This window comes from Microbulbifer maximicatervae (SeqCode) (assembly GCF_052467695.1).
On sequence record NZ_CP174320.1, the window covers coordinates 526,542 to 584,212 of the forward strand.

A 57,671-nucleotide genomic window follows, 5' to 3' on the forward strand; every position below is an offset into this window, starting at 1 on the left:
CTGGCTGGCTCTGATCACCCCATTTATGATCGCGGTTTTTTATCTGGTAGTCACCGTTTGGGTAATGGGATACCTGGTAGAAATCTTCTCCGGCAACCTGGATAAGCTCGCCACCCCGGATTTCTTTATCCACTTTATCAATACACCCACGGTATTTATTTACCTGGTAGTGCTGATGTTGATCATCAATGCCATTCTCGCTATGGGCGTTAAAGACGGTATCGAACGGGCCGCAAAAACCCTGATGCCCATGCTGTTTGTAATGTTATTAGGGCTGGTATTCTTTGTACTGACCCTGGATAACGCAGCCCTAGGCTTGCAGTACTACCTGGTACCCGACTTCAGCAAAATTGACGGCAACGTAATCAGCAAAGCCATGGCCCAGGCCTTCTTCTCCCTGTCTCTGGGAATGGGCATCATGATTACCTACGGCTCCTATATGAAGAAGAAGGACTCCATCCCCGGTTCTTCCCGTGCCGTAGCGATTACTGACACCTTGGTAGCCTTTACAGCCGGTCTGCTGATTTTGCCGAGTATTTTCCACTTCAATCCACAAATCGATCCGGCAGAACTGAGCGACTCCTCCGCCGGTATGATCTTCCTGTTCCTGCCGAAGATATTCCTCGCTTTACAGGACGGAATCGGCTACATAGGCGCTAGCGCAGTAGCGGCCACCTTCTTCTTCCTGGTACTGGTTGCCGCAATCACCTCGCTGGTTTCCATTATCGAGGTGCCCATTGCCACCCTCCGCGACGAGCGCAACATGGAACGTAAGAAGGCCATCTACATCGTTGCGGCAGTTCAATTTGTGCTGGCCATCGCTTGCGCCGTATCATTCGGTATGGCCACTTGGTTTACAGAGTTTGTACAACTGGCCGGCGCAAACAAGTCGTTCTTCGATTTGGTGGAGATCATCTTCTACGACACCATCCTGCCTTTAAACGGCCTGCTGGTATGTCTGTTCGTGATCTACAAATGGAAGAAATCCAATTTTGATAAAGAGCTGCAAGAAGGTGACAGCGACTTTGCAGGCTCGTTTTCGCAAAAATACGTTAACTTCTCCCTGGGCACTTTTATCCCATTGATACTGCTGCTTATCTTTATCAATACCGTGGCCCTGAAGTTTTTTGGACACAGTTTTATATAGTCACTCGTAGTTTTCATGGCCAAGAAAAAGAAAGCACAAACATCCAATACCATCGCCCTCAACAAGAAGGCCCGCCACGACTATTTCATTGAAGAAAAGTTTGAAGCGGGCGTTGAGATGAAAGGCTGGGAAGTCAAAAGCTGTCGGGAGGGCAAAGCCCAACTGACCGACAGCTATGTCATTTTTAAAAACGGTGAAGCCTGGCTGCTGGGTGCCAACATCCAGCCGCTACCCAGTGCCTCCACCCACTTTGTCACCGAGCCCGACCGCACCCGTCGCCTGCTGCTCACCAAGCGCGAGCTTTCCAAGCTGATCGCCGCTGTTGAGCAGAAGGGTCACACCGTGGTTGCCACAGCCATGTACTGGAAAGGGCATCTGGTGAAGTGCGAAGTCTGCCTTGCCAAAGGTAAGGCGAGCCATGACAAACGCGAGACTGAGAAGAAGCGCGATTGGAACCGCGAAAAGCAGCGCCTAATGCGCTCGGCGCACAAATAGTGCACAGTGAACTATTAGAAGAATAATTACGGGATTTACCATGAGTGCACCGCGAGGACAGTTCAGCTCGAATATTGGCTTTTTGATGGCCGCGGCGGGTTCCGCCGTTGGTCTCGGCAATATTTGGGGCTTTCCAACCAAGGCTGCCAGCAACGGCGGCGCCGCCTTTGTAGTCGCCTACTTATTTCTAGCCTTTGCGCTCGCCTATCCGGCCCTGATGGCCGAACTCACCATCGGCCGCCACGCGCGCCGCAATATGGTGCAGGCGTTACGCTCCATTTCCAATGGGCCCATCAGCCGCTTTTTCGGGGGCCTGACCGGCTTTGGCGGTATCCTGGTGGCCTCCCTGATCCTGAGCTTCTACGCCATTGTGGCGGGCTGGATGGTGGCCCACCTGGCCCAACCTTTCGCCAGCCTGTTCGGCGCCCAGGAAGCGGCCCAGTGGTTGGCCGGTAACAGCACCGATCGCAATATGATCATGACCGCCATTTTCAGTGGCCTCACCATGCTGATTATCGCCAGTGGTGTTGAGAAGGGGATCGAGCGCTGGTCCACCCTGTTGATGCCATCGCTGATCATCCTGTTATTGCTGTTGATCTGCTACGTACTCACCCAGCCCGGCGCCCTGACCGGCCTGGAAGTGTACCTGATGCCCAACTTCGACCACTTCACCCCGGATCTGCTGATCTCCGCCATGGGCCAGGCCTTTTTCTCCCTATCCCTGGGTGTAGGCACCATGCTGATTTACGGCTCCTACCTGAGCCAGCAGGAAAGTCTGCCGCGCCTCGGCGCCCTGGTAACCCTGATTGATGTGGGCATCGCCTTCACAGCCGGCTTGCTGATCCTGCCCGCCATGTACGTAGCTCAGGAGGCCGGTACCCAGATCTTCTCTGCCGACGGTTCCCTGATCGCCGGCCCGAGCCTGATCCTGCAAGTGCTGCCAGCACTCTTCGACACCATGGGTGAAGCCGGGATATTCGTCGCCATCGCCTTTTTCGCGCTGATGGTTATCGCCTCCCTCACCTCCTCCATTTCCATGCTGGAAGTGCCGGTGGCATTCTCTATCGAGAACCTGAATATCCCCCGCCGCATCGCCACCCCGATCGTTGGCCTGATCATCTTCGGCGTGAGCTGTGGCATCATCTACAACTTCGACGCCCTCTTCGGACTGGCAGTCAGTATCAGTACTGAATACGGCCAGCCCCTGCTCGGTATTGCCCTGTGTATCTTTGCCGGCTGGATCTGGCGCCGCGACCAGCTGCTGAGCGAACTCAAGAAAGGCCATGAAGATATCGAAAACACCCTGTTCTGGAAGATCTGGCCCTGGTACGTGCGCATCGTCTGCCCACTGCTAATCCTGACCGCTTTTGTACAGTCCATTCGCTAAACTGATCTCCCCCCGGCGGTACCTCACCGCCGGGAACTCCCTTCCCACCTAAGCCCTCCCTCAAAGCGCCTGACTAAAGCGACTCTGATCGCTCAAATGCCAATTACATAAAATTTATTGCTAACGTGAATTTTGAGGTATACTTAGGTGACACACATGAGTGTTTCTTATCGGGGATGACTTGGATTCGACGCCGGTTACGAAACCTTGGGTGCATGCCGAGATGGCAGCGAATCTCGTAAATCCAAAGCTGTATTTTATTAGTTGCCAACGACGACAACTACGGTGCCCAACTCGCTGCGTAAGCAGCTTGTGAAGCGCTAACTAAGGGTTCGTCCCTTAGCAGTCTTCAGCAAGGTTCCAGTATCGCGCTGTAGACTGTTATACAGAACTGGATCGCCGCAAGCCATACCCGTGGGTAAGCGGTTAAACAAATTTCGGGATCGCCCTATACGTCCTGACCGCCGGGCTGTAATGGGTTAAATCAATAGACGGAGCTAAGCATGTAGAGCCTCTGGCAGAGTGCTGACGGACGCGGGTTCGACTCCCGCCATCTCCACCAAATTGCTGTCTCAGACAGCCCACGAAAGCCCCGCAAACCTAGTGTTTCCGGGGTTTTTGTTTATCTGGGCCATCCCAATTAATCTAATCCAAATCCAGCCATTTTTAGTGGGGTTAATTGCGGGGGTGAGCAGGTTTGCGCCACTGCCCCACCAAGAAAAAGCACTTGGCAGCAATTGCAGACCCTACTGAAATCGGGCGCCTACTAACTGCCATAGACGACCCCAATAGTAAGAGCAGTCCTAAAACTCCTACTCTGCCCGATAGAGAATTGGGAAAACTTGAGTGGACGGAAATCAATTGGGATGCCAAGCACATAAAACTGCCCAACGAAAAAATGAAAATGGGCCAGCCACACATTAACCCTCTTGCTGAACAGGCTCTAGCCCTGGTCACTGGGCTATGACAATGAAACCATGACCGCCCCGGCTCCCGTGCAATGGCCCGTACTCTATTAGACCGCGACACTCGGCAGATTTAATTTAGAATTCGCGTTTTCATCAAGCAAAAACCTGAATGTGGCACATTCATCTCAAATCAGAGAGGTGGAACACATTCTTCAATGGATTTACGAGGATAAAGGGATATGTCCATCAACGAACATGCAACCAAGATACAGGTGAGTCGACTGGTTAACACCGCTCTGACAGCGATTAAGGATAAAGATCCGAGATTTGATCAGACTCTGGTTCGCACTCTGGATCAACTCAACTTAATCAGCCGGAACCTGAATACCGCCAAACATAACGTACAGCACTTTGGTGGAGTGATGGCGGCCGGCGCTCATGGACAAAACGCCTACCGAGTCAATCAATCCATGAACTCGAAGCTGAGAACCCTTTCATCACTTGAAGCCTTCCTCGCAGAAGAGTGGAAAAAGCTTGGTAAAGCAGTTGACGCATATAGGACACAGCTACCATGGGAAGGCAAGACCGAATTGGAACTCCTAGATATGCTTGCGGGAGAAATCGAGTCGTTCGATAAATTACTTAAGAAAAACGTCATTCAGGTTCCAAAGCACCAGACCAACCCACACCAAACGATGACCCTTCAAAGAGAAATCACGCAATTAAAGGCAATACCCGCTCATACAGCGCCAAGTATGCTTGTCTTAATTTCCATCGGCCTTCGGTTATTTGCAATGTACGTCGGTTCTAAAAGAGTGACTAACAATAGATAGTCTCGATTTCCCTTTTGGCAGTTCACTAGGCGCTGGACGTTTTTCATCTGACAGGCTCAATGCCTGTCAGAATCTTCTAAATAAGCGGGGCAGATCAATATTGTGTTAGGAATACCCATATTTCTACCCATTAACCTGCTTAAAAAATACCTTAAAGAACCTACTTAGCCACTCAATTCAAAAAGAACAAAGCCTTATCCATCGATCATGTGATGCACTCCTTGCAATACTCACGAGATAAAGGTTTTTTTCACATCAGTAAGAGCCCCGGAATGCCTGCTGAGCCATGGCGCACAGAGAGAGCCTAGGGCACGATTGAGCTAGATAAATCACGCTCCACATTGGGGGTTACTTTGCTCTAGCAGTGGGGTTATCTGTGTTTTTTTGATTAAGCCAAATAGAAACCGAGTAAACACGGTAGCTACAGCCAACTATTTAACTCCCGCCATCTCCACCAAATCGAAAAAGGCCAACTGCAAAGTTGGCTTTTTTTATTTCTCGTTCGGCCCATTTTCAGATACCCCCGCCCTTTAGACCAAGCCACACCAAACCTTCTTTACCCAATTTACAGTTGCAACTTAATAGTGAGTCCTAAGCTGGAACCTTTTGTGGAGGCTACATGGGCAACTCCCCAAGAATAGATCTGGTGACTTAAAGAATGGCTTTAGCTTACCAGTTGACCTTTACAGATGGGTTTTAGCAGAATTAAAGGCAAAACAAGCTAAGTAATATGCATCTCAAACCCATAATTACACTTTTCGATTAGTTCACTCCCCTAGCCCCTAGAACCTCATCAATGGCTGTCAGCACCTGCGGAAATCTTTTATATCCGTCTGACGCTAAGAAATGTCCTGAATTAGGAATCGATACAATTGTTGTCTGAAGCTTATTAGCCAACTCTTCTGTTAAATAAAACGGGACTATGGAATCTTGTGGAGAACCAAGAACGATTATCTTATCTACCATCAATCTTAATTTACTGAAATCTAAATTCGTTTGAGTAAAATCTCCAAGTTGCGGTAGGTTTGGAATATCAGAAACAAAACCTGACACGAGTATAAGCCCAGCAATCTGCTTCTCTTTTTTAAGAGAGTTAAGGTAGTTCAGTGTCGCAATACAGCCAAGGCTATGGGCGACAACGATACTATTACTATCGATCTCACCTAATTTGACTGAAAGGGCCTCCTGCCACTCCTCGGGGTTCGGAAACGATGGATTTGGTAGAGACAAAAATTTAGTAGAGATACCACGATCTTGAAGCTCATTTTTAAGCCAGGGAAACCAATGATCATCTGGTGAACTCATGTAACCATGAACAACAGCAATATTTAAGTCCTCGGTGATTGGGCCCGATTGCGCATTAGTGGATGCTGAGATGAATATTGTGGCAATTACGATCCGAGCAAATAAGAACACTGAAATGCTTTTAAAATATTTAGATCTCATTTAATTTTCCTCTGTCAAGGTTTAAGTTACACTATAAACCTTGGCAGCACTGTCAGAGTCAACTATCTAAAGAGAAAAAATGCGTATTGGCGAACTTTCAAAACTCACTGGCGTAAGTCAGAGAATGCTTAGATTTTACGAAGCTGAAGAACTTATCATTCCAACCCGATCTCAAGCCGGGTATCGTGAATACTCAAAGGAAGATATAAGGCTGATACAAAATATAAAAACATTAAACGAAAATGGAATTAAATTAAAAACAATATAAGAATTATTACCTTGCATAGAAGATGAACATTGTAGTGGTCTAATCCTTCCGGACACTTCGCTAAGATGGTAAAACTACCAAGCGAGGTGAAGTATGACAACAAAAGGTACACGTCGGCATTTCAAGCCGGAATTTAAGAAAGACGCCGTAGCGCTAGTCTCTGAGCAAGGGTATTCAATTTCTAAAGCAGCAGAGGCTGTAGGAACAACAGCCAATAACCTGCGACGCTGGATAAAGGAACTGAAGCAGGAAGAAGACGGTGTGAGGTTGGATGTAGGTGAGCGCGCAGAATTAGAGCGATTACGATGTGAAAATAAGCAGTTGCGGATGGAGAAAGAAATCCTAAAAAAGGCCAGCGCCTTCTTTGCGAAAGAAATGAAATAAAGTACAGCTTTATTGAAAAACAGCAAGGCAGCTTTCCTGTTAGGGTGCTCTGCCGGGTAATGCAGGTAAGTAAGTCTGGTTATTACGATTGGTGTTGCCGTGGTAATAGCTCAATAGATGCTCAAACATGGCAACTATGCCATCGTTTGAAGGCCCTATTTGCAGAATCTAGACAGAGCCTGGGAAGTCGTCGGTTAATGAAGCTGTTACGTAAAGAAGGCTTTGAAGTCGGGCGCTATCGAGTCCGCAAGCTCATGAAAAAGCTAGGCTTGGCAGTAAAGCGCAAGAAGCGATTTACACTGACGACAGACAGTAAACATCACCTGCCGGTCGCAGAGAACCTTCTAAATAGGGAGTTCTCACCGAGTGCTAAAAATCAAGTTTGGACGACTGATATTACATATATTTGGACTTCGCAGGGCTGGTTGTACTTGGCGGTAGTGATTGATCTCTATTCGCGCCGGATTATTGGTTGGCATCTAGATCGGAAGATGGAAACGGCCCTGGTAACTCGTGCGTTGATGATGGCTGTCAATTTGCGTTCGCCCCAAAAAGGTCTCCTGCATCACTCTGATCGTGGCAGTCAGTATGCCAGCCATACCTACCAAATGTTATTGAGTCAGCAGGGGATGGTGTGTTCAATGAGCCGTAAGGGAAATTGTTGGGACAACGCACCGACTGAACGTTTCTTCAGCAGCCTGAAGCGGGAGTGGTTAACGGGAAACCTTTATCCGACAAGGGAGGATGCGGTAGCAGATGTAAGAGCCTATATTGCTTATTACAACTCACGAAGAATACATACAACACTGGGAGACCTAGCCCCTATCGAATTTGAGAAATGTGCTTAAAGAAGTGTCCGCTTGGAGTTGACCACAACACATTCAGTTCCTAGATTTTATGGGTGCCCCGCAGTTAAAGCCTCGCTACAGTGTGAGTTAGAAAAGCTTGATGAAAAGATAACCCAGCTAACGCAGAGTCGAAATGCATTAGCTCTATATGTTGGCGATCTTCTACCAGACAGGGATTAGATTTTTTCTTTTATCATTTAGATCACGGATGTGCCCGGCTTCCCATCAGGATTATAGTCGCACATTGCATCTTTCTCCCATTCAAACCCCCTATCGGCTCCACTTCTCCGAGATTTGATAACAGATCTTTTGCGCGCCCTTTTTATGTGCCCAGTAATCACTACGAATGCTATCGCTAAAGCCCTTCCCGGCTTAATAGTCTCGTAACTTTTCGTTGACAGGCTCTTTTTAGAATACCCCAATAACGGCGCAAAAAATGTTATCAAAAAAAGACATCAACATTTTCCCTGATAATGCCTTCGACCTTATTGGCTGGTGCCCTTTTGAAGAGTAACTTAGGGCGGGTGGCAATTTTCTAGTAGGCCTGATGTTCGATTGCCGCATCAAAGAGGGCTCGTGGTGTTACTCGGCCACTCGCCTTTTCAAAAAAATCAAACTAATGAAGATTACGGAGCATCATCATGGAAGAGACTCTCACACTCTCTCCCGACAGCCTGCAGCGCCAACTCAAAAAGCAAACCGCGTCCCTCACCCTCTCTCCTGACGACCTGCAGCGCCTGCTAGGCAAGCAAGCCACACAATTAGATAGTTCAACCTCTCTCTCTTTCGAATTCACGCCAACATCTCAAACAGACCCACTGCGACGCGACCCCACCCTGGGCAACCTATTGCAACATGAAGCTCGCATGCTCGAGTGGCTCGGTGAATCTGAAGGCAATGCACGCCAATTCGCGCTCGACCCAATTTCGACCTTTCAGCGGGTATGCGACCCGAGCCCCGAGCTGGTTGAGGAGCTGCGCGGCCTGTTTGACAGAGAAGAACCAAGCGACTTAATTGAAGAAGAAATTGAAGAGCAGCAAGGCCTTCAAGAAGTTGAATCCTCGCCAGATCCAGACCTTTCGCAAGGCTGGGACTTGATCAGTGCCTCGACCCAAGGAGCGGTCAACAATTGGATTAGCGAGCTCTTCGAAGGCGACTCCGGCCAATGGTCCTTCAGCGGAAGTGTCGGCAAGGGCCCCGCCAAGGTTCGCTACGAATTCGCATTTGATTGTCCCGCCTTCATTGATCCCGAAGACCAAAAGGCGACGCTCGACCTGCCCATCACAGGGTTCATCAAGTTCCCAGGTATCACAAGCAACATCGAAGATGCGCAGGGCCAAAGCCCCGGTCACGCCCGGCTCGTTCTTGACCTCGACAAAATGCAAGCCAGCGCCAGCATCAACCACTATGGGCAAGTCACCGTGACCATCCAGAAGCCCAACTGGGACATGATGGAACTTGACCTCAGCGATATTCAACTCTCAAAGTCGGTCAAGGGCCTCGACATTACCGACGCGATGAAAGGAGCAGTCGACCAACTCATCTCAAGTTTTGATTGGCCCATCAAGTACACGGTTGCTCCACACACCCCCCTGCCCGCCGGAAACCTGGACATCGGGGTGATGTATACAGCCTTTGATGGCGACTCCGACTCAAACCTGTTCGGACTTGGGATATGCCGTGGGAATCGCCAGCCAATAGACGCGCTTCTACCACAGACTATCCCTAGCAACTGTACATCGGCACTCATCGTATCCAATGACATTATTTTGACTTCGGTTGCCGCAGCGATTGCTGAAGCAACGCCACTGACCTCTTCGCAGCTGACGGTGACCGATACCTACCCCGAAAAAATGTACCTCAACACAGACGTCGAGGATGTGATTGAGGGTGCGCATATCAAAATCAAAGAAAATAACCTCCAAGCGGCGTTCAACAACGACGGCGATCTTGTTATCAGTGCCGACATCAGAGTGAAGCGTGGGGCCATGACCCTGTGGGTCTACCAGACCCTAAAGCTTTCTGCGACGATAAGCTTCAACGCTTATGACGATGTGCTCAACATCCAGGTGAAAACAAAAGCGAAGCTCCCCTTCTGGTGGGCGTTCGTACCGCTTGGCTGGGTCCTTCAATTGATCATCTCGATTCTGAGTTCGAAGAAAGGGAGTGTCGACATCGCGATTCCCGGCTTCCAGGTCAAGAAGACGAATTCGCCCGCTTATCTCCAGGTTGGTGGTGATTGGGCCTATATGCCAATCAAGCTTCATTCCACCCCAACCGCGCCTCCGAATATTCAGATGATGCAGATCAATCAGCAGCTGGATGAAAACGGCGGAAGGTTCCGGTTTGACTTCAGCAAATACGGCTCAGAAGTGACGAGCTTTATCGTTGCCGCCACCTACTGGTTCTTCAAGTACGAAGGAAGCACGGACCACCAGACTCAAACGCTGGGCCTGTCACTCACCCAGGTTCACAACAAGAATGCCGTCCTAACCGTCACTCCTGACGCCACTTTGTACGGCCAGAAGAAAGGTTTAAGCCCCTCAGCCTCCCAATTGACATTGTCCTGCATCGCAGTGGTCGACGGCCCCAAAGACGGTGTGATCTTACCGAGAACCATCACCGGTATCCCCGATGAATCAACCAGCCCATACATCCCCCTCGATGAGCCAGAAGCTTATGCTGCCCTTGGAGGCTGGGCGTGCGAGTACCACAAGGACAACGACCCGAGCGAACCCCCAAAGGCTCACCATGTTCGCACCATTGAGCTCGATGCAACCACCGCGGTTCCGAACAACTACGAAGTGGGTATCCAATCGACTGCACAGATGCACGATGACTCGGGCAACAATGCCATTGCATCGATTGATGGCAATCTCATTGAGCTGAGCAAGAGCCCCCCTCTGATCGCAAAGTACGTGACAAACCTCCAAAAAACGAGTGATGACGCGTATGTTGAGATGGGCCAGCCTATAAGCGACGCGGCAGTGTTCCTGTCTGGCTATCGCGTCCACTACGACAGCAGTGACCACGACATCCGGCAAGTCGGCGGAGGTTCGGAAACCTATTCCACGTCAGGCTCGCAGGTCATACTGCACAATCCACACGCACTGATCGGCGACGGCGACTCGGGAAACAGCAAGCACACTCAAGAAAACAGCGAATCGCACGTGTCGTTTCTAATTATCGCAGTACCGGAGTAAATCGCGCGGTTGCTCGGGTGGCCATTGCACGCCCGGGCAACCCATGCGATACCTGGCGACCGCTAGGCTGGTATTTGGTGGCACTCGACTGCTAGGGAGCCTCTGAATAACTCCGTAATGCCTCTGCAAGTCTTCAAGGCCAGCCCTTCGGAGCTTGCAGAGTTATTCAGAGGCTCCCTAGGCATTCTCAAGAGGAAGGTTTACTCGTATCAGTAGCAGCTATCTATTCAGGTTGGAGTATCAGCCTAAATTTACACAATAATTTACCACTTTCTACCGGATAACTGATTAGGCTCCCCCGCATAATAAAGTTTTTGATCATCGCTATCCTCAGTGACATTGCGGAAGCAATCCACATATGTCTATAGCTTCTTTATTAATCATTCTAAATTTAAGGATGGTAAATGATTGATAATGCTTTTACATTTACAAGCGAATAGCTAAAGGACTTCTGGTTGACTATAAGATCGAATTAAAATCAGCAACTTTTAATTTGATAATTTTTTACCATTTCGAACAAAATTATTGAAAATAGCTTGACTGAATTATTCTGTGCTTTATTACCTACAGTTAAATAAAGAGACACTGTATAGGAAAATCCATGAATCATATCAATTTTACATAGCTTATTTGACTGAACATCCTCGGCAACCATGTGCACCGGCAACCTGCCATAACCAAGCCCCCCCTTTACAAGGCGATAGGCCTCGTTCAAGTTGGAAACGGAGCATTTCACATTTGGTGAAAGCCAACCGAAAGAAACATCCATCGACCCGGAGTCTGCTACTAGAACTTGAGTCTCTCTCTTCAGTTCATAATAAGAAACATTTTTTTGGTTAGATAAGCTATGTTCTGGGCTACACACTAAGATAAATTCAACATCTAGCAATTTATCGCTTAAGAAACCGGGGGGTGGAGTCATACCGATACATAAATCCACCGCATTATTAAGAAGTAACGCATTAGTTCCAGACATCGCTTGCTCCTTTATAGACAAGCGGACATTTTTTTGCTGGCTGTGAAACAATTTCAAAGTAGTATCGAGAATACTCTTTGGAAATGAAGTATCTACTGCAATACTCAACGTAGCTGCCGCCCCCTGTTTTAGCTGGCCAGCTAGATTCTCAATGTCATAATGTTGCCTCAATAACACCTCAACTTGCTCACTCAAAAGTAAACCGGCATGATTTAATTTGGTTTTCCTTCCATCTTTTTCAACCAGAGTTAAACCTAAGATATCTTGAAGTTCTTGTAGCGTATAACTAATTGTGGATTGACTCTTGCCAAGTTGATCAGCAGCTTTTGATACTGAGCCTTCCTTCCTTAAAGCATCCAAAGCTTCTAACTGTTCGAGCGTGGTTTTCACGGAAGTACACCATATATCGATAGATTCGATCCATATTATCTTTGCCGTAACTACTAAGCAAACATGATGTAGGATTTCTCGCGTTTTAATAATTACCGGAAATGTCTACAATGCTTAAATCCATTACTACACTGCTGGCTGGTGTAGCTTTTACTGTGAACGCGATTGCCCAAGAGCCCGTGTGGGATGGCAATACAGTCATCCTTGAATCTCAAAAGGTTTCAGATGGCATATATGCTGTAATACCTTCAGACGCCTCTGAAAAAGCTGGCAATGGCTATCCTATTGCAACAAGTGGCGGATTTGTTATCGGCGAAAACTCTGTTCTGGTGATAGAGTCAATGATAAATGAGCGCCTTGCCGAACAAATGATATCGTTGGTCAAGGCTGAAACAGATAAACCCATCAAGTATTTAGTTAATACAAGTTATCACGGTGATCACTCATATGGAAACTATGTTTTTCCAAGCAGTGTATCTATTATCCAGCATGAAAGTGCAAAGGATTATGTAGATAACTACTTCGAGCAAGATACTGCGTTCATGATTAGTAACTTCGGTGAAGGCAGGGGAATTGAGGATGTAATACCCAAAACCGGCGATATCTTAGTCCCCAAAAACGGAAGTATTTCTATTGATTTAGGAGGCAAAACTGTAGACATAGATGATTTTGGTTTTGCTCAAACTGGCGGCGATCTATTCGTCTCCGTTAAAGGAGAGAACATACTTTGGACAGGTAATCCCGTAGTCTCTACCAAACCTGCCTTACCTTGGCTGCTTGATGGCCATCTATTAGAAACATTAGCAACCATGAAATATGTATATGGAGCAATAAATGAATCTACATTAGTTATCCCTGGTCATGGCCCAATTACAAACCGTTCAGCAATAAAATGGCATATTGATTACTTGACTGCACTTAAAAATAAAGTGGAAAAGGCAATTGCAAGAGGACTATCCCTTGAGGAGACGGTTGAGAAAGTTCAACTGCCAAAATACCAAGGGTATGCCCTTCACGAGTGGGTTCACTCTGGATTGAATGTCCCCGCAGCATATAAAGAGCTTTCCTCTTCTAAAGTTAAATAACCCTCTGATCTCATTCCTCCATAAGCGCTTACTATACCTCCTGAGTAGGTAGGTAAGCGCTTTCAAATCTAAGAAATCTAGTATGTCATATTCAAAATATGTATGGCGAAAACGCCTAATCTTAATGGGTGCCGCCACGGTTTTGGCTGCATGTAAAAACGCAACCATCGCAAATGAGGGGGTGATAGAAAATTTCGACAGCGCCGTTTATGCGGATATGATCATTATAAATGCAAAGGTAACGACCCAAGATAAGAACAAGCCAGTTGCCCAGGCCATAGCGGTTAGAGACGGAAAGATTCTGGATGTAGACACCGATGAAATAATACATCAGTACAGAGGTAAAACGACTGAAGTTATTGATGCGAAGAATAGACGAGTTATACCGGGCTTGATCGACTCTCATTCACACTTCTTGCGTAGCGGATTAGCTTATACGAGGGAGTTACGTTGGGACGGTGTGCCCGATCTAAAGACAGCATTAAACATGTTATCGGAGCAAGCAAGTAGAACACCAAAAGGTGAATGGGTAAGAATTATAGGTGGCTGGTCTCCATGGCAATTCAAGGAAAAACGGTTGCCAACTATTGCTGAAATTAATAAGGCAGCTCCCGACACCCCAGTATATATCCAATATTTCTATAGTGTTGGAATGCTTAATCAAGTGGGTATGGATAAACTTGGAATCAACAGCAATACGGAAGATCCAAAGGGCGGAAAATTCGTACGTGACTCACATGGAACACCCACAGGGTTAATGCTAGCACAGCCACATCCTGGAATTTTTTACGGCAAGATCGCAGCTCTGCCAGACACTTCAGAAGAAGTAAAAGTAAATTCAACAATTCACTTATTTCACGAACTGGCAAAATTTGGTTTAACGTCTGTTATTGACGCTGGAGGTGGCGGGTTCGGTTATCCCGATGGATATAGTGTCGCAGAAAAACTGGCCACAGAAGGAAAACTACCACTGAGAACATCCTTCTATTTATTTGCACAGAATCCAGGGAAAGAGCTGGAAGACTACCACAATTGGACAAGGGGAAATAAAGCGGGGACAAACACTGACAGTACTAAAGAGCACGGCTTTGAAATTGATGGAGGAGGTGAGTATCTACTATGGAAAGCTGGAGACTTTGAAAATTTTAGATCCGACAGACCAGTGTTGGATGCCGATATGGAAAAAGATCTAACACCAATTATTGAGTTACTGGTAGAGCGTAGATGGCCATTTAGGATTCATGCAACCTATGATGAGTCAATTACCAGGATTCTAGACGTTATTGAAGACGTAAATAGCTATAAACCGCTACGCGGACTTCGATGGTCGATTGAACATGCCGAAACGATAGGCACGAATAATATCGAGCGTATAAAGTCACTTGGTGGCGGCGTTGCCATTCAAAGTCGTATGGTATTCCTTGGTGATGACTTTTCTGAGCGGTATGGAGCTGAAAAGGCAAAAGCTACACCTCCATTGAGATTGCTTGTCGATAAAGGTATCCCTATTGGTATGGGTACTGATGCCACACGGGGCTCAACCTTTAACCCTTGGGTAGGCCTACATTATTTAGTCACTGGTGAAACCGTCAGTGGCCGCAAGCTCTATGACTCATCAAATCTTTTAACGCGAGAAGAGGCGCTCAGACTTTATACAATTGGCAGTGCCTGGTTCTCAGGAGAAGAGCATATCAAAGGAAGGTTGTCTAAAGGACAATTAGCAGATTTTGCAATTTTGTCGAAAGATTACATGGAAGTCCCCCTGAAAGAAATCAAGTCAATCAGATCTGTACTAACTGTTGTAGATGGAGAGGTTGTATATGGAGATGGGGATTATCAGTCTTTATCACCAAAACTAGAGCCCCTTCTGCCTAGTTGGTCACCTGTAAAATTCTATGGCAGCTACTGGCCATAAATAGCTTCCACAGAAAGGCCACTTTAAGTAGTGGCCTTTATAAAGAGAGTTAAGCTTTGACTTCCCTTGCCCCATTCAAAAATAAACTGTTTTTGATAATTTGGACTGCAACATTAATCTCAAATACAGGAACATGGATTCATGAGATTGGTGCAAATTGGCTAATGATTTCACTAACCTCATCACCATTTTGGATCGCTATGGTTCAATCTGCAGCATCCTTACCTACACTATTTCTTGCGATTCCAGCTGGTGCCTTCGCAGATATTGTCGACAAGAAAAGATATTTAATAATATTACAAATATGGATGTTCCTGCTTACCTCCATACTATGCCTTCTTACTACAACCGGATCGAAATCAATTTTATCGTTACTCATATTAACTTTTTTAATTGGTATCGGAACCGCATTAATGGTGCCAGTCTGGTCTTCTATAACACCACTAATAGTAACCAAAGCAGACTTACCCCAATCCATAGCCCTAAATAGCATGGGAATTAATTTGGCAAGAGTGATTGGTCCAATACTCGGCGGAGTACTTTTGATCTATTTTAACCTGGAGGTACTTTTCGCTTTAAACGCTATTTCTTTCTTATGTGTCATAATGGCTCTTAGCTATTGGACACCGAATAGAAACGGCGCAACAAATCAACATAGTGAGAATTTCGTATCAGCAATAAAAAATAGCCTGAAATACATAAAGCGAGAATCAAAACTTCAATACGCACTGGTTCGAGCGTTGTCGTTTTTTATTTTTGCTAGTACTCTATGGGCGTTACTCCCCACTTTTTCATCTCAATTATATACAGACGATCCAAAAGCATACAGTTTATTAATGTCATTTTTAGGGCTCGGTGCGGTAAGTGCTGTGTTTTTCACCAATAAGCTCCGCACAATCTTTAAAGTAGATAATTTACTGTGTATCGCATCTATTGGCTATGCCACATCCATGTTATTACTGTCATTTCTAACCAGCTATATCCATGTATCAGTAGCAATGTTCACTGCGGGATTTTGCTGGTTACTCTTTTTATCTCCGCTTATTCTGGCTACTCAGGAAATGCTACCAAATTGGATAAGGGCAAGAGGAATGTCATTTTTTATGGCAACATATATGGGCGCTATGGCTATAGGAGGTATGCTCTGGGGAAAAATAGCTTCCTACGCAGGAATATCAAATACGCTGCTAATTGCTTCATGTTTTTTGCTTGTCGCAACAGTATTTGTAAGAAATCAGCTTGTAGGCCCTGCAGACCAGGAGGCCTTGAATATCCCCTAGCAGAGTAGACCTAAAACTCTTATTTTAATAACTTATGATACCAATAAGGAGCTCCCACTATAGCCTTGAAAAATCAACTGTCATTAAGCTTGAAAAAAGCAAACCCATAATAGCTATTCTCAAAGGCACAAAAAGCACCCATGGAAGGGATACAGGCTTTTAATCCCGATCGAGACAAAATACTCATAAATACCATAAAACTCTAATCCACAACCGCCAAAAAACCTAAAGACAAGCAACTCACTATAGTATTTATCACAAGAATAGTTGAGTCCAATACACATTAGTTTTCTAACTGTTATCTAATTTACCCTTCCTGGAAAGACAACTTAAAACTAATATAAGCCCACTTATTGGAACAATAAAACAGATACGACGTTGTAAACCGGCACCTCATTTTAACATCACCTCAAAATATAATGTTCCACTCTACTATTTTTGTATCAACATATCTAACAATGACTGTAATCCACTTAACCCAGCCAGCTTCCTCTGACCATTCTGATAAATCGAACGAATACATCTATATATTCATATTTTACCACTGTCGATATGGCTTTAAACTTCCCCACATGGGTCTTTATCTGAACTATGTTCGTCAATAGTCTTCCTTTGAAATTTAAAAGTGGAGCATGGATAGACACAATCAATCTGATGAAGCCTTTGATCCTACCCATCAACAACGAAACCGATTAATTCAAGGAATTTACTATGTCAAACGGTATTAGAGAATTAAAGTTCTCAACATCTGGTGAACAGGGTTCTGATGGAGCCGGAGTAAAGTTAACTCGCTTGATTGGGACACAAAACCTGGAAATGCTAGACCCCTTTCTTCTATTGGATTCATTCGAAAGTGACAACCCCAATGAATATATTGGAGGATTTCCAAACCATCCGCATAGAGGTTTTGAAACTGTAACTTACATGATAAATGGAAAAATTAGACATAAAGACAATATGGGAAATGAGGGCGTTATAGAGCCAAATGGCGTACAATGGATGACTGCAGGTAAAGGTGTCATACATTCGGAAATGCCTGAGCAAAAAGATGGATTGTTAAGGGGCCTTCAACTGTGGGTTAATTTGCCTAAAGATAAGAAAATGATAGATCCTGACTACCAGGAGTTTGAAGAAAGTCAAATTTCGTCTGAAGCAACTACAAAAGGCCAAAACATCAAAGTCATTGCAGGGACAACTAATTTAGGCACAGAAGGTGTTGTGGAAAATAGATACGTTTACCCCACCTATATTGATGTAACCTTGGCGCAAGACCATAAATTTGTACAGAATCTAGAAGAAACACATAATGCATTTATTTATGTAATTGAAGGTTCTCTAAATACGGGATCAAAGAAGTCAAAGTTGGTTGAGCGTCAACTAGGCATTTTAACAAAAGGAAGCCAAGTTTTAATCGAAGCCGGTGGTAAAGGTAGCCGCTTCATACTGGTTGCGGGGAAACCTCTAAATGAGCCGGTAGTTAGGGGCGGCCCTTTCGTAATGAATACAAAGGAAGAGCTTTTTCAAGCATTTTATGATTTTAATAATAACAAATTTTAGAATTATCAATTAGTTTTGCTGGCAAAGGGGGGAATATCCTAGATATATAACAATAAAAAGGGTACTTTTTAGAGGTCTGAAAAACCTGAAGTTGATTCTCTAAAGCTGACCGAGATATCACTAGAGGTGTTCTGTTAGATTTGGGTACAACATTTAAAGCTATCGATAGAGTTCGGAACCCAGCATTCGAGGAATTCATGCAATATTTTTATAGGCCGTAAAATAGCACAAGTACATGCCACTATATTAGGAGCTGACGAAATCAGAACATAAGGCCTACCTCAAGAAAAACCGCACCCACCATGAAGTACAGAGGTACCAATATATCAGCACTACGCACAAACCTTCCTTGCAGGATTACTGTGTTTTTAAATTAAGGTAAACTTATGAACGACCGGATAACAAAAGCGCTTAAGGATGCTGAAAAACGACTGGATGAGCTATTGCCTGATATAGAAAAGCGTCACAACGAATCAACCCAGAACAGTCTTGATGAACCAGACAACCTGAAAGAAGGTGTCGTAGACAACTTGGGAATCCCTAGAGTCGTAAAGAAACAATCCCAAATAGGTATCAATAGCCGAAGACAATTATGGAAACCCTAAACCTAAAACTCCCCCATTCCGATATAACCCTAATCCTGGACTCAATACGCCACTACCTAAATCATCACATTGAAACCCTTAATAAAAAGCCTGTCTGATTTACTCAACGACGCAGAGAACCTAAAGGGCATTGAAGAAAACTTGGCAGAACTATTCAGCGAAAAATTTGGTCCTTACTAGCATCAAGCCCAAAGACATTTGGATAGTTACAGATGCCCGCCACACTTATCCACCTGATACACACCTATTTCTGCTGCTAAACAACCATCCCCAAACTAACTCCCCCACTACATCCCCCTTAAGTCCATCCTGTGATAGATTTAGTCGCAATAATCATTCAAAAATCATAATAGGGCCCCATGGCCCAGCTGTAGGCCTGCATCATATGGATTAGAAGCAGCTTTCCGAAGCGGACATCATCACTAAATGCATCCTCCCTGCCATTGAGCAAGCCGGCTGGGATCGGCACAACCAGCTACGCCAAGAGGTAAAGCTAAAGCTGCGGGATGGCAAGGTTAAGGTGCGCGGGCAAGTAGGTGCGCGTAAAACCGTTAAATTAGCCAATATCGTCTCTACCTCAAACCAGGTATTCCGTTGGCCGTGATTGAGGCTAAAGCCAATAAGCACGAAGCCGGCAAAGGCATGCAACAGGTCCTCGACTTCGCCATACTGCTGGGTGCACCCTTTGTAATTGGCGGGTAGGATCATTTCCCTAGCAAACTGGGGGCGATTCACAAATTCCTAAGGAATCTCACACTACACCCCCTCGCTTTCGTTGCTGCCACTAGCACTCCGCAAGTACGGACTGGGTGTACCATGTGCCGAAATATAAAGCTTTCTGATAGCACGGGTCGCCGCCACATGGAGCAGTGCCCGCTCATTGAGATCCAGCTGGCGCATTTCCACCGGGTCGTCTGATGAGGAGGTCGCGTATTTCAGAGGGATAACCCCATCGTTGGCAGCGAGGATGAACATGTAGCGGAATTCCAGACCCTTTACTCGGTGCATGGTAGCAACACGGACACCGGGGATATTGCGGTTATCGTTCTGCTGCTTGAGCACAACTGCATCAATACCAGTACGTTTTAAAGCTTCCATAAACTGGTCACGCAGGCGCACGGTACGGGCCGTGATACAGATATCCCGAAGCTCCACTCCAGTTTCGGTCAACCCCTTGATTTTCTCTACCAGTGCGGTGCTCTCAGCCAGAAAGTCAGCGTAGCTCTGGATTTCTGGCTGAGCGCCTTGGATCAAGGAGCGGTAATCGTTGGAGGTGTCGGCATTACCGTCAAGATCATCCACTGGAGTGTTTTCCAGAACCGAAGTGGCAAACCGGCGAGTCTGTTCAGTAGTGCGGTAGTTGATACGGAGCTTCCGGCTACGCCCGACGATACGAATACCGCATTTGCCCATGACAGCCTTGCGACGATAGATACGTTGATGGCCATCACCCACAACGAAGATATCATCAGCCTGCTCCGGCACCAGCTTCCTGATCAGAGTCAATGCCTCAGGCCCCATATCCTGGGCTTCATCTACCACCACTGTGCGGTAAGGCAGATACACATTGGTGGAAGCCAGGATCTCTGCTGCATCTAATGTGGCATCCTCAAAGGTTCGCAACCCTTGACGCTGTAACCTCGCACGCACTTCTTCAAACACCGACCAGATATCGGCACGTTGTCTTCGACTCAGCGCTACACCACGGCCAGTCCGACTCGCTTTGAAGTACTCCATTTTTGTGGTTACGCGCTGAGGAAGAATGACTTTTTCCCACTCTTCCTTATAGAAAGAATCCGGCAATCCAAGGCTCGCCTCAGACAGCTGCAATGCCTCTTTCCAGATCGTCTTGTACTCACCATCGCGACTACCGTAGCGGTTGGAATCCAGGTACACGATATCGGATGGATATTTCTGCTTCTTCAGAAACTCGTTTACCCAACGGTCGATGTGCTTGACTTCAATGCGCTGCATCTCTTCTGCAGAGCAAATTTTCTTCAGGTTTGCTTCAATGTCCGTGGCCAAGTTGGCGGTGAAGGTAGTGAACAGAACTTTTTCATCGCTGCTCTGAAGTACATTTTTAACCAACCATTTGGCCCGGTGCATCGCAACCACGGTTTTACCGGTACCAGCGCCGCCCAGCACACGAACGGCGCCGTTCCAGTTACGATTGACCAAACGAGACTGAGACGGATGTAGAAATACCCGCCAGCGCTCCAATGGAGCCTCCAGCATCTCGATCAGTTCCAGCTCGTCTTCCACCACATGGAAGCTGCGCTGGCTTTCCGGGCGGTCCAGGGCTGCGGCGATGTCACTTGTATCGATGGCGTCGCTGCTCTGGCGAATATATTCGCTGTCGATTTCCTTCCACGGGGTACCGGCAGCCAGCAAGTAGAGTGCTTCAAATGCCTCTACCGGTAACCGATCTTCAATTTGCTCTAACTCTTCCTCAGTCCTTACAGTCTGCACGAGAGGCAGTAACTCAGTAGGCACCCCCACCTTGAGGCACTGTTCATCAGAGAGCGCCACCAGATACTGGTTTTCTACCGCTGTAGTAACTTCTGGCTGAACTTCCTGTAGAGATTCCTGCTCCGAGGGCTGCGACGCTTCGTGCACACTCTCGTAGGAAGACACGGGTTCCGGTTCGGCCGGCTCCGAAATAACCTCAGCGCTGGTAGCAAAGATCTGCAGAGACCCTGTATTGGGATTAATTTCACATTTATGCCGGCGCGCCCAGTCATAAGCCTCATCGTGTTTGTCTACCCACAACAGCAGGAACACATTGCCCGTATCGGGCTTCAGGATGATACCGCGGTAATTCTTGTCGATTCTTACAGACCGATAGTTGCCGTCCCTGCCATCGTTGATGGTCTCGTAATTGATACCCGGCGACTGAGGGTCCTGGCGGAATTTTGTTACAAACTCCATGACTTTTTTCTGCGCATTTTTGGGTACCTTGCTGAACGCCAGCATGAAGTCCTGAGAAATAGCTACCTTTACCTTACTCATTCTGAATCCCCCGCAGGCTCAATTTTCAACCACTTTGTGAGCTTCTCTAAGTCTGATTTTTCCAAAGCCGTAATTGTTCGCCAACCATTTGTAGCAAGCATGGAAGCAAAGTTTTCGTCTTCGTCGACAAACGCAATTTTCGCTTCGTGCCAAGCCCATTCAAGCTGTCCGAGCACTTCACCTTCGGCATTCTTCCAATCTATCCCCGTTTCAGGAGCGATGATGCCCTGTTGTGCAAGCACCTCCGCTTCTTTGGGATAGATTGTTAGCTCTAGAACTTCATTCCAGCTATCGTCGTAATCAGGCTCTGGCTCAGGAGCTTCTTTTGCTCTCCGGCGCTGCAATAGTTCATCCTGAATAGCGGTAGAGCCACTGGACTCGGCCATAAAGCAAAAGTCATTCAGGTGCTGGAATAAGTTAGTCGCAGCCCAATACTGCCTCCAGTTGGCTTCGAACTCATTCCCAGCGCGCTCCCGATCATCAATGGAGATAAACAAGGCAGCGCTCTGTATCAATTCGTCGAACTTACCCTTCAAGACGTAGATAGGCAGACTGGAAACAAAGCCGTTGACCGAAGCTCGCTCAGCTTTACCCACCCCCAAGACAGTTTCCCCTTCAACATGCTGATGGAACCAGGTTGGCGGCAGCCGGTGTTCGACTTCCGCCTGAAGTGACTGGCGCTGCCCAGAGTCTTGTACTGTAGCTAGGTTCAACGTGCAGAACTGCCGCGACAAGGCTATCCATCGATAGCGACCTGCGGTATCGCCATGGGCTGCCAGGTAATCCAGGAGCCATAAGAATGGCCCTTTTTGCAGTGCGCCGCTCATTTTCAGGAACGGCGGTCTATCCAGCCTCTCAGCCAGTTTGTCGAACATCGTCGCAGCCTGGGTATGCCCTGGTTGTAACAGCCACTCAATACAGGACGTATTCGCAGGTTGCCCTGGAGCAGGCAGGTCTTTCCAATTGAGACTCCACACCACAAAATTGCCCGAACGCATTACTGCCAGGCGCTTCTCGCTGTCATCTACACACTTGTCACGATGATATAAAAAACCATCCAGATATACGGCGATGGGCTTGATGCCATTACGATCACGCTGAGGCCAGAATACAAAGTCGGGGCGAGTGTTGATCGCCACACCCCTGTCCTGTCCCAGATTCACCTGAGGCTCAATTAGCCAGGTCATCACGTCGTCATCGTGCTCTACCGACAGGCTCCACCCGGGCTTGCCGTTTACTCTGGCAATCGAAAGTGCAGTGCCAGGCTGCGCGGTACCTAGCACTTCGATGAAGCGCTTCTCCAACTCGCTTTCGATCAGCACATTGAAGTCGACATTATCCAGCCCTTCGACTTCTTTGAGCTTATCGGCATTCTCCAGAATCCGTTGCAGCAACTCCTTTGCGGAATCGCGGGAGATTGACTCCAGATTACGGCTCTCACGATACGCATACAGGCATCGGTAACAGCCATCCTTTTCGGGGTCTTCATTGCAGCTACAGCGCACCAGCGTGTCGTAGCTGAGCTGTAGCATCTGCAACAGGTTCTGGGGCTCCCGCAGCAGTTCTTTAAGGTACCCGGTACCTCCAGGCACCCGGTCTAATATCACCAGGTAATGTTTGCGCTGGCTGCTGCCGCTCATATCCGGTAGCGGCTCAGAATAGGTTGTGATCTGCAGGTGACTTACATCGCCCTGGAAAAACTTCTGAAGCCCCAGATGCAATGCCGCCACTAAACTCTGCAGACGCACATCGGACGATACGACTTCTGCCAGCGGCAACAGTAGCCGAACAGCCTCAGATTCCAACTCCCGATACAGATAGAGCGCGCTGTGGAAATCGCTCTCTTTCTCTTCTGCACCAGGTTTGCTTAGCGGGCAGTTGAAGGCGTGGTGTTGTTTCGGGTTGCGGCGCCATTTTTTGACCTTGCCACAATGCTTACACAGCTTGAATCCTGGACGCTTCGCTACCTTGCCGGCGACTTCAATCTCCTGACCGTCATCCCCGAGCTTGCCAAAATTGACCTCGCGAAAGGTTGCACGACTCAGATATTCAAAACCGAAGGGCAGTGTGTCCTCGTCGATTCGATAAGCGGTTCGATTTGCTGATGGGGGAATATCGACCAATAGCTGGCGGTTGAAGAACACCGGCTCGCGCTGCTCGGAGTCATCGCCGATACGGCTTTCACGGTCGTTGGCATTGGCATATACCTGACGGAGCTTCAGCAAGGTCTGTTTCTGACTTACGTCAGGCCAGTAATTGCTGCCACAGCGTGGGCACGCGTTGTACTTATCGCCCGCTGCCAGGTTCTCCGCATAGTGACACTGATTGCACAGACGCCAGTTCTCCGCTGTAGACACAGCGAGGTCTACCTGATCTACCTGTACCTGACGCTGAAAGCCGTAAAACCGGCTTTCGGGAGCCAGCTCGCTGAGTGCTGACTGAGCCGGGCGGGTCAGTTCGAAGGTGAATTTTTCATACGGCTTATGATCGCCGCCATCCTTCTCTTTTTTCTGCGTCTTGCGGAAAATGACCGAGGTGAGCACGACACCTTCCTCCGGGAAGGCATAGTTAGGCAGCAGCCCCTCATCGGTAAAGAAATTCAGCGTCTGCTTGTGATTGATCGAGTAGATCAAACGGATCAAAGCACTCCGCTCCTGCTCCATGGCCTCGATCTCTTGCTCCGTCGCCTCATCCTTGGGCTTTTGTCGGAGCTTATCCAACTGTCGCTTAAGCTCCTTCTGCTGGTCTTTCAGGCTTTTGCGTTGTCTCATCATGTCGAACAGACGATTCAACAGACGGTGATTGATATCCGCCTCGCCATCGGCCCCATAAAGAAACGCCTTTAAGTGTTTTTCGCCGTCCTCATCAAAGCCATCAAACAGCGCCTTAAACTGCTGCAGTAGCTCCCCCCGGTGTCCTTCAATGTAGAGAATCAGGTTATAGGGGAAGCCCGATTTAACATCTGCTTCCAGGTTGTCCAGAATCAGCTTCAGGTTGCCAGGAATGGCACTCGCATCTATACCCGTTTGCACCCAGTGGTCGAAGCAAAACGCAATCAGCTGACGCTCCATTACGGCCATGGCAGCCAGGAAGATCCCCGGAGGCTGAACGTCGCCCGCCATCATTTCCAGCGGATCGGCATAGAAGTAGAGATCGTGCGCCTGTCCGTTGGATACCGCTACATTGATGGCATTGCCATCGGTACGGCCCGCACGGCCGATACGCTGCAGATAGTTGGCCTGCGCCGGGGGGACGCTGCACAACAGCACACTGGAGAGATCCCCAATATCAATACCCATTTCCATGGTGGGTGTGGCTGAAAGCAGGTTGATATCCCAGCGTTCTTTACCGTCTTTAAACGATCGCTCGATATTGTGGCGGATCTCTGAATCCAGAAGCCCAGTGTGCTCCGATGTAACCAGCCGCAGCGGTGCTTTCTGAATAGTGCTGCTGTGGCTGCAGGGCATCATGGAGCCATATTCGCCGTCACAGGTTGGCCGCTGGCAGGACACACCTTGCCAGGCATTGCCCTGCATCAGAGGCACTTGAACCCGGTGCCGGCACTTACAACAACTGAGCTCTGCCAGCTGCGTAACACAGGTCCAGCGCTCAGGGAGCAGCGACCAAACCTGCTCTCCGCGCACCTCATCCTCCCGCAAAATTTTGGCCGCGGTCAGAGCATTGAGCACGATCTGAAATGCCTGGCGCAGAGAAGCCGCGGCAAATTCACGACCATCTTTCGCCAGAGATTTAAGAAACCAGCGCTCGTACCAGGTGGCATTCTTCTTACCCAGTACAAACTCGAAGTTTTTGGACTGGCGCTCCATGGTGAGAAACGCCGGGGGCGGGGATGTCTTACCATAGGCCGGCATATACTGAATGCGGTTAATCAGGAACTCTTTGCCGCCTTCAAAAAGGTAGTGCTCCAGTACCGGATGAAAGAAGGCCCCTTTTACGCGCAGGTGCCACAACAGGCCTAGAACAAACTGCTGCACCTCCCCCTCGGAGATACCCTGCAGCTCTGCGATTTCCTCCGGTAAACGCAGCGCGGCCTGACTTACCGCCTCAGATACCGCTCCCATATTGGGCGCCACTGTAGCGTGGCCAGAGCGCTCTAGGGTTCTACCGATACGGCTGCCCAGGCCAAATTCCCGCAGTACTTCCCAGACCATTCGGCGCTCAACCCAGTAACCCGGAAGATCACTGTCTTTGGGCAGACGGCCGTCCTTGCGCAGCTCTTCCCAGTCCTGCAGCCACTCCAGGTTTGGCGCCAGGAAAGTGGCACAAAAGCCCGCATCCCCCAGCTGCTCGCGCCAGTAAGGTCCCAACTGCTGGGCCATCTGATCCAGCGGCATATTGTTAAAGCGCTGTTGCAAGGCCTGCAGCATGCCCTGGCGCATCACCTGGCGCCAGGTGCGGGCGCCGAAGAACCCAGCGCGGTGGGCGGCGTCCTGGACCGAATCCGAAAAGGCAATCAACTTGTGGTCATCGTTGTACACACTGCCAAACAACTTGCCAATCAGCACACTGCTAAGACTGGCTGCGCGGGAACCGACAATAGAAAGCCCGGCACTGGCACCGCAGCTGGGGCAGCTGTTATCGAATACCGTACGGGTTTCTTTGTTGCGCTCTGTTTGCTTGGTCATCTCCGGTATAACTACCCGGACAAAAGCGGTACCGGCACACTCAGGGCACTCCGCCTTGTCTTCGGTCACCAGATGTCCGCAACTACTACAAAGATTGCGGATCAGCTGTTTTTCCGGCTTATCCTCCGGCGCCAGAGGTACAAGTACACAGGTATCCGGTGAGCGGCCGAAGAAGGCGTTATAGATTTTGGGCAGGTCGGCATTCACACTGGGTTCGTTAGGGGCCCTCACCGATACCCAGGCGGTGGCATAGCACTCACGGCAGTGCACCGTCGGCAGGTGCAGAGGTTCCTTCGCATTCGGCAGATCATCGAAGAACTTAAACTGAGGCTCCGCATCCAGACTCGCCACCAGACGACGAAGCTCCTTCAACCAAAGCTGATAGCGCACCTGCAGGAAGGGTCCGGTTCCGATTTTTTCCGGCTGCGGCGCATCGGGCGCGCGCCAGCTGCGAGCGGTGGAGATCAATGCACAGAGGCTTTCGAGTAGTGCCCGCGCACCGGCTTCCGTGGTGCGGAAACTCGCCGCCCAGTTGGCAATCAGCGCCTGAGTGTCGGTTACCCCGCGACAATCCTTCAACAGCGAATGAAATACGTTGTGTGCCTTGAGCAGCTCCCCCAGCTGCACTTGGGCGCTGGCCCGATGCTGCTGATTGCGGCTTGCGAGCCCCGCCGGGGGAGTGGAGAACCACAATTGCGCATGGGCGCTGATAAAGTCGTCCACCGAGCTGTAGTTGTCTGCCGACATATTCAATACGGTTTCGGCGTCTGGCCGTCTTACCTCGGTAGCCACTTCCGGCAAAAACTCCTCGGCGGCCAGACGATCTTCGAGAATTACCGCACTGTCGTCCAGCTCTGTGGCAAACACCTTCTGAGCATATTCCACCAAGCGGCCTATGGACTCCTTACTGCCGATTGTGGCCGAGGTCCCCACACAGGCCATCTCCGGCCCCACATCCAGGCGGTGGCGCAGCCGACGAATCAGGCAGGCAAGATCGGTACCCTGAGCGCCATCAAAGGTGTGCAGCTCGTCCACAACCAGATAGCGCAGGGTGCCTAGGGTGTTATGACGCCATAAGGGCTGATCTTTTGGGCGGATCAGCAAGTAATCGAGCATTTTGTAGTTGGTGAGCAAAATATCCGGTGGTTCTGCGCGCAGCGTATCTTTGCAGCGGATAACGTTCTCCGGGCCCATCTCGTCTTCCGGGGAATCGTCGTTATCCCCCACAAACAGACCCACACGGACCCTGCCCCTCAGTTCGTCACGCTTATAGATCTCTTTGGCAAAACGCTTGGCCTGGTCCGTAGCCAGGGCATTCATGGGGTAGACGATGATCGTCTTGATACCCGCTTCGCCCGCCTGCGCACAGTGGTCCAGCACCGGCAACATGAAACACTCGGTTTTACCCGAGCCGGTACCAGTGGCAACGATGGTGGACTGGGGGAAATCGCCGCATAGGCGGCGGAAGGCAAGCAGTTGGTGTTGATACGGAGAAAAACCAGGATCGATCTTTACGAAAGGCAAGGTCTCATTCGGCCCGGCCGTTCGAAATGGCAAACCCAGACTCAGGTAGGGGCCTTTAAAGATCGACTTTGGCTCATACAGAAGGTCATCCATGGCACACCGGCCACTCTCCCGCAGAAAGCCCGGCGTAGTAGACGGAAATGTCGTCCGTAAAAACTCCCGAACGGCTTGCGCCAACTCCCCTGCAACCAGTGATGGCAGCACGTATAACTCCTTTTCCCTCTACACTACGTAAGCCAGTGCGAATTTTGGGCTGTTATTTTTCTTTGTTCTCTAATGGCTAGCTCAGAAGAACAATTTCTTGATAAACGCTTGATTGGTCAAATCTGGCCTACGTTTACCGGCTGACGAGCCCGGACAAAACGTTTAACGCCTCAGCGGAAAGTTCCTTGCCCTCCTGGGAGGTAACCAGACGTCCCGGGAAGTGTTTGTGATACCAGGCTTCCTTCTCGCTCCACGCCTGCTGATATTCCGGCAGATCCATCAAGCCGAGATGCTCCCAGTAGTACTCCTCACCCCGGTGCATAATGGTGAAATCCGGCAGATACATAGTGCCATCCGGCGCGCGCAAAGGCTTTTCATACCAAAAGGATATGTCCCTATCGTGCAGAATATTGGCGATAATCACCTCTGACTTGCTGCGCACCATATCTCCGGTCAGGGCACGGTGAATCTTGCCCGCCTCATACCATGAGGATTTATCCGCTATCGACGGATCGACCGGATTGAAGGAAAACATTGACGAGTTGATCGTCTTTAACGCTGAGTGTTCGGGGCGCATGGCATTCACCAGCGTCTCAACCGCCCCCTGAACAAATACCGTGCAGCGAACTTTTGCGCGTGTCAGCGCGGTGTAGATCAGCTCTTTAGCCTGGGAACCCCGGCTATTTTCGGGGAGAACAAAATAGACATGATCAAACTCACTCCCCTGAGATTTATGCACAGAAATGGCATAAGCCAATTCCAGATTTTCTTCTGGCCTGTCTCGACCGCCGAAATTTACACTAAGATGCTCTTTGCCCTTAAATTTGACAGAAAACTGGCTGAATCGATATCCCGGACTCTTAATCCCCTTCCACGAGCCGGTAGGCACCACAGTTCCGATCTCACCGTTGAAAGCTTCCAGGCGCTCCTTCTCTTTAGAGTGGAAATTATATCCATGCAGGGGCTTCGATGCCGTGCGATTCACCTTTTGAATCACCTTATCGAACATGGTTATGCCGTCTACATTGCCTTTCTTCAGCCAATAAGCACTTTTGAATTCCTGAATAGAAAGGTTAAGCCATTCCGTCCCATGGTTGGTTCCTCGCACTGGTGACAGAATTTGAAAAGCATTGATATTGTTTTTAAGCGTGCGCCCCCAGAGTTCCGCAGCGCTTAGATCTCGGTTCGTTTCATCCCGCAAATCCTTCGAAATTGTCTCGATAACCAAGTCTGGTAGTTTTTCGGGGTCTTCCCAATAGGCAATAGATAAATCTTCAGAGATATCTCCCGCTAAATGAAGATCCTGAATCAGTCGCTCACGTTCAGCTCCCTCTTCCGGCGATTCACCCTCTGCTCCCCTGACAGCATCATTAATAAATGTGCGGGCTAACCTTAGTAGTGCATCGCCTTTCCCGGAAACTCTGTTTTCCAGTTGTCGAAGGTTAATCTTAAGATCAACTAACTTATCAGGGTACTCATCCCTTAGGTAGGTCACGATATCTGCGTAGCATTTACCCACGCCAATCGGAGGCAGCTGGGCCGCATCACCCACTAAATAAAGCCGGGACACAGCATTCCAGTCAATAGCTCGGAATAGTGCCGCCATCAGTGACAAGTCAATCATGGAGGATTCATCAATAACGATATTCGCAATATCGTTAATCCGCTTTCCACCACTGCGCTTCAATGTCATGTTGGGATTTAGCCATCCATATTTCGCTAACAGCGAATGAATGGTAGCGATTTTTACATCATTAACTTCAGCACTGGCAAAGCTCTCACGCAGGCGATCTGTCGCCTTGCCTGTCGGCGCAATAATAGAAACGCTCGCACCTTCTCCATGCACAAAACGAATCGCTTTAATCACTGCAGAAAGAATAGTGGTCTTACCGGTACCGGCTCCGCCAGTAATCGCGCCCAAGTGTTTATTGAATATTTGAGCGCACGCACTTTGCTGAATCTCGACGGCTCCTTGATACTCAGACCTGCACTTTTCTGCCAGCACGCTCTCCTCACTAAAGAGTGCTTTTTGCCAGAAACCGGGAGAAACTGGCCGGGGTAGCGCAATATCGGGAGCCATCAAGAGGCCGTTTAATTGCTCCTCAACCAGACGTTCATCCTGCCAGACTTGCAGGTCGTAGAGATAACGCTGACCACCTTCTTCCCGCTGATAAATGGCTCCCGCATAAAAGTCCGAGTCAACTTTCAGATACTTCTCTGTAAGTAAATTCTGCTTCCATTCCGGTTGAGCAGCGAAACGTGCATTGACTTGCTGTAACAAAGCCTCTGCGGCAACGAAGGTTTGCTGACTATTCCCTCGGATTGTTTCCAGCAATAGAGCACGCAGGCGTTCAGGAGCGTCTTTGGAAAATCTCACCGGTGCTGGCAGCTCTGGAGAGGGCAACATACCGCGATCGATTATACTCCAGCGAATTTGATCCGTAACATCCATGCCGACATACTGCTCTGAAAGCAAGTAAGGGTTTGCTTCCACTTCCGCAAGGCTTGCGGATACCCCGACTTTAGCCCGGTCTTCGGCAAGAATGGCGTTCAACTGATCGAGCGAGAGAGAGCAACGTGCGAGCACATCAACCAATAGCGCTTCCGACTCTATCTTGAGCGCTATGCTTCTCCTCAGGCTTGGCAACTCTTCATCCAGAGGGTAATACCCAACCACATCATCCCGAGCACCAGCAATGAAAGCCTTGATCTCTCCTACAGCTTCCTGCTCCTTCCCGTCGTTAACCGCCTGTCGAAATCCGCTAACACCCTCATTCAATCCAAGGTATTGCAACACCGAAGGCATACCGGGATAGGCACCACGACTTTGCCAGAGTTCACCGATGAGTGACTCGAGCCACGCAATACGTTGCCCCCAGTTCTCGCTCTCATCCTGAAGATCTTCCCGAACAATTCTTGCGGCTTCAAGCAGCTGCTCCAACAGTCCTAATGCTTCGTCGTCACTGACATGTTTGGTGGCGTACTTACACAAGCCGCTGTTTTCTGGAACAACCACGAACTTGTTCAGCGTATCAGGGTCATTCAAATAACGATGATATGGTAAGCGAATCCCCTGCTCGGGATAGTGGCTCGTCACTCCCCGCTGCCAAATAAACCCCTTGTAACGCTCTAGTGTACGCTCCGAGCAGTTCTCGTAGTACATTACCGGCGCCACGGATTTAATTCGCGCTACACCGATCAATAAATAGGCTGGCGTTTCATCTGTACTTTTTGGGTTTGAATAATTCGCGTAATAAAAAACTAGACTCTTGTCAGCCTCGACAGGCTCGAAGTGCTCTTCCGCATACTTCAAGCGCTTGTCATAGTCGTAGCGGTTTCCCACCTTTAAATCTGGTTTGTTGTACATAGCCTCATAAGGCCAGGTACAAGCGGTTGCCGCAGGCAACTCCCAGTGGCGAATCTTGGTGTCATCATTAAAAAACGCAGGTGGTTCCGATGCCACCATGTTTGGGCGAATTGAAAATGCACTGGCGCTATACATGCAAGCAGGTGCTTTATCGAGTTCGGCGATCGGCCTCCCTGCATTTACCTTTTCCCACTCCAGATCTCTCTGTTCGCGGATCTGATCGCCAGGATAGGAGGCACACCCTACGCAATAGGTGTTTTGTTCCGGCTTCTCGCAAATACGGCCATTCCAACCATCATTATGCCAAGCCAAACGAAGGGTCAGGTGCGACGCCATCTCAATTCCTTTTTATTTTTTATTGATTCCGTTTACGTGCTTCGAAGACACGCCAGGCAATTTCGTAGTCTTTTTCCCGGTCGGGCTTGATAAACGGCGCAACATATTCAATAGAGCGCCGCTGCGAACCACCGGGGAGGGTGTCATCCATAAATGTCTTGATGACTTTGCTACCCGCAGGAAGGTCTTTGATGTCTTCCCAACCGAGGGCGATGCCTTCTTGTTTTTCGCCTTCAGCTGGTTTTAGCGTATAGGAAATGTCGTTCTTTAGTTCAGCTTTCTTCGCTTTGCGCGGCAGGCCAACACCGACCAAACCTTTGCTGGGGGTAAATACAATGCGGCCATTCTGGTCGTAGAACGTTTCGGCCTCGTATTGACGCATAACGGGGAACTGTACTCGGTAAACTGCTATCAACTCGCTTAATGACATTTTTAAAAGTTGAGCAATCAAAACATCAATTTCAAGTAACGCAAGTCTTCGCGCATAATCTCGTCTAATTCCAACGCCAATCTCCCATGAATCCAAGCCAATCTCTCCGCTCACCGAGTTCCACAATTCTCGATAATTTTCAGTAAGACAATTAAGCTGCAGGACTCTTTTTACAACCTCTTTCACACTTTGCAATGAAGTGGCAAATATAGGCATTAATGATTGCAACTCCTGACGAAAATTTGCCTTTCCAGTAGTTTTTACCCAGAAATCAAATGGGATTGAGAAAGATGCTCCTGCGAACGCGAGCAGATCCATGGGATTACTAAATACCAACGAAGTCGCTCCGTCAATATGCCCAGTCCATCTCGGAATAACAGCAGCGATCAATGTTCTTTCACCTGATTGGGAAAGCATTTTTCGTATAGCTAAGCGATAGTACTCCGTCGCAATTTTGGGTTCTTTATTACCGAGATCCACCCAAGGCACCTTCGGCGTACGTGCTCGATATTCATCCGGTGAACAAGCCGGCACATAGTTCGTGCGTGGCAGGTAGTCTTCCGGTAAATTAGTGAGATCAAGACTATCGTAAGCTTTATTGGTATTGCAGACCGCCTTTGGGGTGTTATAGAGAGGGTTTCCGACAAAGAAATGCGGGCCTGATAGTATCCATTCGCTCGGGTCTTTTGGAAAACGGGTTTCCCGCTTGATCGTGCCGTCTTTTTGTTGATTGGTCTCATGCCACATTTCCATTGAAATGTATTGACCCTTTAGATCCCCCAGGCGTTTTGGTTGCGCCGCAAATTTTTCCAACACACTTATTAGTTGTGTCGAATGAAGGGCAGGAAGCCTGGCTCTTAACGGTGGCGTCCCTTCCTCATCATATAATCGAGCGAAGAGTTCTAACTCCTCATTTGTAACGGCAACCACTCTTTCTCTATGACCTTTTAGGTTCCAGCGAACCTTAACAGCGCCTTCAACTTCGAACTCCTCTTTAATTCCCGGTGTAAGCCCAGCACCATCATGCTCAAAACTCTGGTCGATCGTTTGAGGGACAAAGAGGTTAGAAATATTGGAGAACGCCGCGTCTGGTTTCTTTGACGCGTAGATATTTACACTAAACAAAGTCTGGTTATGGACTTCGGCAAATAACTTCGTTTCATTAATAAACTGAAAATGTGATCTTAGTCGAGGATATATTTCTTCTCGAAAGGCTCCACCCTTTGGATCATCGTAAGTTCCTTCAGGATGTAAAAATCCAGAAACCCCTTTTACAGCTGTCGCTTTCCATGCCTGCGGTAAAAAGCATTTGTACAGATTTGTTTGCACACCCTTGAGCAGCGGATAATTGACCGATGCATTTAGGAAATTTTGTGTACCTTCCGCTTGTTGATATTCCGTTAACCAACCACTCTCTAGACTCGGTAAACGATCAAACAAATCATCGCGCAGCGCGTTCAACTTCGAAGCAGAGAATTTCCGCAGTACAAACAGCGGCTGCTGGTCACCGAGTATGCCGCCCTCTTGCCACTCCACCTTGAGCCAGGGAGGGTTACCGAGCATCAGGTCAAACCCACCAGACTCGGCAAAGATATCCGCAAAGGCCAGTTCCCAATGAAAAAATCGCTGACTGTTTGCAATTTGATCGGCCAGTTCTAAACGGGGGAAGTGCTTGAACAGCACTTTTAGGTTGACCACGCCGAATTTATTAACAAACGATTTACCCTCTTCCACCGGAGCAGTGTCAGAGAATAGATCAGGTACTTCGCCGGCGGGGCCAGCGCTGAGAGTGTCGCCGAGTAACAGGTTCTCCAGATCAAACAACCATTCATCCCGGCTGGGTAGCAGGTGCGCTTGATCAATAGGCCAGAACCACAATGCACACCAGTAATCCATCGCCAACTTGAGGCGACGGAAGGCGCTGGCGTTTTGTAGCTTTTCACTCAGTAGTTCACCGGATAGCGCATCATCTTTGTAGTTGATACTGGTGCGCTGGCCGGCGTGCTCGAAGCCATAGATCTGGTAGGGATCAGTGGTTCTTTCCCGCAGCTTTTTGAGTGAAGCGGTGTGCTCTGCCCAAAGTTCATCGACCTTACTGCTGATCTGCTGCAGGCGCTGAATCTCGTCTTTATCGAAGCTTTTAATGAACGCCTTGCGCCAATCGGTAATCACCTTGATATCGGCTTTATAGCGAGCTTTAACTACCTTATCGGTGTAGTTGGCCATACCACTGTCTGGCAACAGGAAGTGCCAGATTTGGTTGTCACTGCGAACAGTACCATTTTCGCCGTTCTCGCCATTGCCGCCCCCCAGAGGCACGCGTTTGGGGGTGGTCTTGAGCCAGCTGCCACCATCGTTCGGCTTTAGCGTGAGACTACTTACCGGAAAGACCTCCCGGCGGGCGCCGATCAGGGAGTTACCACAATTGAGCTGCAAGCCGAGCCAGGGGATAAATCGGTCCGCAGAGAGTGCATTCAGCCACAGGGAGACCTCAGCCAACTCCACCGCAATAGGGTTCAAATCCACACCGAATACGTTGTTATCGGCGAGGAACATTTTGACTTTTTGCTTTTCCGCCAGATATTGGCTCTGGGGAATACGCTCGTTGCGGGCGCTCTGGGCCAACTCCAGATACTTGTCGGCCAGTTGATCAATGGCTTCATTCAAGAAGGCTGCACTACCCATAGCGGGCTCACATACCCGCAGTTCCAGAATGCGCTTTGCACGGGCATCGTCATTCGGTAGCGGATCCAGTTGCTCTTTGAATAGCTCTTTGAGAGTGTATTTCACCAGTGACTGGGTGAGCACCTCTGGGGTGTAGTAACTGGCGGATTTCTCGCGGTCCCGCCCGGCGAGGCGATAAATAAAACTGCCCTTGCGGTGAATGCGCAGCTCTTTGTGGCCCTGGGCGTTGTTGTCGTAAACCTTTTCGTCGTCATTGTACTGCTCCAGTTCCTGGGCATTGACGAAGTAACCGGTATCCAGTGCATCGGGATTCTCACCGGCTTTTTTGACCTCATACAGGTCTTCACTGGCAAAGAAGCCGCGGTAGCTCAGCAGTGCTTCGTACACAGCACCCAGCTGGTTAATCCCCAACTGTGCATAACTAATGCGACCGCGACGTTTACGGCCCTTGCCCGGGCGCGAGAGGGACATTAACTGAATAATGCGCTGCAGCAGGTGGTTGGGGAACACCACTTTATCCAACAGGCGGGTGCGCTCGGGGTCGAACAGGTGGCTCTGCAGTGCGAACATCTGGAAGCCATCTGCCGAGGTGGCGAGCAAGTCGCCGGTGGGCTCGGGTTGGTAGCCCTTCTGGATCAGCTGGAACAGGGTATGCAGGGAGTCGTGGAAGTAGCGGCCGTTCTGCTCACGCTCGGAGGTTAGCGGCACCATTTCCAGCTCGCGCAGGGATTCCAGGCTGTAACCGGTCAGATAGACCGGGTTGTCGACCGGGGCATAGCCCAGCTCCGGGCGCGCCTCGATATAAAACAAAAACAGCAGCCGGTACATATAGCGCAGGCATTCAATCGACAGCTGGTCTGGGTCCAGCGCAGATTTACCGGTAAAGCTAATACCGCTGCGCTGTACCAGTTGGCTGGCGGCCTCATTACCGAGTAGCTCGATACATTCCCGCAGGGCGTACTTTAAATCTTCAGACACGCCATAGGCATGCTTGTGGGCATTTTCATCCAGGGTGTCCAGCAGGCACTGGCCACCACTGTCACCCTGCGTGCCGAGCAGGCTATCGCGGTGCAGGAGTACGCTGACGGCCTTTAAGGTTTCCGGTTCGCGGCGGGTAAACAATTCCAACCAATCAAACCGCAGCAGGCGGCCCTGGGCGAATTTGGTGCGATCCAATAGCAGCCACTGGCGGCCCGAGGCCAAAATCACCCAGCGCGGTGGTTTTGTTTGCGCGAACACGCTGCTGGCCAGAAGGTTTTGCCAGTCCTGCTTTTTTGCTCCCTTTTTCATCGCCGGAGGTAGGGACGCGGCGTTGAGGCTCTCCAGCTGCTTGGGGTGTACCCCTTCGCTCAATGGATCATCATCGGTCGCGTCTGCAGGCAATGCCTCCAGTACCCACAACAGTGGCGCGCCCTGAGTATCGGTGACTTGCGCGAGCAGCGGAATTTCGATGTCATCATCCACCGCGTAGCGTTCCGGCTGTTGCAGCCAGCCGAACACTTCCAGCAGCCGACGAGTCCAGCGGCGCTGCAGGCGCAGGCGCTCTTGCGGGGTCTTTTCCTGCTCGGCCTCTTTGAAGAACTGCAGGGCATCCCGCCCCAGCGTACGCAGCTGGGTGTAGGGCGCCTTTTCCAAGGTTTCGCCCGAAGCTTCTCCTACCGCATCTTCCGCCGCTTGGCTGGCCGCGTCTTCTTGCTCCTTCCAGCGGGTAATACGCTCCTGGATATCCTTGCTGAAGATCTCGCTCAGATAGTGTTCGGAGTAAAATTCGTTTTCGTTGCTAATACCAAACCAGGCCATTATTACCCCTCCCCTTCTACAACTGCGACAGCTTCATCCCCGGTAAGGACGGCAATAACCTGAATATAAGGCTCTTCTTCGGTGTGACGGGTTTCTTCCAGCCACTGTTTATATTCTTCAAACACCCGATCGATATGCTCCATGCGATCGCGCTTGCGCCGGTCCAGAAAAGCCTGTGGCTGGTGACTCCCTTGGGTCAAATCCAGCTCCAACTGATCCAGGTGCTTGTTGCGCAGGCTATCGAGCTTGTCCAGATGTTCGCGCAACTCGGTGTTTTTCTCTGCTTGCACCTCTGTGCGCCGCTCTTTCAAACGCTTGGTGACATGGCCGATTACCGCCGGCAACAGGCTTTGTAGTGCGGTGGTATCGCCATCTACGGCGCGGTTGGGAATGCGGTGCCCAGTCAGGTCGAACTTCCGCAGGATATCGATCAGGGCGGCATCCGCAGTAATTTTCCCGTTTTGCACCAGCACAGCCTGACTAGATTGAATCAGGGCCTGGCCACGCTTATTGGGGAAACCGCCCTGAATCACGAACCAGTGCTCGCCTGGTTCCAGTTGATTCGGCAGGCGAATGACCGGGGCGGTATGGCGGCCGAAGAAATCCTGCGCCCGGGTCATCAGCCATTCCATCACCGGGTGCTGGCCCCACAGGTACTGCAGGTTACTGAAAAGCGCGTCGTCTAGATCCCGTGCAGCGCCGATCACTTCCTGAATTTGATCGCGATCATCCGTTAGGAAAAAGCGATCGTCTTCCGGGCGCACTTCGCGCGGCAAGTATTTGAGCCGCTGGCGCAGATCCGAAGGGGCGGTAAAATCGATCTGCCGTTTATCATCGTTAACCACGTACTGCAGCTGGTCGTTGGATTCACGAATACAGCGCAGCGCGGCTTTGGCGAAGTCAAAATCCTGCTCAAATAGCGTGATGCTGTCACCCTGTGCAGCGACAAGATCCGAGTGCCCGGTGACACTTTCGGTACTGGTAAAGGCAGACAGGCTGGTTTCTGCCGATTCGGCAATATCGTCGCCGCCATCGGCAAACAGGCCCGCGAAGATATCGCTGATATCATCGCTGTTGGTAACGTCTTCACCGTGGGCCGCCTCTACAGCCTCACCGATTTTGGCCTCTTCTTCCTCTGGGCTAAAGGCGCCCATAAATTCGGACGGATCACCGATATTGATGCCCGCCTGGGCGTCCTTCTCGGTGAGTACTTCGTAGATACGCTGGTCACCAAAGACCTCTGGCTGATCACTCGTGGTCATCAGGTAGCGAATTTGCGGAGTTTTGGTCTGGCCGTAACGGTCAATTCGCCCGTTACGCTGCTGGAAAACCATCAGCGACCAGGGGATATCGAAGTGAATCATCCGGTGACTGAGGTGATGCAGGTTAATACCTTCCGATGCCACATCAGAACACAATAACAAGCGCACGGGGGATGTGCGGTTGTTAAAGTCATCAACGGTTTTGGCCAGCTCTTTATCTTGCATGGTGCCCTTGAGCACCGCGACCTGGTTTTTCTTCAGTTTCAGATCTTTGGCGATATGGTCTTTGAGGAAGTCCAGGGTTTCGAGGCTTTCGGTAAAAATTACTAGGCGGTCTTCGCTGTCTTTGGGGTTCCAACCCAGGGAGTCTGCCCCCTCTTTGGACAGCATGCGCAGCAGTAGTTGGTACTTGGAGAAGGCCGGCGCTTTCACCGCGCGCAGCGCCGAAGCTATGCCTTCCAGCGCGACCATGTCTTCTTCAACCTCGGGCTGATCGGCTTTTTTGACTAGCTTTTTCAGGCGGTTATCGACTGTGGATAAGCATGCTGCAGGGCTGGAGAACAAAGCCTTCATCAGTGTGGTACGGAATAGCTGCGCACCAGACTTGCCGCGACCATCCAAGGAGTTGAATGTGGCCTCTTTCAATACAGAGAAAACGGCCTCTTCTGCAACCGATGCCGCGATCTTAACGGTATCGATATTGCGCTCTGGAAAGTGCTTACTAAGCTGTGCAGCAACGTCTTTCTTAAAACGCCGGACCACCAGACCCTTATCGCGGAAGTCTTCGTGGGCGTAATCCTTGGGGTTCGCAATAGCGGTGGGGTCGAGCATGTTCACCAGGCTCGCGAAGCTCTCTGCTTTACCGTCGTGGGGCGTGGCAGAAAGCATAATCAAAGTGTCGGAGCGCGTAGAAAGTAGCTCTGCGAGCTTATGGCGCTGGGAGTTAGTGGAGCGCCGAGCGACATTGTGAGCTTCATCAATAATGATGATATCCCAGTAGGCCTGCTCAAGATGGTGACGATACTCCAGCGTGTGTTTGAGTGTATCGATCGAGATGATGGTGCGATCGTAGTAGTGGAACGGATTGTGGTTGGTGGGAATATCGTTTCGAACCCGCTGCAAACCGACCGAATCCAAGCGCACGAGCGGAATGGTAAAGCGTTGCCAGAATTCCCGCTGGAACTGACTCAGCATGGACTTAACGGCCAGCACTAAGATGCGCTTGCCGCGTCCGCGCCGAATAAGCTCTGAGACCAGAATACCGGCTTCCAGTGTCTTACCGAGCCCCACCGCATCAGAGATCATAATCCGCTGGCGAGGCTGCTTCAGCGCCTGCAGGGTTGGGTCCAACTGGAACGGCAGCAGGTCCATAGCGGCTTTGTGGCCCATATGAACCTTATCGTCTGCCGGCGGTGTCTGACGCAGCGCCGTGTCGATAAACAGCTGGCCCGCCAGATAGCCATCAGACAAGTCATCCACCAGCTCGGTGTGAGCAGGGTCCAGAATACGAGCATTTTGCTCGAGATTGCTCAGAAACTGTGCTGTGCGCCCACGTACCAGTTCTGATTGCCCGATGCAGGTCAGCAGGTAGCCCCCGTCGCTAGCCATGTCTACCCGCTGTACCCTCCATTCTGCATCACGAATTTCAACGCGCATACCTGGGATAAATTGTTGCACTACTACAAATCCTTCTCTCGGAGAAATTCAGAATTGGAGATACTAGGTTTTATCGCATACTACTGGAAGCTCTTCATGGCCTTACCGAGGCTGTAGATTTGCCAGCCGAGCGACTTGGCGTTTTGGGCTGCTTCGGCGTTGATGTAGATACCTTTCTTTTCTTCTGGCCAGGCGACTTCCAGCTCCGCCACCACCTCATGAGACTGATTGCTCACTTCATAACCAATCTCGGGAACTGCGCGCCCAGCCTTTTGGCAGTGCTTCAGCAAGCCATGTACAGCAGTATCCGCTAGAGCAAAAACCTCTTCCCAGTTACCCACGTTATCCAGCCCCTGATTACGGCGGAACTGTTTAATAATCTGGATATCACGATACTTGACGTGCATATGCTCGTGATGGGGCTCTTTCTTGTGACAGTCAGCGCATACAACTTTCAAGTTCTCCGGCCGGTTGTCACGCTTATTACCATTAATATGGTGTGCATGGATGAGAGATTTATGATCCGAAAGGTTTACACGACAGACCTGGCATGTGTAATTAGCACTTGCTCGGTGCTTATCGGAGATTGACTTCCAATCATCAGAATACCCCCCTCCCTCCAGGTACTTATTGTGCTTTGGAAGGTGTGTAAACAAGGAGCTGTAGGTAGAAAAGAACTCTTCAATTGTAAAATTCGAGAATACCTCTCCTTTACGCACCCCGCCGGAGGCATATCCCTGGTAGTTAAGGAACCGAAGGCAGAGCTTGCAAACGTTGAGTTCTGCATCACCCGACACTTCACCGCCTATGGCATCAACGCCATAGATACCGAAAACTCCTTCCAGGTTATTGGTGACTTTATATCGCTCAAATCGATTTCTAGCCTTCATTTCATCCAGCTTTGAGCAGTCCGCAACGTGAAACTTATTTCCTCTCGACGGGTCGCCAAGGGCATTTGCAACTCGATAGCCATGATCAGGGATATAGAGCAGCACCTGACGCCCCTGAACAGACAGCAGACCATTATCAATATCCAGCTCGTCAAGGCTAATTTCTTTGCCGCGCTCAAGCTCCAAATCGAGATCAAAGTCAGCGTCCGGAATCGACTCAATATCGAACTCCGGAGAAAAATCACCCATCTTCTGGGCCTCAGCCCGTAGGGCGAGCAAAACACCATCAACATCCAGTTTCATTAGTCTGCCGCCAAAATACGCTGGAACTGGATATCCGCATTGGTGATTACACGGAAACTTACTCGCCTGGAGCGCTCTCGATCCTCAAGGCCGGATTCGTCATAAATGGCCTTTGACGAAGAAAGCCCCACCGCAGCAAAGCTGGCATTAATCCACGGCCTGTACTCCTCTACCGCGGGGATATCGTATATGTATTGAAGTACTGCTCTGGTCCGACCTTGCGACAGCTCCATATTGTTGAAATAAGAATGTTTAGCGGAGGTATTCCGGTTCCAGACACTGCTCGTGTGGCCTTCAATACGTACTTCACCTACTGATGCCTTATAGGGTGCTAGTACCGCCATATACCTTGGGAAAAAATCATCTAGGATAAGTTTGTACTGTCCATTCAGGTCTGAACGACCAGTTTCAAATAGAACATCAGGAGATTTAAATGTGAAGGTGAGGGTTTCCTGGTCGATTTCTGCATCCCAGTGTTTGAGGTCTTCTTCAAACTCAGTCATCAGGGAGTCAAATATCGCGACTTGATTTTCTTGGTATGCAACAGCGATCTCTTTGATCTTGTCGCGCTCCTTCAAGGCCTCGATCATCAGAGCAATGGCGATCAGCAGGAACACCATCATTAGGCCAGCCATCAGGTCGGATACAGAGAGCCAATGGCTCTCTTCAACCTCATGACCTGACTGGGATACCATGAGTGTCATCAGGCAACTCCCTGACCGCGCTTAACGACATCGTTCATAGCGACTACCAGACGCTGATAGTCATCGGTAAATTTACCGCTAATAGTGGTGAGGGATTGCCCCATATGCTGCATTACACGTTGTAACTCTTGTGACATAGCGTCATCAAGGAGCTTGATTTGCTTCTGTACGGATTCGCCAGTTTGCGATAGTGCATCCTCAGCCGTAGTACGAAGGCCATTCATTGTCGATTGCGTGTGACGGGACTGCTCGTTCGCCAAATTTTCCAAGCTCTTGGATAGGTCACCCTGCATACTCTCAAGTCCACTGACAAACTTTCGACGAACATCGGTAAGTTGGACGATAAGCTCTTTGCCTAAGTTCTCAATTTCTCCGGTAGCAAATTTACTTTTTTCGCCAACCTCTTGGACCATATTCCTTACTTGGTTATTTACATCGGAAATTGAGTCTTCGAATTGCTTCTGAATCGCGTCACTCGATTGCATGACCACATCAGACGTTTGCTGTAATGAGCCATTTACACGATCTACTTTAACTTCGAAGTTCTCCACTCCGGAAACGATGGCGGTTTTAACAGCGTCCACGCTCTCTTGCATACCGGTAGCCAAGCGCTCATTGATGGCTTTTGCCCCCTCAAGAGTCTCATCGATTTGCTTACGAATTTCTGGGACGGATTCTACGGCACGATCGCGAATATCCTTGAATGCCTCTAGGTGACGATCCAGTTCGGAAATCTGGTGCTGATTGACCTCCATCACCGACTGCAGCTCACCCATGACTTTTGGAATCACCTCAGATTCGGCACTGATAGAGGCCACGCTCACCTCTGTCTGGGTGATAGCTGCTACACCTTGCTCATACTGGGCAATCATCTGTTCAAGCTGTGTCTGGTACTGCTGTTGCCAGAGCACAAGCTTCTCTACGGATTCGTTGAGAAGCTTGAAGTTACCGCCAAATTGTTCCGTAAGATCATTGTTGAAATCGCTGATCACTTCTTTCAGCGCATTGATGACCTGTTCAGTAGCGGACTTAGACATCATGTCCGCAAATTCTTGCAGCTTAATCCAAAGAGTGTCACCAAAGTGGTCAAAATTCACCCGCTGGGCATCAACACTTTCTTTGATCACCACAAGCGCTTCAGCGCTTTTCTCTTGAGAGCCTTGTAGTAACTTTGCACGATCGGATGATTCTGAGCGCATCAATCGTAATTGGCCCATGAGGCTAGATTCGTCGCTGTCTGAGATAGCGCCATTGAGTTTGTTGATTGCCTCCACCTGCGCTATTAATGCCGCATACATATCTTTGGAATCGACATCTTCCTTTTCCTTACCAGCAACCGGTCTGACCTTGGAGATCAAACCGAACGCAACGAGAGACTTGTATAGCAGTGATAGGAAGACGCCTAAGATACTGGTAATAAATGCCGTCTTCAGACCGCCCAGCAGTAAGTTGATACTGGCTTGAATGTTTTCGTGGTCGAAGTTCAGCAGCCCAGAAACAATCCCGGTGAAGGTGCCTAAAATTCCTATAGAGGTCAGAAGCGTGGGAGCATAATTTGTGAAACTTGCATGCTTGTCCTGGCGCTTGTGATAAAAGGCGATTGCGAAAACTGACAACAGCACGACAATAAACACATCCGTAATCGTTGCAGCGGGCAACTGCTTTAGTGCGGATTCAATAGGACTTGCAAGCATAACTTTACTACCGATTTGGGTGTTATTTGTTTAGGTCATCTTATTGGCCAGTAGGGCTTTATTACGTCTTAGAGATTTCTGTACGAATTTTTACCGCCTCAAAATCCCGTTGTAACCTCTTTCCTCGACAGCAATCACCGAGCCTCGCTACTACTGCCCCCTAGAGAAGCCTCAATTGATCACTATTCAGCCGAGCAAGCTGGTGCTCAAAAATGTACCAACGAAGGAGGCACGCTAATTACGTGATACTAATCATAAAAATGCCGCTTATCTATATCTTGTCCAGCCATCCCCCTAGATTGCCAACATAAGTGCAACGTTTCCCAAATTTTTTTTTGTAAGGTATTTGCCCGTCGAGGCATTTTTTTTGGACCTTCGCTTGCTACCCATTTGTGACCGACGAATGTCTTCACTGATGATTTTACTAACTATACTGCCCCCTCTAAATCCTACTCCATTTGGATACTTTCGACGTATCAAGCCATTTAAGTTTTCATTGCTGCCGGGGCTGCATAACTGGTACGCCCATGCAAAATAGACCCGTACCACCTGTCAAGATCTAGTGTGCAGCATATTCTTAGTCGTTGTCCCCTGCGAGGTGGCGATATAGACTTTCGTGACTAACTACCTTTTGGGTAGATTTCAGAAAATACACAAAGGTAACTGCGCCTATTGGATTCTAATGGACTTCTCAATCATACCTAAAGGACTGAGATTCCAAATAGCCTCCAACAATAGCAACCCTTTACTTCTGGTTGTGACAGAAAAAACATACAACACAATTATTGAAATTTAAATTTTATATCTCAGAAAGTGGCCATAATAAATGATTCACCCTTTTAGGCTTACAAAAAATAATGAAAATCAGCAACCACCCGCATAGCGGGTGGTATGGTGAAAGCCCCCAGAGGGGGCTAGTTACAACCCTGCCAGTCGCATCTGCTCTTGGCGGCGCTCTTCAACCTCTTGATTTTTGATGTACTCTCGAATCACCCGCTCATCAAGCCCCTCTGTACTCACGCAGTAGCCCCGAGCCCAAAAGTGTCTTCCTGTGAAATTTCTCTGTACATGCTTGTACTTCCGAAATATCTGGATCGCAGATTTCCCTTTCAGAAACCCAATCGTATTGGAAACACTGAACTTCGGAGGAATCATTAACAACATATGGATGTGATCCTTCATTGCGTACCCCTCGACCAACTCAATGCCCTTTTGACGACATAAGTCTCGAAATATTGCTCCAATCTCCCGCCTTAATGTCCCAAATAACGCTTTCTTTCGATACTTGGGCACAAACACCACGTGGTACCTGCAATAATGTTTCACGTGAGCTTGGCACTGCCAATCTCGTATATGGCCTCCTTATAGAACTTGCCGGTTCATGGAGGCCATATTTTTACTCTGCACGCCGGAACGGCAGAGCCCTGTCAAGTCTCACCGCCAGAGGCGGTGGTTTACCTATGTGTTAATTAAATGAATACGAAATCACCGCCAAACAAGTTGCCATTCATTACTCTAAAAAATTGAAAAATCAATTTGCTGAAAACATAGTACTCGGTAAGGATGACATTACTTCAACCGAGGATGCAAAGCGGTTAACCCAATTTTTTTGGGACATGGCAGACCAAGCTGCTGAAGATTACCAGACAGACAAAGAGCTAGAATTTGAAGTAGACCTTGAGAGTTGCATGGAAAAGCTAATGAATAAATTTATCGGCCACACCAAAAAAGCCGGCTTTAACCAACAATGGGTTGAAGAATCCAATAGGATTAACGGCGCATAGAATTCATTGTGCTCATTAAAAGGGCCACTATTTTTGATTCTATTTTTTAATGAGCCCTTACCGTTCGGCAAAGTGAACCCGCAAAAAATATAGGCGCCCAAATAATCTTATTGGATTTTATTAAGTTTTCTTCAGCGTCAAAGCTGCGTAGAATCGATAGATATTTATCAATATTTTGGGCCGTGATCAAATCAGCTTCTACAAGCCAACAGCCCAAGATAAAACAAGAACACCAAAAATTTTCTAAAAGACCCACTCTCAAAGGAGAACGGTAGCGTGACGTAAGAGACAGTAAAAGGCGCTGACCCAAGGTGCGGCAACACCCGGGGCCAGCTAACCAAATTGATAGAGTAATTATCAAAGTGGCTCCATGAATGGTACGCTAGAAACCCACTCGTCTTCAATAAAAGGTTGCAAATTCAGTAGCCTGAGGCGATTCCCTAAGCACTGGGAGTCTAGCGCCCGCCTTTTCTTCTTTTACGCCTACCGCTCTCGCGCCCCTCCTAATACCTGCAACCGTTCTTACTTTCCTTGCCCTCCCGTTGCGGGAGGTTTGCCAATGCTTTGCGTCTCATTAGGAAACCAATATGTTGATTTTAAACCGCCGTACTGGCGAGAACCTCAGGATTGGGGAAAACGTCTCAATCACGATATTAGAAGTTAAAGGTAATCAGGTGCGGGTAGGTATAATCGCCCCCAAGACCTTGGCGGTTCACCGCGAAGAGATTTATAGGAGAATCAAAAGACAACAGAGGCAAGACAATGGGGATAAAAAGCAAATTTTCCCAGTAGAGTGAGCCCTAACAATCCTGCTTTGGTCCTACTACTTCAAAAACGATAACTACCGCACCCCTTGTGTAATCGAACAATCTGTCCAGCATTTAGGGCTTCCTTATTCCAGAGGCCCTAAATGCTGGACAGAAAACTTTAACAGTGCTTAGGCAAGGTCAATTAATGTAACAATTTAGCCAGCTGTACCACTTAATGCAGAAGATACAAAAGCCGGCAAAATACGTTGTTCTATCAAGCCCAGAGTTTTGTCATCATCTCTGTGGCCGGTGATCGCAATCACCAAATCAAGATCTTCAATAGAGATCACATACTGGCCACCACCGCCCCAGCCAAACTTTGCAATATATTTCTTATCGCCAACCTTCAGGGGCGTTCGCCAGAAGAAGTAGCCGTATGAAAAATTGGTATAGTCAAACTCATCATCTGTGGGAACAGCTACTTTTCCGGTGGCCTTAGCAATAAACGCTTCAGGGATTAACTGGTGGCCGTTCCATTTTCCCTTATTAAGTACCAAAGTGCCCCACTTAACCATACTGCGCGATGTCATCATGGCTCTTGATCCTGCCTGGGGCACCCCACTAACAGCTTCCTTCCAGTGATAGATATCTATCCCCATCTTCTCCAGCAGCTCTTCTTTAATAAAGTCACTCGCGGAGCCGGGAACTACAGCATCCAGAACCAGCATTGCAATCATTGGGTCTGAGCCTTGATATAAATAAGTTTGCGAATCAGAAGTGATCGGCTTACTGTGACTTAGATAGATTTGGGCTAGCTTTTTCCCGGTTAACTGCTCTTTATTTTCCAGTAAGGCATCGAGTTTTTCCTCTGCAATACGAATTCCAGATTGCATACTCATGGCATGGTTCAATGTCACAAGGTCTGCGCCTTTAACAAGCTTCGTCCTATCCAGCCCTTTCAGGAGGGAAGTGACAGGCTTGTCTAAGTCTTCCATGGTTAAATAGCCCAACTGTATCGCCCGCCCAATCGCCAGGGCTGTATAGGCCTTGCTGGCAGAGGCTTGTGGGTGCGGAAAATTAACACGACCAAGGGAGTAGTAGGATTCAAATACCAGTTTGTTATTTTGAGCAATTAGCAAGCTATCGTAGGGTGTATGTTGGTTATCTGCTATTTCTCGTGCCAGTTTTTCCAAGCTCTCTTTGATGGTATCTATCTCACCAACAGGAATACCGTCTTTTCTATCCGCTGGGGCTGTATCAATAAATGCTTTTTTAAGCTTGGGAATTGATCTCTCCAGGGCTGTGAGGTCACTACCATAGTCGGCCATATTTATTTCTGGAGCATGCAAATCTCCTGCGCCCGCAGTGGCGCTTATGCCATACATTAAGCCGATTGCGATTAGCTTTTTAATAGTCATCTTAGATCCCAAATTTAATTTTTAATTAATATGACTCGATATACCATTGATTAGTGTTTCAGCTTATCGGCAAGCCAATAAATACTGCGGACTGATGTCTTTGGGAATGCTGTAGTGTGATTCGCCGATTCGATAACCGCCGGCTCCAGAGTTAAGTTAGCCAATTTTTGTCCCTTTAACTCGCCAACAAACTTTTCTACCGTAGCGCCCAGCTCCTTCTCTAATTCTCCGTAAGCAATAAATACGTTTGTTTGCTTGGGTATATCCATCAATGGTTTGTTAGGCTCTGATTCAAGCCGAGAATCCATATAAGTGCCTATCAATCTTGATGGGCTACCGATAATGTAGTTTTGAAAAGTATCCGGTTGGCTTATTAAGGCATAAACCCCAAAGAGCCCCCCGAATGAGTAACCGAAATAAGTACGGTTATCTGGATTTGCGCGGTAATTGCTTTCGATATACTTAATAACGTCATTTCTTATAAAGGCGAGATGCTGATGGGCCTCTCCTTTATAGGTTTTTTTATCTTTATTATCTGAGGGTAGTGCTGGCTTAAAGTCCCGATATCGACTCGACCATTCATTTTCATCAGCTGGCATATCTTTCTGCCAGCCAATACCCACCAAAATGGCATCTTCCAGTGCGTATTCAGTAGTGGCCGATAGTATTTCAACTGCCCATAAAGCATCTGTATAGTAAATAACCGGGTGCTTCTTAGTATCACTCTCCTCGTATTTCTCGGGCAGCTTAATAAACAGCTCGTATTCTCTGTTACTGCTGGAGTCCTGAATGGGTATTACTTGGATTGTGGATAACTCCAGGGCCTTATGCTCACCTGCTTCAAGGGCAGCGATAGGTAGCAACAGGAGAAATGCGACTAGTAAACGCTTTTTCATATCAGTATTTATACCGTTACATGTGATCGGAGAAGCGCTCAATCTAAACAAGGAGCCAGTGAAACACCTGAAATGCTCCTGACTTTTGGATGACTTTGCGCTGCTGGTATAAAGTTCTTATTTATCAATGGGTTACAAGGCACGCTTTAGATGTAATCAGGGTTTATGCTAGTATCGACGGCAAAAATTCAGCTCAAATTTTGTTCAGGTAGATACATCAATGGCTTTACAATATTGGGTGGGTGACTTCTTTGTTGATTTATCCAGAAACCAGATCACCCGAAGTGAGCAATCGCAAACTATCCCCCCAAAAGCCCTTGCTGTCTTAACCCACTTGGCAAAGCATCAGCGAAAAGTGGTGAGCCAGGATGAGCTACTGTCTGAAGTTTGGCCCGATACAATAGTCACACCAAATACGCTGCAAAGAAGTATTGCGCAACTTAGAAAAGCCTTGGGTGAGGATCGAAAGCAGCAATCTTATATTAGAACTCACGCCAAACAGGGTTATAGTCTGGAATGCGATATTGTTTGGCAGAATGATGATTCTATTCCACAAGATAACACAGCACCGAGAGAGGAAGCGCCCTCCCCTTCTTCCCCCAAGCCGGAAATAGATATAAAACCGGTTAATCCAAGCCACCAAACCCAGACTATCAAACCAAATCGATTTCCAATCTTTGCACTTGTCGGATTGGTATTATTAGTATTTGTTATATTTAAATACTCTCCGCCCGAGCAAAACTCTCAGCTTGTATTTGATCGATTACAGGCAGTAACCGCAACTGACCGCAAAGAATTTGGCCCCTCTTATTCGCCAGATGGTGAATATATTATTTTTAATCGTTATCTAGATAAGCTCTGTGTTAATAAAATATGGGCCAGAAATATTCGTACCCAGAAGGAGACGGAATTAACTCCAGAATGGGGTACTTATGGCCGCCATACACTATCACCAGATGGCAAGAAACTGGTATTTATTTCTGAAGAAGACTGCACCATACCGCTAACCCAAAATACTTGTTACAACCTGGTAAGCCTGGATTTTCAAAAGGCATTAGCCAGCCCACAGCAACCAAATGTATTAATGCGCTGTAGAAATTCCGCGATTAAGAACCCGGTATGGCTAAATAATAATGATCTCGCTATTTTGCACAAAGAGACTGACCGTTGGCGGTTGATCAACTATTCAGTCAGGGATAATGCCAGTCGAGTCCTTTATGATCTGGAGAATGGAAATCTGGCCTATTTTGATTACTCAATAAGTGATGGATTAATAGCCGTAACCAGCCATCATCAAGATGGCCAGCTTTATATCGATATGCTGGATTCCAAGGGGGCGCTTTTATCCAGCCACCCGATAGACTATCCGGATGAAATCCCCCAGCGCAGGACCATATCCCCTAACTTTTCACCGCTTACAGATGAGTTAATCTTTAGCACAGGGCGGCGGCTCTTCTCTCTCACTTATGATGGAAAGGTCAGTAAGCTTGATTTACCCCTGGATCAGTCTGCCAGCTCGCCGGAATTCCACCCAAATGGGCAGAGGGCACTTCTGATTAAGGGCCGATACGATAGTGATATTGCATCAATACCGCTTAACCAACCCGAGTCCATCGATACGCCTTCGGAAGAGGATGTCAGCGAACTCTATCCAAGCACAACACGGTCGATTTTGGGAGAGGATGATGGCATTTTCCAACCCAATGGCAACTTGATTGCGTTTACTTCCAGGCGCTCTGGTGAAGACCAGGTGTGGATAACTGATGGCAGCGATTTACGGCAAGTCAGCCAGTTTCCTATGGATACCAATATCTACGGCATTAACTGGTCTGCCGACGGCCAAAGCATACTGGCGAGTGCCAATCAGATACTGACTAAAATCTCCCTGAACGGTAACAGAGAAGCCTTCTCATTAGTCCATCCAGTTGACCGGCTATTCCAGTGGGATAGTGTGAGTAACCTCGCACTGTTAACTCTAACGGTGAAAGGTGTTACAAAGTTTGCAGAAGTAAACCTGGATAATCTCGAAGTAAGTATTATCAACGATACCCAAGTTAACTGGGCCCAAAGAAGCGAGGATGGCCGGCTGATCTATATGGATCATATGAACCGCTTCTGGCAGCCCGGCCCTGCGGAAGACCAGCTTATTGAAGAGCTGATTAATCAGGGCAGTGAAAAAAGGTTTGTGATCAAAGAGAATTTGATTTACTCAATCAATCGAGATGACCAGCTGTGGTCTTACAACCTCGACACCGGTAACTTTTCTATTTTGAGAGCAGTGCATAGAGATATCGATTATTTGACTGATATTAATCAGGAAAACCTAATGATTACCTATGTTGTTGCCGCTAAAAAGGAAGTTGCTGAGCTTTTTTTAAGAGAATAGCTCTATTACTTATATGCTCTTGATATATAGATAAAAGTAGCCTCTTTTAGCATACTCAAGTGATTTATTATCGATTGAATCGTTTCAATTCAGTAAATTTAAGGGGCCTACTTCACCTTGACTTTTATTAATTTTTAGCACATTGAAGTAAAGATAAAAGCTTCTAACAATACTACATAGATAAATTAGGGCACTGACAGTACAATTACAACCCAACACAAAACCTTAAAGTCATTGCTTTTATTTATAAAATAATATGCACTAGATACTAGAAAATAGACTGGATTTAAATTTGAAACTACTTTTCAACTTATTAGCTTTCACAGCTCTAATTTTTACCACCGCAGCTAACGCTGACATTTCAGAAAATAGCCTGGTGCCTCAAAAAGAGGCAAATTTTGCCCAGAATTATCTTAGCCGGTTTATGCAGAGAGATTTTGACTATGTAATGAGCCTTATAGATACTGAAGTTGCTGGTACTATTTCCCCAGAAAAACTTGAGGAGATGCACGATTATCTTCCCTCTGGCAAGCTACTCTCCACTGAACTTATCGGTTCACAGGTGAAGGTTATCAATGATAATTGGGAGGGAAGCTTCACCTTCGAATATCACTTTGAGGATGGTTGGGCTCTGGCCAGTGCATACATGATACGCACCGAAGGAAAAATTTCTATTGCCGGATTCAGTGTTTACAACACACCTGAATCACAAAAGGAACTAAATCGTTTCTCGTTATCGAATAAACCGCTTGGTCATTATTTAGTACTAATGATGGCCATCATTTTCCCAGTTTTTATCCTTGTAACCCTGGTTACCTGCATTAGAACACCGGTTCAGAAGCGAAAATGGTTATGGATACTATTCATTCTATTTAGTGTCGGAGCTATCAAGCTTAACTGGACTACTGGGGCTTACCATATAAAGCTCTTCAGCTTTCAGCTATTTGGTGGCGGAGCGGTATCTGCAAGTGAGCATGCTCCACTAATTCTTACCGCAGGATTCCCATTAGGTGCAATAATTTTCTGGTTCAAACGCCGTAGTTTGATTGGCCCCAAAAACAAGATTCAAGATAGTCAGATGGAGCTTAAGGAATCAGATAATTCTGTTTGAGAGTAGCTAGTCCCACGCATAACTGTAGCAGACCTGCAGGAGTCAATTGAGAGTTCAGGGCTTTTCTACTACTGCAATGAACAGTTCTCTACTCCGCAGGGCCGCTACAGGGCCGAGAAGTCGACATTTTATTCTGGAGTCGAAAGATTCCAGAATATCACCACTTATTAAAAGGTTTCACTCTTAAATAATCTCATCAGCTGTTCAACCATCCACATATGAAGCTGGCTATGGTTAGATCGACTATGCCATGCTGCTATAACCTCAAATTTTGGTGTTTGCGTGTCCAACTTAAGGGGAATAACTTTTTTATTGGGTAGAAGTCTTGAGGGATAGAACGCAATTGTGTCTGTAGCTGCAATTATATCTGGGGCAGCAGAGAAGCTGGGTATCGACATAACAATATTGCGTTTTAGCCCCTGCATCGCAAACCATTCATCGTGTGATCCTTTGAGGTTTGCCCGTGACGGTGAAATGATCAGTTGCGGAAGCTCGGCCACGTCTGCCAATGTTAATGACTTACTCTTCAGTGGAGACTTTTTTCCCGCTATACAGACATGTTGCTCCTCAAATAGCAATTTGTATGGCAGGTCATCCGGAATGAAATCAGGAAAGGTAAGCGCTAAGTCGATCTCACCAGCCACCATTAACTGATTGAGATTATCTGTTTCAAAGTCCCTGACGATAACTTTAAGTTCCGGGGCAGATTTACGGACAACCTCTAATAGCTGGGGCAGTACCGATTGAATCGCGTAATCCGTGGCACTAATACTAAAAATCCCTCTATAAGTTGCCGGATCAAACGCTATTGGGGTTAGCAGTGACTCTACATCCTTCAAAATACTACTGATCCTGCCTCCCAGCTGCTCAGCAACAGGGGTAGGCACCATACCGTTGCCTTGCCGGATAAACAGCCGGTCATCAAACACTTCTCTCAGCTTACGCAACTGTTCGCTTATCGCTTGCTGGGTTAACCCCACCTTTTCAGCTACCCGGGATAGGTTTCTCTCTTGAAGCAGTGCTTCCAGTATACGTAGCTGTTTTAGGTCCAAGCGGCTTATACCATTCATATTTGTAACCAAGACAAAGAGTAGTTGTTTCAAATTGTATCCTTGCACCTCTAGTATTCCCACCATCACAAGGCACAGCCAAAACTGGCTGGGGCTATTCAGTTGCCCTTATCACCGCTGCTTTTTACCTGTGTCTTTTCAAACACTCACTGCAGTCAGTTTTTAACAGGAAGGTCATTATGAAAAACGAGTCACTATTCAGTGAGATCAACCTGGGCCCTTACACCCTGAAAAACCGTATTGTTCTGCCACCCCTGACCCGATCACGCAGTAGCCAGCCTGGAAATATTGCCAATGACTTGATGGCTAACTATTACTCACAGCGTGCTGGTGCTGGGTTTATGGTTACAGAGGGCACGCAAATCGAACCCAGGGGCCAGGGCTACGCTTGGACACCCGGAATCTATTCAAAGGAACAGATCGAAGGCTGGAAAAAAGTAACCAAAGCCGTGCACGATCAAGGCGGTATTATCTTTGCCCAGCTATGGCACGTTGGGCGTGTATCTCACACTTCACTACAGCCAGGCAATGCAGCGCCCGTTGCGCCATCTGCTATCCGTGCAGACGCAGTTAAGGTATTTATCGAGACAGGTCCAGGACAAGGCGCCCTGGCTGAACCCAGTGAGCCTCGTGCGCTGACAACAGAGGAAGTTAAAGAACTGGTTCAACTCTATGCCCAAGCCGCGCGCAATGCGATGGAAGCTGGTTTTGATGGTGTTGAGCTACACTGTGCCAACGGTTACCTTGTGAACCAGTTTATTTCAGAACATACCAATCATCGCGATGATGAGTATGGTGGTAGTTTAGAAAATCGTCTGCGTTTCCTTAAAGAAATTGTTGCAGCGGTATCAAATGAAGTTAGCGGCGAACGGCTCGGTGTTCGATTTGCACCGCTTTTCGAAAGTACCGATGAGGACAGAGTCTACCTTGGTCTGGTAGAGAGTGATCCCCACAAGACTTATATCGAGGCTATCAAGCTGCTAAACGAAGCTGGAATTGCCTATCTGTCACTGGCCGAGGCGGACTGGGATAATGCACCAGATTTGCCTGAGAATTTCTATCGAGAAGTACGTGAAATCTTTGGCGGACGCATCATGTATGCAGGAAAGTATTCCCCCGAAAAAGCTTTGCGGGTGCTTGACGCTGGTAACGGAGATATCTTTGGCTTTGGCCGACCTTTTATTGCCAACCCGGATCTTCCCACACGTATTCGCAATGAATGGCCACTCAATCAGGTTGATCCAAACACTATGTATGGAGGCACCGAAGTAGGATATACGGACTACCCTCTATACCAGCCATGACCTGGAGTAGGTTGGGCTCGATCATTATGAGCTGCTAGCTGTAAGTGGCATTTCTATAAATATTTCTAAAGTCTATCAGCACTACTCAAAAGACATAAGCGCTTATTGATTAGGAATAGGTAACCTCAGAGAACTCTATTCTCTGGGGTTCTTTTTCCAGACTACTCATAAGAGATAATATTTTTAAGCCTTAAAGCTATACCTTTATCTTATGCAAACACTAATTACCCTGGAAAAAAATAGGCTTATATCATCAGGATGATGAGTAGACCGAACTATCCTTAGGTAAAAGGTGAAACCTGAGAATTTAATAAGCCTCAAGTTTACAAGTATCTTGAGGCACCGCAAATGCATCAATATTACTAATTAGTTATATTAGTATAAGATCAAGCAGCCTTCTTTGATAAAGCTACCGCAATATTACTTATCGCAACCTCCATAGAAACTTTTCCATCCAAGTAAGGCTTCCAATACTTATCAAGAAGTACTTTGTAGTCCCAATGCCCGCTATACAGGTCACGTATTTCGGCATAAGGTACATACTCAGAGTCATCCTTGCGTATCACTTTCTTAACTATTTCTCCAACGGTATAGAACTGTATCGGATGCCAAATTCCTTTATGATTTTCCAATCCCAGCCGACTAAACTCTGTATTAATGACCCGCTGCAACTTACTATTTCGACCTACTCCATTAGCATGAGAGATTTCATGGAAAAACATCTCAAACGCATACCAGTCAGTATAATCTGAATAGGTACTATTAATAATCGTTTGAAAGCTTCTCCCAGAAGTAGTAGCGCCCTGGCGCATTCCAGGTTTGTAAACAATATTTATCGTATGCTCATCAAGAACCAGCTTTTCATCAAATAACTTTTCCAAGCTGCTAAAAACCCTATCTCCATAAACATCAAGTTTACTTTTCAAATTCAGGTACCAATTAAGATTTCTCGCCTCATGAACCGACCACAACTTAGCTTTATAAATGGTTGATAGGTTATTTATATGTGCATATAGAACATTTTCCACAGAACCTTGCTGAACGGCGTGATGTGATATTAAGAGTGCAGTTAAATCTGAAATCTCAGAATTAGACCTGATGATATGTATGTTTTTGTCAGCGCCATATTTCCTATACTCGCTAATTACAAGGTCAAAAATCTCTTGCTCCTCAACAGAAAGAGTTCCCCCTTTTTCAAAATCATTATGTAAATCTTTATCTCTCGCTAATTCATATAAATAGAGGTGTAAATTTAGTAACAGCTCATTTTTAAATTTAACCGAATGCCAATTTTTCACTCCATTGACAACTGGGCTCTCAGCAAGAACAGAACAAGACAGAGCGGAAATCACTAGAGCTAAGAATAAAAGTCGAAACATAACAATAGTACCATTTATTTTTAGTATATTTATATTTCAGAGATCATCAGATACTAATAAAAATACATAGTTCAATGTATTAGCCAATATATCAATTCTCTAGAACTTAATCTGTGTGGATATTCAAAAGCCAGCTTAAGCGAAAATAGCTTATATCCTGCAGTTAACACTTTTCAAAGCTATCTACTTTAACCAAAGAGGTACTTTCACCGGCAATACTTCGACTAGCAGGCTAACTTTCAACCAAAAAGATGATTAAATAGGCAGTTAATCGCTTACTCCTATTGTTATAAAGGCCACTTGCAGGACTCGTTGTTATTCCTCATGTAAAATACCTTAACCAAGTACACTGTACTGTTTTAAAGAAAACTACAATTTCCAGAGCCCAAAAAGAAATGAAGAATCTCTTGAGCATTATTACACTAGCCCTTGCTACCACTTCTTGTATGAAACTCGAGGTACAGCCTGGCAACGTTATCGGGGACACTGTAGATGCGGGTAAAGAGGCGTTCCAAAGCATCAAGAGAAGCCGTAATGGTGAAGAAGAGAGAGACTTTTCTCACAAAATCAGCTACGATCCGACTGCCTCTAATGCAATCAACATCACCAACTGCAAGAAGGAAATGATGGAGGTGATTTCTGCCTCTGAACTTACCGTCTCACAAATTTTGACTGAATCTTCTGAAGTTATTGGAGAGGAAGATAGCAAGAGCGTACAGTGCGCTGCAAAAGTGGTAGTCACTAAGAACGCTTAAAGCGCCGAGCTGCTGGCCTTGATATATAGTTCTGGCATAGAGCCCCTCTTGACCCTATGCCAGTTCTTGGCCCGCTAATGAACTCCCCTGATACTCCATAGCCAAGGAATGGAAAAATGGTTAAAAGTTTCTCAACTTTACTAACAACTATCTCACTAAGTATGCCCTCCACCCTGGCTCAAGCAGATACACCTATCAAGGAAATAAATCACCTAATAGAGTTTGTCTCTACCTCAGAGTGTACCTTTATCCGCAATGATAGTGAGCACACCAGCCAGGAAGCAGTGGAGCATATGGAGAAAAAATATAAGTATTTCTCCAACAAAATTGATAGCGCGGAAGATTTTATTAAGCTAAGTGCAACCAAGAGCACCTTTAGTGGCAAGCCATATCATATTCAGTGTACCGATAAGCCTAAAGAAGCATCCCAGCAGTGGCTTTTAGATGAGCTGGCACGCTATCGTGACTCAGTTAAGTTAACTCCTGATAACACTTAGACCATTAATAGCAAGAAGAGCAAATTAATTTAAACTGACAGCTTAATTTACCATCAAAATTTGGCTTAACCTAACTTCAGCCTACTAAACTTGCTGCCGAGTAGCTTTCGCTCTAAACAGTTAAAGCTCTTTCAGCTAAAAAAGAACTTCATCAATGAAAATGCAAATATGCTAAGAAGGACAACGGCAAGGGTATTCTTAATCACGCAGCTTACTAAAATAGTAAAGAGACCTGCAACAAGGAAGGGGTTAGCCAGATCGGAATTGGAAAGCTCAACCTCTCCAAATACGATTGGAGCAGCCATTGAGGTCAATATACAGGGTGCAGTAAATCTTAAAAAACGTTGAGTATTATTGTTTAGCTTTATTGGAAGATTCTTTACAAAAAAAGCATAACGCATGTAAAAAGTAATGGTAGACATTGCTAAGATTGTATAAATACTCATACCTCTTCCTCCTCGGCCTTGTCTTCCAATAGATAACCTATGCACATACCCATCAATCCTGAAAAGAGTAACCCATTGGGTACTGCAAAAATATGAAACATTACAGAACTTACTGCCGAAATCAAAACAGCTATAAGAGTAGTCCTAGATTTAATATTTGGAACTACCATAGCAATAAAAGTTGCAGCAATTGCAAATTCCAATCCAAGCGCTTCTAAATTTGGAATACTCTTTCCTGCAACAACGCCTACAAAGGTGGATAAATTCCATATTAAGTAGAAGGTAAATCCGGACATTAGCGCATATTCAAACGAAAAATATCCAAGTACTCTATTTTTATTCTCTGCAACTGCAAACATTTCGTCTGTAAGAAGAAAGGCAAATACAATTCGCTTGTATATTGGCAGCTTTAAAGCTTCACTTCTAAAAGTTGCTGAGTAGAGTAAATGGCGAGAACTTACAACTGCTGTACTACCAAGAATAGACGAAAGTCCACCGCCCACACCAATAATGGAAAGAGCCGATAACTGGGCTGCCCCGGCAAATACTAGCAAGGACATTAGCTGTGATTCTAGTGGACTCAAACCCATTTTAATCCCTAGAGAGCCACAAAGAATCCCCCAGGGAATTACAGCTATT

Annotated in this window: 38 protein-coding genes, 1 other RNA gene and 1 pseudogene (2 of these 40 cut by a window edge); 22 read left to right on the top strand and 18 right to left on the bottom strand. The window is 47.6% G+C overall.

The genetic code is table 11. From position 1 onward, the window contains the following. From ACJJI8_RS02335 to ACJJI8_RS02360, 6 genes are all read left to right on the top strand, one after another. Positions 1 to 1,147, top strand: partial view of a sodium-dependent transporter gene (locus tag ACJJI8_RS02335; protein WP_444934129.1) — the 3' portion only. 272 nt of this gene lie to the left of the window's left edge; only the last 1,147 of its 1,419 coding nucleotides appear in the window; the start codon falls outside the window, past its left edge; its stop codon occupies positions 1,145 to 1,147. Between the two features lie 15 nt (positions 1,148 to 1,162). Then, the gene (gene smpB / locus ACJJI8_RS02340) at positions 1,163 to 1,642 is read left to right on the top strand and encodes an SsrA-binding protein SmpB (protein WP_282931304.1); all 480 of its coding nucleotides are present in this window, start codon (positions 1,163 to 1,165) and stop codon (positions 1,640 to 1,642) included. A 40-nt stretch (positions 1,643 to 1,682) separates the two neighbouring features. Beyond that, on the top strand, positions 1,683 to 3,029 hold the full coding sequence (locus ACJJI8_RS02345; protein ID WP_413663282.1) for a sodium-dependent transporter: 1,347 nt from the start codon (positions 1,683 to 1,685) through the stop codon (positions 3,027 to 3,029). A 172-nt stretch (positions 3,030 to 3,201) separates the two neighbouring features. After that, positions 3,202 to 3,591: a transfer-messenger RNA gene (gene ssrA / locus ACJJI8_RS02350) on the top strand. Positions 3,592 to 3,726: 135 nt separating this feature from the next. Beyond that, positions 3,727 to 3,996: a hypothetical protein gene (locus tag ACJJI8_RS02355; RefSeq protein ID WP_444934130.1), complete on the top strand. Its 270-nt coding sequence runs from the start codon at positions 3,727 to 3,729 to the stop codon at positions 3,994 to 3,996. 180 nt (positions 3,997 to 4,176) lie between these two features. Continuing rightward, positions 4,177 to 4,770: a hypothetical protein gene (locus tag ACJJI8_RS02360; RefSeq protein WP_444934131.1), complete on the top strand. Its 594-nt coding sequence runs from the start codon at positions 4,177 to 4,179 to the stop codon at positions 4,768 to 4,770. Positions 4,771 to 5,532: 762 nt separating this feature from the next. Here ACJJI8_RS02360 and ACJJI8_RS02365 read toward each other — a convergent pair. Beyond that, positions 5,533 to 6,216: an RBBP9/YdeN family alpha/beta hydrolase gene (locus tag ACJJI8_RS02365; RefSeq protein ID WP_444934132.1), complete on the bottom strand. Its 684-nt coding sequence runs from the start codon at positions 6,214 to 6,216 to the stop codon at positions 5,533 to 5,535. Between the two features lie 79 nt (positions 6,217 to 6,295). Between ACJJI8_RS02365 and ACJJI8_RS02370 the strand changes: the two genes are divergently transcribed. The 3 genes from ACJJI8_RS02370 (at position 6,296) to ACJJI8_RS02380 (ending at position 10,919) form a co-directional block, all read left to right on the top strand. Continuing rightward, the gene (locus tag ACJJI8_RS02370; RefSeq protein ID WP_444934133.1) at positions 6,296 to 6,484 is read left to right on the top strand and encodes a MerR family transcriptional regulator; all 189 of its coding nucleotides are present in this window, start codon (positions 6,296 to 6,298) and stop codon (positions 6,482 to 6,484) included. A 93-nt stretch (positions 6,485 to 6,577) separates the two neighbouring features. Continuing rightward, positions 6,578 to 7,716 (top strand): IS3 family transposase gene (locus ACJJI8_RS02375; protein WP_444934134.1). Its coding sequence is split into 2 segments (ribosomal slippage): positions 6,578 to 6,827 and positions 6,827 to 7,716, totalling 1,140 coding nucleotides; the frame shifts between segments, so codons are not numbered across the junction. A gap of 641 nt (positions 7,717 to 8,357) precedes the next feature. Further along, a complete protein-coding gene (locus ACJJI8_RS02380) occupies positions 8,358 to 10,919 on the top strand; it encodes a hypothetical protein (RefSeq protein WP_444934135.1) in 2,562 nt (853 codons plus the stop codon). Positions 10,920 to 11,397: 478 nt separating this feature from the next. Here the strand turns inward: ACJJI8_RS02380 and ACJJI8_RS02385 are convergent, their stop codons facing one another. Then, positions 11,398 to 12,285 (bottom strand): LysR family transcriptional regulator, encoded by an 888-nt coding sequence (locus ACJJI8_RS02385; RefSeq protein ID WP_444934136.1) that lies wholly within the window; start codon positions 12,283 to 12,285, stop codon positions 11,398 to 11,400. Between the two features lie 110 nt (positions 12,286 to 12,395). On the opposite strand from ACJJI8_RS02385, the gene ACJJI8_RS02390 reads away from it, so the two are divergent. From ACJJI8_RS02390 to ACJJI8_RS02410, 5 genes are all read left to right on the top strand, one after another. After that, positions 12,396 to 13,370, top strand: coding sequence for an MBL fold metallo-hydrolase (locus ACJJI8_RS02390; RefSeq protein ID WP_444934137.1), 975 nt, complete (start codon positions 12,396 to 12,398; stop codon positions 13,368 to 13,370). An 82-nt stretch (positions 13,371 to 13,452) separates the two neighbouring features. Continuing rightward, entirely contained in the window at positions 13,453 to 15,285 is a 1,833-nt protein-coding gene (locus tag ACJJI8_RS02395; RefSeq protein ID WP_444934138.1) for an amidohydrolase, read from the top strand. 56 nt (positions 15,286 to 15,341) lie between these two features. Next, a complete protein-coding gene (locus tag ACJJI8_RS02400) occupies positions 15,342 to 16,565 on the top strand; it encodes an MFS transporter (protein WP_444934139.1) in 1,224 nt (407 codons plus the stop codon). Positions 16,566 to 17,276: 711 nt separating this feature from the next. Further along, the gene (locus ACJJI8_RS02405) at positions 17,277 to 18,122 is read left to right on the top strand and encodes a pirin family protein (protein WP_444934140.1); all 846 of its coding nucleotides are present in this window, start codon (positions 17,277 to 17,279) and stop codon (positions 18,120 to 18,122) included. 386 nt (positions 18,123 to 18,508) lie between these two features. Next, positions 18,509 to 18,727 carry a hypothetical protein gene (locus ACJJI8_RS02410; protein ID WP_444934141.1) on the top strand — a complete coding sequence of 73 codons (219 nt, stop codon included), beginning with the start codon at positions 18,509 to 18,511 and terminating at the stop codon, positions 18,725 to 18,727. Positions 18,728 to 19,064: 337 nt separating this feature from the next. Here the strand turns inward: ACJJI8_RS02410 and ACJJI8_RS02415 are convergent, their stop codons facing one another. Then, a complete protein-coding gene (locus ACJJI8_RS02415) occupies positions 19,065 to 19,196 on the bottom strand; it encodes a hypothetical protein (RefSeq protein ID WP_444934142.1) in 132 nt (43 codons plus the stop codon). Between ACJJI8_RS02415 and ACJJI8_RS02420 the strand changes: the two are divergent. Next, positions 19,143 to 19,417: pseudogene (locus ACJJI8_RS02420) on the top strand (type I restriction endonuclease subunit R); the annotation flags it as partial. The gene ACJJI8_RS02415 and the pseudogene ACJJI8_RS02420 overlap by 54 nt on opposite strands. A gap of 66 nt (positions 19,418 to 19,483) precedes the next feature. On the opposite strand, the gene ACJJI8_RS02425 reads toward ACJJI8_RS02420, so the two are convergent. From ACJJI8_RS02425 to tnpA, 9 genes are all read right to left on the bottom strand, one after another. After that, entirely contained in the window at positions 19,484 to 21,736 is a 2,253-nt protein-coding gene (locus tag ACJJI8_RS02425; RefSeq protein WP_444934143.1) for a UvrD-helicase domain-containing protein, read from the bottom strand. Beyond that, positions 21,733 to 28,110, bottom strand: a complete 6,378-nt coding sequence (locus tag ACJJI8_RS02430) for a DEAD/DEAH box helicase (RefSeq protein ID WP_444934144.1) — start codon at positions 28,108 to 28,110, stop codon at positions 21,733 to 21,735. The genes ACJJI8_RS02425 and ACJJI8_RS02430 overlap by 4 nt, the downstream gene beginning before the upstream one ends. 133 nt (positions 28,111 to 28,243) lie before the next feature. Next, complete coding sequence (locus ACJJI8_RS02435) at positions 28,244 to 31,813, bottom strand: ATP-dependent DNA helicase (protein WP_444934145.1); 3,570 nt, start codon at positions 31,811 to 31,813, stop codon at positions 28,244 to 28,246. A gap of 19 nt (positions 31,814 to 31,832) precedes the next feature. Beyond that, complete coding sequence (locus ACJJI8_RS02440) at positions 31,833 to 36,728, bottom strand: Eco57I restriction-modification methylase domain-containing protein (protein ID WP_444934146.1); 4,896 nt, start codon at positions 36,726 to 36,728, stop codon at positions 31,833 to 31,835. Positions 36,729 to 36,730: 2 nt separating this feature from the next. Further along, the gene (locus ACJJI8_RS02445; protein ID WP_444934147.1) at positions 36,731 to 39,667 is read right to left on the bottom strand and encodes a DEAD/DEAH box helicase; all 2,937 of its coding nucleotides are present in this window, start codon (positions 39,665 to 39,667) and stop codon (positions 36,731 to 36,733) included. Between the two features lie 59 nt (positions 39,668 to 39,726). Then, positions 39,727 to 40,839 carry an HNH endonuclease gene (locus ACJJI8_RS02450; protein ID WP_444934148.1) on the bottom strand — a complete coding sequence of 371 codons (1,113 nt, stop codon included), beginning with the start codon at positions 40,837 to 40,839 and terminating at the stop codon, positions 39,727 to 39,729. Beyond that, entirely contained in the window at positions 40,839 to 41,543 is a 705-nt protein-coding gene (locus ACJJI8_RS02455) for an OmpA/MotB family protein (protein ID WP_444934149.1), read from the bottom strand. The genes ACJJI8_RS02450 and ACJJI8_RS02455 overlap by 1 nt, the downstream gene beginning before the upstream one ends. Next, the gene (locus ACJJI8_RS02460) at positions 41,543 to 43,237 is read right to left on the bottom strand and encodes a MotA/TolQ/ExbB proton channel family protein (RefSeq protein WP_444934150.1); all 1,695 of its coding nucleotides are present in this window, start codon (positions 43,235 to 43,237) and stop codon (positions 41,543 to 41,545) included. Before ACJJI8_RS02460 ends, ACJJI8_RS02455 begins: the two co-directional genes overlap by 1 nt. A 918-nt stretch (positions 43,238 to 44,155) precedes the next feature. Beyond that, the gene (gene tnpA, locus ACJJI8_RS02465; RefSeq protein ID WP_444935136.1) at positions 44,156 to 44,590 is read right to left on the bottom strand and encodes an IS200/IS605 family transposase; all 435 of its coding nucleotides are present in this window, start codon (positions 44,588 to 44,590) and stop codon (positions 44,156 to 44,158) included. A gap of 170 nt (positions 44,591 to 44,760) precedes the next feature. On the opposite strand from tnpA, the gene ACJJI8_RS02470 reads away from it, so the two are divergent. Further along, positions 44,761 to 45,021, top strand: coding sequence for a hypothetical protein (locus ACJJI8_RS02470; protein ID WP_444934151.1), 261 nt, complete (start codon positions 44,761 to 44,763; stop codon positions 45,019 to 45,021). Between the two features lie 587 nt (positions 45,022 to 45,608). Then, complete coding sequence (csrA, locus tag ACJJI8_RS02475; RefSeq protein WP_282931298.1) at positions 45,609 to 45,818, top strand: carbon storage regulator CsrA; 210 nt, start codon at positions 45,609 to 45,611, stop codon at positions 45,816 to 45,818. A gap of 167 nt (positions 45,819 to 45,985) precedes the next feature. Here csrA and ACJJI8_RS02480 read toward each other — a convergent pair whose 3' ends face one another. Then, the gene (locus ACJJI8_RS02480) at positions 45,986 to 47,188 is read right to left on the bottom strand and encodes a serine hydrolase domain-containing protein (protein ID WP_444934152.1); all 1,203 of its coding nucleotides are present in this window, start codon (positions 47,186 to 47,188) and stop codon (positions 45,986 to 45,988) included. Positions 47,189 to 47,238: 50 nt separating this feature from the next. Further along, the gene (locus ACJJI8_RS02485) at positions 47,239 to 48,084 is read right to left on the bottom strand and encodes an alpha/beta hydrolase (protein WP_444934153.1); all 846 of its coding nucleotides are present in this window, start codon (positions 48,082 to 48,084) and stop codon (positions 47,239 to 47,241) included. Positions 48,085 to 48,304: 220 nt separating this feature from the next. On the opposite strand from ACJJI8_RS02485, the gene ACJJI8_RS02490 reads away from it, so the two are divergent. Together ACJJI8_RS02490 and ACJJI8_RS02495 are read left to right on the top strand one after the other, a co-directional pair. Further along, on the top strand, positions 48,305 to 50,470 hold the full coding sequence (locus ACJJI8_RS02490) for a winged helix-turn-helix domain-containing protein (RefSeq protein ID WP_444934154.1): 2,166 nt from the start codon (positions 48,305 to 48,307) through the stop codon (positions 50,468 to 50,470). A 292-nt stretch (positions 50,471 to 50,762) separates the two neighbouring features. Next, complete coding sequence (locus tag ACJJI8_RS02495) at positions 50,763 to 51,581, top strand: hypothetical protein (RefSeq protein ID WP_444934155.1); 819 nt, start codon at positions 50,763 to 50,765, stop codon at positions 51,579 to 51,581. A 167-nt stretch (positions 51,582 to 51,748) separates the two neighbouring features. Here the strand turns inward: ACJJI8_RS02495 and ACJJI8_RS02500 are convergent, their stop codons facing one another. Further along, positions 51,749 to 52,684, bottom strand: a complete 936-nt coding sequence (locus tag ACJJI8_RS02500; protein WP_444934156.1) for a LysR family transcriptional regulator — start codon at positions 52,682 to 52,684, stop codon at positions 51,749 to 51,751. Positions 52,685 to 52,830: 146 nt separating this feature from the next. On the opposite strand from ACJJI8_RS02500, the gene ACJJI8_RS02505 reads away from it, so the two are divergent. Continuing rightward, positions 52,831 to 53,955 carry an alkene reductase gene (locus tag ACJJI8_RS02505; RefSeq protein WP_444934157.1) on the top strand — a complete coding sequence of 375 codons (1,125 nt, stop codon included), beginning with the start codon at positions 52,831 to 52,833 and terminating at the stop codon, positions 53,953 to 53,955. Positions 53,956 to 54,341: 386 nt separating this feature from the next. Here ACJJI8_RS02505 and ACJJI8_RS02510 read toward each other — a convergent pair whose 3' ends face one another. Beyond that, the gene (locus ACJJI8_RS02510) at positions 54,342 to 55,334 is read right to left on the bottom strand and encodes a hypothetical protein (RefSeq protein ID WP_444934158.1); all 993 of its coding nucleotides are present in this window, start codon (positions 55,332 to 55,334) and stop codon (positions 54,342 to 54,344) included. A gap of 395 nt (positions 55,335 to 55,729) precedes the next feature. On the opposite strand from ACJJI8_RS02510, the gene ACJJI8_RS02515 reads away from it, so the two are divergent. Next, positions 55,730 to 56,089: a hypothetical protein gene (locus ACJJI8_RS02515; protein ID WP_444934159.1), complete on the top strand. Its 360-nt coding sequence runs from the start codon at positions 55,730 to 55,732 to the stop codon at positions 56,087 to 56,089. Between the two features lie 116 nt (positions 56,090 to 56,205). Beyond that, positions 56,206 to 56,586, top strand: a complete 381-nt coding sequence (locus ACJJI8_RS02520; protein ID WP_444934160.1) for a DUF5329 family protein — start codon at positions 56,206 to 56,208, stop codon at positions 56,584 to 56,586. 131 nt (positions 56,587 to 56,717) lie between these two features. Here the strand turns inward: ACJJI8_RS02520 and ACJJI8_RS02525 are convergent, their stop codons facing one another. Next, positions 56,718 to 57,032 carry a branched-chain amino acid transport AzlD family protein gene (locus ACJJI8_RS02525; protein ID WP_444934161.1) on the bottom strand — a complete coding sequence of 105 codons (315 nt, stop codon included), beginning with the start codon at positions 57,030 to 57,032 and terminating at the stop codon, positions 56,718 to 56,720. Next, positions 57,029 to 57,671, bottom strand: partial view of an AzlC family ABC transporter permease gene (locus ACJJI8_RS02530; RefSeq protein ID WP_444934162.1) — the 3' portion only. Its footprint extends 80 nt past the window's final position; the window shows 643 of its 723 coding nt (coding positions 81-723); its start codon lies off the right edge, out of view — the gene reads right to left on this strand; its stop codon occupies positions 57,029 to 57,031. Before ACJJI8_RS02530 ends, ACJJI8_RS02525 begins: the two co-directional genes overlap by 4 nt.

Excerpts from the sequence above, each read along its gene's own strand:
- ACJJI8_RS02440 (WP_444934146.1), bottom strand. The coding sequence starts at position 36,728 with ATGGCCTGGTTTGGTATTAGCAACGAAAACGAATTTTACTCCGAACAC.
- ACJJI8_RS02490 (WP_444934154.1), top strand. The coding sequence starts at position 48,305 with ATGGCTTTACAATATTGGGTGGGTGACTTCTTTGTTGATTTATCCAGA.
- ACJJI8_RS02450 (WP_444934148.1), bottom strand. The coding sequence starts at position 40,839 with ATGAAACTGGATGTTGATGGTGTTTTGCTCGCCCTACGGGCTGAGGCC.
- ACJJI8_RS02510 (WP_444934158.1), bottom strand. The coding sequence starts at position 55,334 with ATGTTTCGACTTTTATTCTTAGCTCTAGTGATTTCCGCTCTGTCTTGT.
- ACJJI8_RS02345 (WP_413663282.1), top strand. The coding sequence starts at position 1,683 with ATGAGTGCACCGCGAGGACAGTTCAGCTCGAATATTGGCTTTTTGATG.
- ACJJI8_RS02380 (WP_444934135.1), top strand. The coding sequence starts at position 8,358 with ATGGAAGAGACTCTCACACTCTCTCCCGACAGCCTGCAGCGCCAACTC.
- ACJJI8_RS02455 (WP_444934149.1), bottom strand. The coding sequence starts at position 41,543 with ATGACACTCATGGTATCCCAGTCAGGTCATGAGGTTGAAGAGAGCCAT.
- ACJJI8_RS02520 (WP_444934160.1), top strand. The coding sequence starts at position 56,206 with ATGGTTAAAAGTTTCTCAACTTTACTAACAACTATCTCACTAAGTATG.
- ACJJI8_RS02485 (WP_444934153.1), bottom strand. The coding sequence starts at position 48,084 with ATGAAAAAGCGTTTACTAGTCGCATTTCTCCTGTTGCTACCTATCGCT.
- ACJJI8_RS02525 (WP_444934161.1), bottom strand. The coding sequence starts at position 57,032 with ATGAGTATTTATACAATCTTAGCAATGTCTACCATTACTTTTTACATG.
- ACJJI8_RS02395 (WP_444934138.1), top strand. The coding sequence starts at position 13,453 with ATGTCATATTCAAAATATGTATGGCGAAAACGCCTAATCTTAATGGGT.
- smpB (WP_282931304.1), top strand. The coding sequence starts at position 1,163 with ATGGCCAAGAAAAAGAAAGCACAAACATCCAATACCATCGCCCTCAAC.
- ACJJI8_RS02405 (WP_444934140.1), top strand. The coding sequence starts at position 17,277 with ATGTCAAACGGTATTAGAGAATTAAAGTTCTCAACATCTGGTGAACAG.
- ACJJI8_RS02505 (WP_444934157.1), top strand. The coding sequence starts at position 52,831 with ATGAAAAACGAGTCACTATTCAGTGAGATCAACCTGGGCCCTTACACC.
- ACJJI8_RS02480 (WP_444934152.1), bottom strand. The coding sequence starts at position 47,188 with ATGACTATTAAAAAGCTAATCGCAATCGGCTTAATGTATGGCATAAGC.
- ACJJI8_RS02410 (WP_444934141.1), top strand. The coding sequence starts at position 18,509 with ATGAACGACCGGATAACAAAAGCGCTTAAGGATGCTGAAAAACGACTG.
- ACJJI8_RS02515 (WP_444934159.1), top strand. The coding sequence starts at position 55,730 with ATGAAGAATCTCTTGAGCATTATTACACTAGCCCTTGCTACCACTTCT.
- ACJJI8_RS02365 (WP_444934132.1), bottom strand. The coding sequence starts at position 6,216 with ATGAGATCTAAATATTTTAAAAGCATTTCAGTGTTCTTATTTGCTCGG.
- ACJJI8_RS02390 (WP_444934137.1), top strand. The coding sequence starts at position 12,396 with ATGCTTAAATCCATTACTACACTGCTGGCTGGTGTAGCTTTTACTGTG.
- csrA (WP_282931298.1), top strand. The coding sequence starts at position 45,609 with ATGTTGATTTTAAACCGCCGTACTGGCGAGAACCTCAGGATTGGGGAA.
- ACJJI8_RS02360 (WP_444934131.1), top strand. The coding sequence starts at position 4,177 with ATGTCCATCAACGAACATGCAACCAAGATACAGGTGAGTCGACTGGTT.
- ACJJI8_RS02435 (WP_444934145.1), bottom strand. The coding sequence starts at position 31,813 with ATGGCGTCGCACCTGACCCTTCGTTTGGCTTGGCATAATGATGGTTGG.
- ACJJI8_RS02460 (WP_444934150.1), bottom strand. The coding sequence starts at position 43,237 with ATGCTTGCAAGTCCTATTGAATCCGCACTAAAGCAGTTGCCCGCTGCA.
- ACJJI8_RS02370 (WP_444934133.1), top strand. The coding sequence starts at position 6,296 with ATGCGTATTGGCGAACTTTCAAAACTCACTGGCGTAAGTCAGAGAATG.
- ACJJI8_RS02425 (WP_444934143.1), bottom strand. The coding sequence starts at position 21,736 with ATGAGTAAGGTAAAGGTAGCTATTTCTCAGGACTTCATGCTGGCGTTC.